Genomic DNA, 52,175 nt, shown 5'->3' with positions numbered 1-52,175 from the left:
CCGGACGGTCGTAGGTTCGAGTCCTACCTTCGGAGCCATTTTTGGAGAGCTGTCCGAGTGGCCGAAGGAGCACGGTTGGAAACCGTGTAGGCGAGTAACCTTGTCTCAAGGGTTCAAATCCCTTGCTCTCCGCCAAAGACATTCTCAATTCTAATATGGCCCCTTGGTCAAGCGGTTAAGACACCGCCCTTTCACGGCGGTAACACGGGTTCGAATCCCGTCGGGGTCACCATTTTATAACATCATATGGAGGATTAGCTCAGCTGGGAGAGCATCTGCCTTACAAGCAGAGGGTCGGCGGTTCGATCCCGTCATCCTCCACCATTTAGTTTCATAATACCATTATCGCGGGGTGGAGCAGTTCGGTAGCTCGTCGGGCTCATAACCCGAAGGTCACAGGTTCAAATCCTGTCCCCGCAACCAAATGGTCCGGTAGTTCAGTTGGTTAGAATGCCGGCCTGTCACGCAGGAGGTCGCGGGTTCGAGTCCCGTCCGGACCGCCATTTTTAAAATAAGTAATAAATTATTATGGGTCAGTAGCTCAGTTGGTAGAGCATTAGATTGAAGCTCTAAGTGTCGGCGGTTCGATTCCGTCCTGACCCACCATAATAATGCCGGTGTAGCTCAGTTGGTAGAGCAACTGACTTGTAATCAGTAGGTCGAGGGTTCGACTCCTTTCGCCGGCACCATGTTTTTCTGGAGGGGTAGCGAAGTGGCTAAACGCGGCGGACTGTAAATCCGCTCCTTAGGGTTCGGCAGTTCGAATCTGCCCCCCTCCACCATTTTTTTAATTTAGGGGCATAGTTTAACGGTAGAATAGAGGTCTCCAAAACCTTTGATGTGGGTTCGATTCCTACTGCCCCTGCCAATTAAATTTCATTATGGCGGTTGTGGCGAAGTGGTTAACGCACCTGATTGTGGTTCAGGCATTCGTGGGTTCGATTCCCATCAGTCGCCCCATTAAATTTTAAAATTAAATTAAATAAGATAAATACTAAATAATAATTATGGCGGTTGTGGCGAAGTGGTTAACGCACCTGATTGTGGTTCAGGCATTCGTGGGTTCGATTCCCATCAGTCGCCCCATATTATTGGGGTATAGCCAAGCGGTAAGGCAACGGATTTTGATTCCGTCATGCCCTGGTTCGAATCCAGGTTCCCCAGTTAAATTTGCGGAAGTAGTTCAGTGGTAGAACACCACCTTGCCAAGGTGGGGGTCGCGAGTTCGAACCTCGTCTTCCGCTCCACTTTTAATTTACGGCGGCATAGCCAAGTGGTAAGGCACAGGTCTGCAACACCTCTACCACCGGTTCAAATCCGGTTGCCGCCTCCATTAATTTTAAAATAATTATATAATATTACATAATGTCTGTAATAATATTATGCCGGTGTGGCGGAATAGGCAGACGCGCACGACTCAAAATCGTGTTCCGTGAGGAGTGTCGGTTCGACCCCGACCACCGGTATCCTAAATAACTCAAGTATAACAAGGGTTCTCATCCAATGAGGACTCTTTTTTTGTGGTCTAAAAGTAGTCGTTTTTCCCCTAAAAAATCGTAATTTCTAATACGACCTTTCTATTTTATTAGGAGGTGAAATATTATGGCGAGACGTGATAATCAATTATCGGATTCGCAAATTCAACGGTTCCAACAAAACTTTACTTCGCTATTACCCTTTAAGGATTGCTTTGAATGGTTTATAAAGGATTGTGAAGTGAGAAATTTACGCTCACATACAATCAGTTATTACATGAATGAGATGAGAGGTTTCTATAAAATCACTCGTGAGTTAAATCTATCTAATGATATGAAGTTATTCACACATGAACATGTTAAAGCAGTAATCAATCATATGCAAGATAACAAATTAAAAACTACAACAATTAATACACGTTTACGAGCAGTTAGAGCCTTCTTTAACTTTTTAGAACGTGAAGGACACATTGAGCAAAGTGATAACCCAGTTAGTAATTTAAAGTTGCTTAGAGATAGAACAAAGGTTGTTGAAACTTATTCTGATAAAGAGTTAGCAAAGTTATTTAAGCAACCAGATCAAAGAACTTTCACAGGAGTTAGAGATTTAACTTTAATGATGATGTTTTTGGAAACAGGAGTACGTGCTAATGAGATGGCTCATATTCAAATACACAATATCGATTTCGATAGGGATAGAATATTAGTCACTAATACAAAAGGTTATAAGCAACGCTTTGTACCAATTCAAAAAGAGATGCAAGGTCAATTGAAGAAGTATTTACATCTGCGAGGTCATATCGAAGGACAAGATTATTTATGGGTCACTATTGACGATGATGTCTTATCAAAACATTCAATTCAAATAATGGTATCCAACTACGGTAAGCAAGCAGGAATTAAAGCACATTGAACATTTTCATTACTTAAAATGAAGTTTTTCATATTAATCATTTCATTGCGATTTTGAGAAGGTTTATGATATGCCGACGTTGCTTCATCTATAAAGAGAATAACTATTTGATAACCTTCGATTTTGCTTCTTGCAATAATTTCTCGTACTTGTATTTCAAGTGAATGTCCAAGGGTTTGCCCTCTATCAGACCATCGCACATATGCGGCGAGTATTTTTAATTTGTCTTTATAAATGTTACAGGGCATGGCTACCTGTGTATAATTTAAACTAGCATGCTTTGTAATTAAGTAAACATCATCAAAAATATAACAATATTTATGCTCTATGCTCATCGTATTCCTCACTTTCAAAATAAGCCCCGAATGTAACATGATAAATAATAAATTCGTAATTTAACTCTATTTTTGAAAAGAAAAATTGACATAAATAATCCAAATCATATCCTTGTAGTTCCTGAGTCAGCTTCTCTTTTATTAACTGAATAAGTTCATTCAATTCTTTTCGGGCCTCTTCAATTTTAATTAGGTCTCTAGCACAATCCTTCATCTTTAGTTTGTATACTCTAGATAATTCAACTATAGATTCTAATTTTGAATTAGATAATTGTTGAAATTCTAAAGTGATTTCCTTATGCAATGCATTAATCTGTCTATCTAAACTAGTGATATGATTCTCTAAGTCACTTTGAACTTTATGCAGAAAAGCAAATACATCTTTTTTTAACTCCTCACGTGAAAAAGATTGAATCATAATCTTAAGATGCTCGCTAATTAAGCTATTGTAATCATTGACGTTAATTTTAATTTTCGAGTGTTTGTTTTTACAGACATAATAACTACTTTTTCCAAGTTTAGATGATCGAAAGTTCATAGGCTTTTTACAAATTTCACAGTGTGGAATAATGACTCCATGGCTAGTTGCAATAGCGATAGCGTTATATAATTCATCTTCTAGTTTTTCTAGGATTTCTTGAATAGTAGTGAAGTCATCTAACGATATAATTGGCTCGGGAGTCGTTCGTATCCATAAGTCGTTTTCATATGGCCACAGTAAAATGGGTTATTCAAATATCTTAATAAGTCATCAAAGCGCTTGTTCTTAAGTAGTTTTTTATAATGAATGAAGACATCAAACAGATCATCCGCATTTTTTACCTTTGTAATAGAGTTGAAGAATCTCTTTAGTTCATTCTGAATTTTATCATCCGGAATGTACTTAGTATCACGTCTTTTACCAACTCTCTTGAAACCGAGTATGTTGGAAGGGAACTGATTATTTGTATCAGTTCGTCGCGTAGAAATGTTTTGACCTTCCACTTGAGCAAAGATTCCGTAGAGCGATTCTATTGCAAGTTTACTCGAAAATGGCGGCTGTTTACTTGAAGTGAAAATTACGTTTACTCCGTATTCATAAAACTCTTTCACTAGCGCTACATATTCATAAAAATTACGAGCTAAGCGGTCGCTACTATAAACGAGGATTGTTTTAGACTTTTTCTGTTTAATTAGCATTCTTAATTGTTGCAGCTCTAGTTGGTCTTCCATTGATAACTTATTAGCAGAGACATCATCGTCTTTTAACCAGATGACATTTTCAGGATCGATTTTTTGATTATTAATATAGGCCTCTGCAAGTAAGATTTGCTTTTGAATATCTTGTTGCGCAGAACTGACCCGACTATAAACAATAGTAAATTCATCATACAAATTTATGAAATCGATGTACTGTTTTTTGTAGTCAAACTCTGGAATTATCATTTTACTATTACTCCTTTTCAATTATCTTTTTACTGGTTTTTAGCAAATTACCTTTTACCTTTAAATCCAGTTCTAGCTGGTCTAATAATATCTTTTCGATTAATCGTTTTAAGAAAAAGTAAGATTCATTTTGTAAATCTTCATTTAACGTGACTTTAATTTTTTGATTACCTGACATAGCTACCCCTCCTATTAATAATTACTAGAATCATTGACAAAGGGGCGAGAATTTATACTAGTCTTTTTGTTTTGTATCTAACTCTAGTTGTAGCTGATAATTAATTGAAGGTTTATCAGGCTTTTTATCAATTGACTTGATAAAGACTTTTGATTCAACTTGAGATACGTTTAGTTCCTTTAGTAGATGTATCAAGTTTTGCATCTTGTATCCCCCTATCTGTTATATAAAAATCAATAAAGCGCTCAATCACCATTTTTGAAACGCCCACTTCTTCGCATGTGTCGAGTAATCTCTTCATCCAGTCAAGTTTTTCTTGTTCCATAGAAATTTCCTCCAAAAAATAAAAACCGCAGCACATGGTTATCTCTAGGGATAACATCGTGTAACTGCGGTTTTCGCTTGTTGTTACGCTATTAAGTTTGAATTAACGGATTATTCGAAAGCCATTGTATCTTATAAGTAGGCTCTTTTTAATAGTGAAATTAGATTTTATAAAGAATTTTTATCTAATTTCCAAAAAGCAAAGCTATATCGAATCCATTTTTAGGTCACTCTAGTAAGCACGAGGTGACCTGAATATCCGCATTTGGCTATTCCCCCAATATTAGTAACGAGAATGATGAATTTCTTGATATAGACAAAGATAAAATGAGTCTAATAATTGCAGGTGATAGTGTTGGGTCGAACCAGGGCAAACACTAAAAACGTCAATTCCATTTCTAACTTCACTTGCACTGTATTCTGTTCTGAAGGTCTCACCAGGTTGGATTGTTATCTTTCCTGTTGAATCAATAGGCTCGAATTTCTAACCAATCTTTTGCCCGGTAATGTAATTCGGGTCGAAACTGAGTTTGTAATCACCAATTCCCGTATTTGTAATCAGAGTTCTACCTTCTGCATGACGTTACTACATTAAGAAAGGAAAAGGACAAGGTGTTAGAGGGAATTATCTCCCTAGTCGTTGGTCAGGGGCTACACGTGATTGGAGTCTGGTAGAAGAAGTTTGGCTTAATCCGGAAAAACCGACGTTTATTCAAGCTAAGCAAAAAGTTCAAAAATAGCTATCCACCGACATCGTGAACTACTAAAAGAATTCATGAACGACGGCACACGGTTTATTCGAAACTATTTTGAAGAGAAACAAAAGATAACCCCCCGTAATTATTGTAGGTTTGCATACGTTTGCTTCAAAGATAATTTTAACCCTCAACGTTCCTTTGACGCCATGTAGAACGGAGATCCATCTGAATCCCCGCAAATCAAATTTTCTGTGAAAAGTGTGAAGTAAAAATGTCCCCTGAGGGCTATTGTTTGCCTGTTACCACATTTGAAGTGGAGACGGACAAGTGCGGGTGCTTTCCCCTCATTTTTTTAAATTAGGAATAGTATACTTTTTCTACTTTATATAATGTATGCTCGATAGTCGAGCAGAGAACGGCATCCACTTTGTAAAATTTAACTCGAAAGTATAAACTTTTCAAAAAGTTCTTTATATTATTTTTTTGCTTAAAGGCAGGGAGAAATTCTGAATTTTTCTCCACATCACCAAAACTTTGAATCCATTGCTCTACATAAGTCTGACTAAGTATTTTTCTATTTAAAACACTAATTATGGATTTTACCATTCTCTCATCTTCCCCATCGGAGTAAATTCGATCTGTTATGGTCATCTTTTCGTAAACCAAATCGAGGATAGTTAAGAGGTCATTTTTATCCAGTTCGGAACATTGAGCCAAATCTTCTAAAGCATCTGCTGCATGGGCTATAGCATGAGCCCAGCCTTTTTCTTCGTCATACCCACGGTAATCTCGCTCTTCTTGTACATTGTAAAATACTTTCTCTTTTATCTGATGAATTTGCTCTCTTGAGAGAAATGGTGATTCTCTATGCCTCATGAAGAGGAGCGGTATGACTAGCATGGAGAAAGATCGAGTGAAGACAGAGTCTGTATTTGTTTCACCAAGCTTAAAAAGCAAATGGTTTTTATCCAAAACAACCGGTAGAAGTTGTTCTAGTTCGTTTGCTGTTAGAGAATTATCAGGAATCCAATGTGATAAGGTTGTATAAATTAGCTCATCACGTAGTTGGGCATCCAAAGAACCGATGTTATTTATCATTTCTAGTATCAACTGGAATGTATCGGGGGGTGCTTGGTACCCATTTTCTTTTATTAATATCAACTTTTCTTTTAAATTCATTTTACACGCTCCTACTAGAAATTTTCTGAACTAACTTTTTCAAGGGTTTCTACTGACTATACGGCTTCTTCCGTACCCTTCTTCCCTTACTATAAGGTACAGATAGGATCAGAGACAATCCGCAATAGCAGAAAGGAATAAATTATTTCCAAGCGGTTTATTTCCTGATAAAATCCATAAAATTCCGCCTCCTTCGATTGTATTTTATACGAAAACTTACTATCTAAAAAACTTCCCCACCCGATTTTAGGATAAAGAACCCATATAATAATTTTCAGAATTTTCCTTGTAAGTTAATGATTAACAAGTTATCATTTGTATATTAAATTAAATTAATCCAAAGCGCAATAACTAATGGAATTTAAATTTTGGGCGTGAAGAACATCTACTGAAGCAATAATTACAATCGATCTAACTGAAATTCACTACAAAATAAAAGGATGGTTTACTTGATAAATAATAAAATATTAAGTAAAGACAATATTCAGGAAATATTATCGTTGTCACCTACACAGCAAGGACTACTCTTTAAATATCAGATGGATCCTAAATCGAGCGAATACATGGAACAGGTTGTCCTAAAAATTAAAGGAGATATAACTGATAAAGAGATTGAAAGAGTATGGCATCACTTGATTAGCACTTATGATGGTTTGCGTTCTATTTATAAATGGGAAAAGTAAGTAACCCTGTACAAATTGTATTGAAAGAAATCGATCTGCCACTTTATTTTGAAGAAAGAGTGGGAGATTGTACTACCATATTAAATGAAATACGGGATAATGAGCTTAAAAAAGGGATTGATTTAACAACGGAACCATTAAGAATCCGTCTGGTAAATGGCGCCAACCATGAAAAAATCATGATATTAACCTATCACCATATTTTATGGGATGGATGGAGTAGTGGAATCCTTATAGATAGCTTTACTAGATTTAATGAAATCGAAGTTGATAAAGAGTTACCTTCAAAAATAAAAGTAACACCTTGGCGAGAGTATATTAAATTAGTTAGAAATCGAGACATAGATGGAGAAAAAAAATACTGGGCTAATTATCTTGATGGCGTTGAGCGAAATGAAATCTCTCCCAGTCTACTCACAATAAACATATAGACAATAAAAGCCATAGAGAAACATTTTATATCGAAGATAATGATTATAAAATTCTTAAAAACGCTTGTATACAAAATAAGCATACTTTAGCAGGATGGATTCATAGTGGGTTGTTAACGAAAGAAGGAGTATTCAAAGATAGTATAGAAATAAAAAGCAAAACACAAAGAGGAGAAAGTTTGGCAGAATGTCTCAGCAAGAATTAGCAGAGAGCAACATGTACTTGGATTATGATTAGTCCCAATGCAGAGTATACATGTGGAGAAATCTGGACTAAGCGAAATTGTCGATAAAGCATTTATAAAATATTGTATAGACCCCCTTGCTAAAAAATAAGAAAAGATTGTTTGAATATAAATAAAAAAGGCTAGGTTCTACTATGGTAGCACCTAGCCAATTACTTAAACCCACAGCACCAATGTGTTGCCACATACACTCCACGCATGTTGAGTGTAGACACAAGAGAAAACATTTATATTTTTCATCTGAAAAACCCAGCAAATCATTTTACACAATTTTTACACATTACAACCAGATATCCCTGATATATAAGGCTTTCGGAACCATTCCCTGTCCCGACCACCGGTATCCTAAATGTAAAATTTATCAAGAGTTCTCAATATGAGGACTCTTTTTTTGTGGTTCTATAATATTTGGGTTCTATAATATTTGTTGGGGTTTTCAAACAATTGAAGACAAAAAAATGCACGAACACCGCGATTTCTTTATACTTGGATTGTCTAGAAACAAGTAGAAAGCGAGTGTCGTGCAAATGAATTTTAACATGAAAATGCCAGGATTTGAAGGCTTTACTATCACAAACGTGGATAAAAGAGAATCACACATAGCTATCCATATAGAAATACCAATCGATGAACAGGTTTGTCCATCTTGTGAGGCGTTGACGCGTAAAGTACATGATTACCGTATACAGAAGATTAAACACTTAAAATGGTTTGAACGATTAAGTGCTATTTACTATCGAAAACGACGTTATGTATGTGGAGAATGTGACAAACGCTTCCCTGAAAATACAAGCTTTGTTCAACGTTATCAACGTTTCATTGTCAAAAAAATGTTCCGGACTTAATGAATTATTCGACGACAGAAGAAGTCGATGAAGTCTTAACAAAACCAAACAATGAAAAAGAAATGGTGATGCTATGATTAGATATGCTGTAGGAGGCATTATTAAATCGGATGATACCATCCTGTTAGTGAAAAAAGAAAAAATCATGGACACGGAAAAACCGATGGAGGTAAAACCCGAATGGGATTTTCCAAAGGGGGGCATAAAAAGAGAGGACCTGGATATCCAGGAAGCGTTATTCAGGGAACTAGATGAGGAAACCGGGACGAGAGACTTTCGGGTTATAGGTGAATTAGGCATGCTTGAATTTGAATTTCCAGCTGCTATGAAAGAAAAGCTAGGTTTCGAACGGCAAGTCACGCATATGTTTCTCTTGGAGTTTTTGGGTGATAGGGATCAGTTACAACCAAAAACGGAGGAGATTGGTGAAGTTGCGTTTGTGAAAATTAATAAAGTGGACGAACGTTTGAAGCTAGCAGAGACGAAGGAGTTTTTTCAGGATAATTTGGATGAGATAAAATCAGGGATTGTTTTGAGGTAGAGAGTGGGTTAAGAATAACGAAACAAACTGGTTTCGAATTTGTTATGTAAAGGGGTAATTAATTTACTCAATAAAAAACACTAGCGTTGCATTAAAATAACTTTAGTTATTAAAAATAATCAAAATATTCAATAATCTCGTCTTGTGCATAAAAAAGTTCTTTATAATGGATAAAGTCAGGTGGTAACCCGTCCAAATCCAAAGGGTTTGCCGTTCTCCATATGAGGGCTCTTCTTTTGTTGTCTAAATTTTAATCCATCTTTCTTATAGGAACCGTGCTTTTTTATATGCAAAAATGGCGCTTCATTCGCTTTTCATGTAAAGAGTTTGTTAAAGTAGATTTATGATACTTATTATGTAATTTTAGGAGTTTTGAGAAAATGAAAATACGTCCAAAGAGATTGCAGGTTGGAGATACGGTTGGCATTATTGCACCTGCGAGTCCACCAAATATAGAAAATTTAACTAAGTCATTTGCTTTTTTAGAGGAGCTTGGCTTGAAATATGTTATCGGCAAATCAGTGCAGCTGAAGAATGGCTATTTGGCAGGAACTGATGAAGAACGTTTAGCTGATCTACATGATATGATTGAAGATCCTTCGATTGCAGCTATCATCTGTGCTAGTGGAGGTTACGGTGCTGCACGTATTGCAGATCGCATTGATTATCAATTATTAGAGGAAAATCCTAAAATTTTCTGGGGCTTCTCAGATATTACGTTTTTACATACCGCTTTGGGGTTGTATTCTGATATTGTGACTTTCCATGGACCGACTTTGTCTAGTATGGGTAGAGAAGATGTTGCTGAGCGTACTAAGCGTATGTTTAAACAGCTGTTTGAGCCTGCTGAGATTCATTATGGAGAAGATATTTCTTCTCTCACAACAATGTCAGGAGGAGCCGTAAGAGGGGAATTAACAGGCGGTAATTTATCGCTTATTGCGAGAAGCATTGGAACGAAGTATGAAATTGATACGAAAGGTAAGATTTTGCTTATAGAGGATATTGGTTTAGAACCAGCTCATATTGATGGATTGCTCAATCAATTAAAACAATCACGTAAGCTGGATGAAGCAGCGGGGATTATTGTTGGTGAGTTTACAAATGCAGAGCCAAATGAATATAAAGATTCTCTTACATTAGATGAAGTACTTGATCATTATTTAGGCGGATTAGGTAAGCCAGTAGTGAAGGGCTTTAAAATTGGCCATTGTGAACCTAATGTGGCGATTCCATTAGGTGTAGATGCGATTTTAGATGCGGATCGCAAGCATTTAGCTATTTTACCTGGTGTTCAATGATTAATTGAGAGAAGCTAGGTCCGGCATATTGCCTTTGAGGTATAATCATATATTAGTTTTATCGTGTAGTTAGCGATATTGAATAAAATATATAACTGGTTGATACCATTCTTCATGACGGCATAAATATAGTTTCAAATATATGTTTCAAGATAAAAGCATAAATCTATGTATAGGTTAATAAAATAACAACTTTCTTTATTAAAACAATTTCATTATTTTCAAAGCACATTAATAGTAATTATAATGTGCTTTTTTTATGCACAAAAAGTGGGAAACACAACTGTTTCATTTAGTTTCCAATCTGTTAAATAACAACAGTATCTACAAAATTAGTTTTTTAGAATTATCAGTTTTTTTAATGAAACTATTTTACTATTATGTTATTATACAGATTGAAAGGAGTTGGGAGAAATGAATGCGATTTCAATTGTTATTGGCTCGATCTGTATTCTTGTAATTGCTTATCGTCTTTATGGGTATTTTTTTACAAAGAAAGTATTAAAGATTAATGAATCTAGTCCTACGCCAGCACATGAGCTGGAAGATGGTAAAGATTACGTCCCTACGAATAAATGGGTCACGTTCGGGCATCACTTCGCAGCAATTGCGGCCGCTGGTCCACTAGTTGGTCCAATTTTAGCTGCTCAGTTCGGTTATCTACCTGGGCTACTATGGTTATTAATTGGGGCTGTTATTGGAGGAGCTGTTCATGATGCAGTTGTACTTTTTGCCTCCATGAAGAAGAAGGGAAAATCTTTATCAGAAGTAGCAAAGGAAGAGCTTGGACCTGTTGCTGGATTTTGTACAGGTTTAGCGATGTTATTCATCATCACTATTACGATGGCTGGTTTGTCTATGGTTGTACTTCACGCATTAGAACGTAATCCATGGGGGACTTTCGCTGTAGGGATTACTATTCCTATTGCGATGCTTGTTGGGATTGCCTATAAAAAAACAGGCAATCTTGTTGTAACTTCAACTGTCGGTTTTATTTTATTAATGATTGGCGTATTTATGGGGCCATATATTCAAACGACAGCACTTGGAGAACTGTTAACATTAGATACGAAATCGTTAGCAATTATACTACCAATTTATGCATTCTTCGCAGCTGCATTACCGGTTTGGCTTTTATTAGCACCGCGGGATTATTTAAGTAGCTTCATGAAAATAGGGGTATTTATCGCCTTAATCATTGGGGTATTCTTCGTAAATCCAGTTATTCAATTCCCTCCATTTACAGAATTCATTCATGGTGGTGGACCTGTTATTGCTGGACCTGTGTGGCCTTTTGTATCAATTACGATTGCATGTGGTGCAATCTCCGGATTCCATGCATTTGTCGGTTCAGGAACAACACCTAAAATGATAGATAAGTGGGAAGATATACGCGTAGTTGGCTTTGGCGCTATGCTTGTTGAATGTTTAGTAGGGATTATGGCATTAATTGCTGCGACTGCGCTACATCCTGCTGATTACTTTGCGATTAATGCAACACCAGAAGTATTCAGTACATTAGGTATGCAAGTTGTCAACTTACCACAATTAGCGCAAGAAATCGGTATGGACTTAGAAGGTCGTACTGGTGGTGCAGTAACATTAGCGGTGGGGATGAGTTATATTTTTGCTAAAATCCCTTGGTTCTATAACATGGCTTCATACTTCTATCAATTCGTTATTATGTTCGAGGCTGTTTTCATTTTAACAGCGATTGATGCAGGAACACGTGTAGCTCGTTATTTAATTCAAGATTTCTTTGGAGATATTTATAAACCATTGAAACGCGTCGATTGGTTGCCAGGCTCCATATTTGCCAGTGCACTTGCTTGCTTAATGTGGGGATACTTACTATATTCAGGAGATATTGGTTCCATTTGGGCATTGTTCGGTGTATCCAACCAGCTCATGGCATCGATCGGTCTTGTCATAGGGGCAACAGTAGTCTTGAGAATTGCGGATAAACGTTGGTATGTTTGGACATGTCTAGTTCCACTTATATACTTATATGTAACAGTAAATTATGCAGGTTATTGGATGATCAAAAATGTTTATTGGAATACAGATGCTGCCGGTTACAATATGCTAAATGGTATTCTATCCATTACTATGCTTCTATTAGGTTTCATCGTTGTCATTTTTGCTATAAAAAAATGGGCAGAGTTATGGAAGAATCCTAGATTTACATCTAGTGGTACATCGAAAATGAAAACAATATAATTTGAAAAACATGAACCTTCTCTGAAGAATTTTTCAGAGAAGGTTTTTACAATATAGACGAATTCGACAATTGACTATTTATGTTGTTCTTTATTTAGTTTACATTCAATAGCGTATTTCGCCGTAATTAAAAAGTAGGATACAAGGTTTTTAGTATATTGTTATAAAATAACTTTACTAAAGTAAGTTTATTTTATCAGTGAAATACACATAGCTCATTTCCTAGGGGAATGAGTTTTTTTATGCTTAATAATGATGTTATTAATAAGTAAGATAGCATATTTTAAAATAATTTAGAGTAAAGTAAATTTCTGCTAATGCATCTTTATAGTATTATCAGAATATTATAAAAACAATAGGGGTGATATTGTGAAGTATTTTTTATCGGTAGATATGGAAGGCATTACAGGGTTACCAGATTATACATTTGTTTCTCAATCTGAAAATAATTACGAGAATTCTAGAAAAATCATGACGGATGAGGCGAATGCGATTATTAGCGCTGCTTTTGAAAATGGTGCTAAAGAAGTGCTGGTAAACGATAGCCATTCCAAAATGAATAATTTATTGGTCGAGGAACTACATGAGGATGCGGATTTGATAACGGGGGATTTGAAGCCGCTTTCAATGGTGCAAAATGTGGACGCAACATTTGCTGGTGTTATGTTTGCTGGCTATCATGCGAGGGCAGGGCAACCAGGGGTAATGAGCCACTCGATGACTTTTAGTATTCGAACAATTTTCATTGATGATGTGGAGATTGGCGAAATTGGCTTTAATTCATATGTTGCGGGTTATTTTGGGGTACCGGTTATATTCCTTGCGGGTGATGATTGTGCGTGTCGCGAGATTGAGGCACTTATTCCTGGTGTTGTGACTGCAGCGGTGAAGGAATCGATTTCGAGATCAACGGTGAAAACATTACATCCAAAAAAAGCACGTTTATTGTTAGCTGAAAAAACAGCTGAGGCAATTACAAAAAGGGATTCAATTAAACCGCTCGTACCACCAGCTAAACCTATATTACGAATTGAATTTACAAATTACGGGCAAGCAGAATGGGCTGCATTAATGCCAGGAACAAAAATTATTGAAGGAACAACAATGGTGGAATTTAAGGCACAAAATATTTTAGAAGCATATCGAGCAATGCTAGTTATGGCAGAGCTGGCTTACCAAACTAGATATTGCTAATACAAAGGAGGAGGGGGATTTGAATGATTCAATATATTATAAAGCGTTTCTTCATGATGATTTTGACCGTGTTGCTTATTGCAACATTGACATTTTTTTTAATGCATTCAATTCCAGGCTCACCGTTTGATGAGGATCGTACTTCAAATCCGACAATTCAAGAGAATCTTGAAAAGTACTACAAGCTAGATCAGCCGCTACCAGTGCAATATGTGAATTATTTAAAAGCTATTGTGACGTTTGATTTTGGACCTTCAATAAAGAAGCCAAATGAATCCGTGAATAATTTATTGGCCAGAGGGTTTCCAATTTCCTTTGAGCTTGGGATTGTAACGATACTTGTTGCTGTTTTATCAGGTGTCACCTTAGGCACTTTAGCGGCACTCCGGCATAACGGGATAATTGATTATCTAGCGATGACTTTTGCTGTTGTAGGTATTTCTGTACCTAACTTTATCTTAGCAACATTATTCATTCAAGTTTTTGCGGGTCAGCTGGGGTGGTTACCAGCAGCAACTTGGCAGAGTCCGCTACATATGATTTTACCAACTCTAGCATTAGCGACAGGTCCGATGGCGATTATAGCGAGGCTTACTCGCTCTAGTATGTTAGAGGTAATGACACAGGATTATATAAAGATGGCAAGAGCGAAGGGACTGAAGCCTTCTAGAATTATTATTCGGCATGCACTCAGAAATGCCATGATGCCGATTGTGACGATTATGGGGACGATGTTAGCAGGTATCTTAACGGGTACTTTCGTTATTGAACGGATATTCGCTATTCCGGGTATGGGAAAATATTTCGTAGAAAGTATTAGTAACCGTGATTATCCGGTCATTATGGGCTCTACTGTTTTCTATAGTACTTTTTTAATATTCATGCTTTTCCTTGTTGATATTGTATATGGCATTTTAGATCCGCGTATTAAATTGCACAAAAAAGAAGGTGAATCATCATGACTAACATGAAAGATGTTGAAATAAAAGATGAGTGGTTTACACCTAAGTCAAAAAATATGGTAAAGGCTGAGATGGTTGTGAGGCCGTCACTATCGTATTGGGCAGATGCTTGGCGTAAGTTAAGAAAAAATAAACTCGCAATGAGTGGATTATTATTTTTGATGTTACTTGCAATTATGGCTATATTTGTTCCGATATTCTCGCCGTATTTAGTGACAGCGACGGATTACCCAAATCAAAACAAAGCGCCGTCTATGATGCATTGGTTTGGGACGGACGATGCGGGGAGAGATGTTTTTACGAGAACATGGTACGGCGCTCGAATTTCTTTATTTGTTGGTTGGATGGCTGCTTTAATCGACTTTTTCATCGGCATCATTTATGGCGGTATTAGCGGTTATAAGGGTGGTAAAGTCGATTTAATGATGATGCGTATTATCGAAGTTTTATATGGTCTACCACATTTACTCGTAGTCATTTTGTTAATGGTAGTCATGGACCGAAGCTTAACGACCATTATCATTGCGTTAACCATTACCGGCTGGGTAGGTATGGCACGGATCGTACGTGGCCAAGTATTGCAAATAAAAAATTATGAGTTTGTAACGGCTTCAAAGTCTTTCGGAGCAAAAACATCTCGCATTATACGTAAAAATCTTCTTCCGAATACGATGGGGCCAATTATTGTACAGATGACATTGACAGTACCGAGTGCCATTTTTGCGGAAGCATTTTTGAGCTTTTTAGGACTAGGTATTCAAACGCCATTTGCCAGCTGGGGTGTGATGGCGAATGATGCATTGCCAGTTATTTTATCTGGAGATTGGTGGCGATTATTTTTCCCAGCATTATTTATTTCATTAACAATGTTTGCATTTAACGTTCTTGGGGATGGACTGCAAGATGCACTCGATCCAAAACAAGGGGGGTGAGTGGGATGGTAAGAGAACAAGCGATGCAATCTAATTCGATGAAGCAGCCTGCATTTGATGAAAAGGGAAAATTAAAAGAAAAAATATTACAAGTAGAAGATTTGCAGGTGACGTTTCAGACATTCGGTGGCGTTGTTCAAGCGGTGAGAGGCGTAACATTCGATTTGCATAAAGGTGAGACGCTTGCAATTGTAGGAGAGTCTGGTTGTGGAAAAAGTGTTACATCTAATGCAATTATGGGGTTAATCCCATCGCCACCAGGGAAGGTTACGAACGGTAAGGTGATCTTTAAAGGGAAAAACCTTACAGCATTTAATAAATCGGAATTTCGTAAAATTCAAGGTGTTGATGTATCGATGATTTTCCAAGATCCGATGACAGCACTAAATCCAACGATGTCGATTGGAGAGCAGTTGACTGAGGGCTTACGAACACATCATAAAATTAGTAAGGCAGACGCTAAAACAAAGGCAATAGAAATGCTTAATCTTGTTGGGATTTCGAATCCACATGAACGTTTAAAACAATATCCACATCAGTTTTCCGGTGGTATGAGGCAAAGAATTGTTATAGCTATCTCCTTAATATGCGAACCTACATTATTAATTGCGGATGAGCCGACAACTGCTCTAGATGTAACGATTCAAGCGCAAATACTAGAACTGTTTGCAGAGATTCAGGAAAAAACAGGCGTATCGATTATATTGATCACTCATGATTTAGGGGTAGTCGCAAAAATAGCCGATCGTATAGCTGTTATGTATGCAGGGAAAATCATTGAAATCGGTACGAAGCGCGAAATTTTCTATGCACCTGCACATCCATATACAAAGGGACTTTTAAATTCCGTTCCTCGTTTAGATTTATTAGAGGAAGAATTACAGCCAATTGAAGGCACACCACCTGATTTGTTTGCACCACCTACTGGCTGTGCATTTACAGCTAGATGTCCATATGCAATGGAAGTATGTAGCCATGCCTATCCTGTGGAAACATCCTTATTTGGGCAGCATAAAGTAGATTGTTGGTTGCAGGATGAAAGAGCAAAAGGGATATTCAGTTGAAAATGGTGAGGGGCACATTGTGCTTAATATATTTCACAATTGAGCTAAAAGGGGGAGTATTCATGAAAAAGTGGTTAACAGTTTTATTTGTAGCAGTATTTGCCATTGTTTTATCCGCTTGTACAGCTAGTAAAGATGCAGGTAAGGAACCAGCATCTGATGGCGGTGGAGGAGATGCTAAAGAGAAAATTCTCTATTTAAATAACGGAAGTGAACCAACTTCTTTTGATCCATCTGTTGGTTTTAATGCAGTGTCATGGAACGCATTAAATAACTTGATGGAAGGTTTAGTTCGTTTCAATGATAGAGATCAACCTGTAGAAGCGACAGCTGAAAAGATTGCTGTTTCAGAAGATGGATTAACTTATACATTTACAATTCGTGACGGTGCAAAATGGTCAAATGGCGATGCGGTAACTGCAGGGGACTTTGTGTATGGATGGCTACATATGCTAAATCCAGAAACAGCTTCACCAGCAGCATTTTTAGCATATCCAATTGATGGCGCTGAAGCTTATAACACAGGCGAGGGTAAAGCGGATAAAGTGGCCATTAAAGCAACAGATGAAAAGACTTTTGAAGTGAAATTAAATGCACCAACTGATGCGTTTTTGAGCATTATTACAAACCCAAGCTTCTTCCCAGTAAATGAGAAAGTGGCGAAAGAAAATCCAAAATGGTTTGCGGAAGCAGATTCATTTGTCGGTAATGGTCCTTTCAACTTATTAGAATGGGAACATGATGTGAAATTTGTTTTCAAGAAAAACGATCAATATTGGGATAAAGACACTGTAAAGCTTGATAAAATCGATTGGGCAATGGTGAATGATTCTAATACGGAGTATCAAATGTACAAATCAAATGAGCTAGATGTATCGGGTGTTCCATCTGAACTGGCTGAAGAATTAAAGAACGATAAAGAAATACATGTTGAAGATCAAGCAGGTATCTACTTCTACCGCTTCAATGTAGAGAAAAAGCCGTTCACAAACAAAAAAGTACGCCAAGCTTTTGCTAAAGCAGTAGATCAAGAAAACATCGTTCAATATGTAACGAAAAATGGTGAGAAAGCGGCACACGGCTTCGTAACTTATGGATTCAAGGGTTCAGACGGTAAAGAATTCCGTGAATCTGTTGGAGACTTGGTGACATTTGATAAGGCAGAGGCAAAGAAATTATTAGAAGAAGGTATGAAGGAAGAAGGCTGGTCTAAGCTTCCTAAAGTGACATTAACGTATTCTACAAGTCCTGATCACCAAAAAATCGCTGTAGCATTACAAAGCCAATTTAAAGATGCACTTGGCGTTGACGCGAAGCTTCAAAATGTAGAAGCAAGTGTATTCCTTGCTGAGCAAAAAGAGTTAAAGCATCAAACATCTCGTTCATCATTCTTATATGACTTTGCAGATCCAATCAATGCACTTGAAAGCTTTATTACTGGATCTCCAATGAATCGTACAGCGTGGTCAAATAAAAAATTCGATGGCTTAATTAAATCTGCTAAACAAGAGACAGATGCAACAAAACGCTGGGAAACGTTACAAGAATCTGAGCGTGTGTTAATCGATGAAGCACCAATTGTACCGCTTTATTTCTATAACCAAGTGTCATTAGAGAAATCTAATGTGTCAGGTATTGTCCGTCATCCAGTTGGTTATACGGAACTGAAATGGGCAGATAAAAAATGATGAATAGCAGTGCCTTTTATAGGCACTGCACTTTCTTCAATAAATGAGGGAATGCATAAGCCGCCGTTCCTTGATTTATTTAAGAAAAGGAGGAAATGATGATGAAAAATAGACCTATGAGGCTTCAAAGGGGCGACACAATTGGGATTATAGCGCCATCAAGTCCACCAAACTTAGAAAATTTACAAAACTCACTCGCATTTCTTGAAGGGCTTGGATTGCAATATAAATTTGGCTCATCTATTACGCATGTAAATGGATATTTAGCAGGAACAGATGAGGAAAGACTCAATGATTTGCATACGATGTTTGCTGATCCTTCGATTGCAGGAATTATTTGTGCAGGTGGAGGTTACGGAGCAGCGCGATATACAGATAAAATTGATTTTCAACTTCTTGCTGAGAATCCTAAAATCTTTTGGGGATATTCAGATATTACGTTTTTACATACAGCGATAGGGAGATATTCTAATTTCATTACTTTTCATGGTCCAATGCTAGCCTCTGATGTTGGGAGAGCAACATTCCATGAAAAGTCTGCTCAAATGTTCAAGCAACTTTTCCAACCAATGGAGTTGCTATATACAGAGGGATTCTCTCCATTACAAACAATGGTTGCAGGAGTAGCAACAGGTGAAATTACAGGTGGTAACTTGAGTCTATTATCAAATGGGCTCGGAACACAATTTGATGTAGATACGAAGGGCAAACTTCTTCTAATCGAAGATGTAGATGAAGAGCCATATAAAATAGATTGTATGTTAAATCAATTACGACAAGCGGGTAAATTATACGATGCAGCAGGGTTTATTATTGGAGATTTTAGTAATGCAGAGCCGAAAAAACGCAAAGTATCTTTAACATTGAATGACGTGCTGAATCACTATTTAGGTGCTTTAAATGTACCTGTTGTAAGGGGCTTTAAAATCGGCCATTGTGAGCCCCATTTTGCAATACCTCTAGGAGCAGAAGCCATTTTAAATGCGAACGATAAAACATTAACGATTCTGCCAGGAGTCGAGTAAATAAAGGGGTGACAATTCATGATCATACAATCAATCGAATCTTTTCAAGTAGCAGTACCTTTAAAAAAGCCATTTAAAACGGCGCTACGTACTGTCACAATTGCAGAGTCCATTTATGTCCGTATCACAGTAGACGATGGGCGTGTTGGATGGGGGGAAGCACCCCCAACGCATGTCATAACAGGTGAATCGCTGGCTAGCATTCGTTATGCGATTGAAGAAGTATTTGCCCCATTATTAATTGGGCAAGATCTTCGCTATAATGAGCAGGCTTTTCAAAAGCTACATAAAGCCATGGTACGTAATACAAGTGCAAAAGCGGCAGTAGATATGGCATTATACGATTTAATTTCACAGCGAGCAGAAATGCCGCTTTATCAATTTTTAGGTGGCCATAAAAAAGAACTTGAAACGGATTATACAGTAAGTGTAAATGCTCCGGCAGAAATGTCGGCCGATGCAGCAAAGTATGTTGCTAATGGCTTTAATGTATTGAAAGTAAAAGTCGGTATCGGAGAAATAGCAGAAGATATCGCCCGTATTAAAGCAATTCGAGATGAAATCGGTTATGCAACAAAGCTTCGCCTAGATGCCAATCAAGGATGGGAGCCAAAAGAAGCCGTATTTGCTATATGTAAAATGGAAGATTTGGGCCTTGATATAGAACTAATTGAGCAACCCGTATTAGCACGTGATTTTCATGGATTGAAATATGTGACAGACCATACATTAACGCCGATAATGGCGGATGAAAGTGTATTTTCAGTGCAAGATGCGAAAAACATTTTAGAAATGCGTGCCGCTGATTTAATAAATATTAAATTGATGAAAGCTGGAGGTATTTATCAAGCAATGAAAATAAATGCCTTAGCTGAAAGTAACGGTGTGAAATGTATGACAGGTAGTATGATTGAAACGAAAATTGGCATTACAGCGGCGGCTCATTTTGCTGCTAGTCAACCAAATATACAATATTACGATTTTGATGCACCATTGATGTTAAATTTTGAAACCATTAGTGGAGGGGTTACATATAAAGAAAGTAAAATCTTTTTTTCAGAACGCAGTGGATTAGGCATTGAGAAAGTAAATAAAGGGGGAGAGCAAGATGACAACATTACATAGTATTTGGTATTGCTCTGTAACAGTCGCATCTGTTTGGACGAAACTTGAATCAGTTCGTGATATTGATCAATCAGCTATTGTAAACCCCGTACAGCTAATGAAGTGGTTAGAAGCACTTCATTATGAAGAACGATTGGATTTATGTAAAGGTAATAGAATCCAAACACAATTACTATTTGGTGAGCCTGTAATTGTTGAGGAAATCCAAGGTGAATGGGCAAAAGTGATTTCCATTTTGCAGCCTACGCATAAGGATGATAGAGGTTATCCAGGTTGGGTACCTTTAGTGCAATTATGTAAATACCAGCCATCTAAGTCTAAGGGGAATATCATCGTGAATGTAGACAAAACGCAATTATGGCTAGAGGATGGTACACCCCAAATTATCTTAACTTTTAATACGATATTACCTGTACTAGCTGACACAAAGCAGCATTATATTGTCGATACCCCAATCGGAATCGGCAAAATTTTAAAACAAGGTGCAATTAAATATACAGGCCATCAAGTTCAATCTATGGTGAAGGCTGTACAATTTGGCTTGAACTATTTGGACCTACCTTATATATGGGGCGGCATGTCATCGTATGGCTATGACTGCTCAGGTTTTACATATAATATGGCAAAGGCTTGCGGCATTCATATTCCAAGGGATGCTGGTGATCAGGCTACATATGGTATGGCTATATCCAAGGACAATAAAGATGAGTGGCAAGTTGGTGATTTACTATTTTTTGCAGATGAAAAGGGCACAAAACCTGTAAGGCATGTGGGCTTTTACTACGGCGATGGACAAATGCTTCATTCGCCACAGACAGGGAAAACGGTAGAATTGAGAAAACTTGAAGGCACAATTTTTGTTGAAGAGCTTTGTGCTGTTAGACGCTATGGATCAGGGGTGAAAATAACATGACAGAAAAAGTGATTTTATCCATACAGCAACTAAAAAAACAGTTTGATTTGGGAAAAGGTGCGACATTAAAAGCAGTGAATGGCATAAGTTTTGATGTAATGGAAGGTGAAACATTCGGGTTGGTTGGAGAATCAGGATGTGGAAAATCAACTGTTGGCAGAACGATATTAGGCCTGTATAACCGTACAGAGGGAAAAGTACTATTTGAAGACAAAGATGTTCATACAATGACAGAGAAGGAGCGCAATCAATTCTTAAAGAAGATTCAAATGATTTTCCAGGATCCATACGCATCATTAAATCCGCGCACGACGGTTTTCGAAATCATTGCAGAGCCAATGGAAATTCATAATTTATATAAATCTAAGGGTGAGCTGAAAAAGCGGGTATATGAATTGCTTGAGAATGTAGGATTGAATCGAGATCATGCAAACCGCTATCCACATGAATTCTCTGGTGGACAACGGCAAAGAATCGGCATTGCGAGAGCACTTGCACTTGACCCGAAATTCATCATTGCCGACGAGCCAATTTCCGCGTTAGATGTATCCGTACAAGCATCTGTAGTAAAGCTCTTGCAGAAGCTCCAAAAGGAAAAAGGGTTAACATATTTATTTATCGCGCATGATTTATCAATGGTAAAATATATTTCAAAACGAATTGGTGTGATGTATTTAGGGCAAATGGTAGAACTGACGACAAGTGAGCAATTGTATCATGAGCCGCTTCATCCATATACACAGGCCTTATTATCAGCTATTCCAATCCCTGATCCAGATATTGAAGAGGCAAGGGAACGCATTATTTTAAAGGGCGAATTACCGAGCTCTATCAATCCACCGACTGGATGTGTTTTTCACAACCGTTGCCCGATGGCAAAAGTAGTTTGTTCACAACTACAGCCAAAATGGTTGGAAAAAAGTGAAGGGCATTATGTTGCTTGTCATTTATATGATGAAGAAATATTTGCTAAGGAGCAGTTTGAGACGATTGCTCAGTAAATACAATATAAAAAACGCGCTCTCCATAAAGGAGAAGCGCGTTTTTTCGTAACGGCAGATCGAGAGATACGAAACTACTAATTGTGGGCCTTTGCATTGGTTGGTCATTGGTCACAGTTAATATGTTAAATGGTCATCGGTCATCGGTTTGAATTCAACTAATGAAAAAAGGTAATCATGCCCGTTACGCCTCGAGGAAGAGTCTCACCGCCTCAAGGTTAGAAATATTTGCTATCATCGAAATCGATTTCGATTGTATGGTTTTTTGCATTAATTAAGTTAGATAGCTTATGCGCATCCTTCTCAAGTTCTGTCGCTTTCAAACGGTATTCTTCAGGATCAAATAAGGCAACACGGTAAACGGTAGTACCATCAGAATAGCCATATTGAATTTCTTCTTGCTCTGCTTGAGCAAACTCTTTACAAGTAGCTGCTCTGGCACGAAGCTGTGTTGCATATTCAATCGCTTCAACGATTGCGTACTCTTCATCTTTGAATGGTAAAGTATGATCGATATTTGCACGATATACTAATTTATCTAGTAAACGAATATCTTTGCGAATATCTTCAAGATCGGCCTCTACTTCTGTTAATAAGCGTTTAGATGGCTTAGGCTCTTCACCTTTTTCCACTTGTACGAAAGCGACGCGTTGTAGCTCAGGTAATAGTTCCTGTACTTTTTTCGTTAAAATGCTTTTAAGTTTTACAGCTTCGGCTAATGTAATAGTACCCAATATAGGACCTCCTTAAATTTCAAGCAATTGCTGATCTTTGTATAATAGACTGGTAGCGAAGTCACCGCCATGTACTTGAGTGAACATTTTGCCTGCAGCAGTAAGTAACTCGGCACTTTCTGCAGTAGATAAAGAGGGGCGTAAATAAAATACGTGAAGTGCTTCAGTTGTTTCCTCTGTTACAGCTGTCCGTTTCGAATCGACAAAGGGGCTACCAAATGGGCTTTGTACATCTGAAGTGACAATTATATTATGTAGCGAATTGAAGCGGCCATTTAACCCTTCATAGCCCGTTTCCTCACTACCAAGTGATACGGTCACATTACCATCTAAACTTTTGACATCATAAATACCAACTGGCATTTCGTATCGTAAAGAAAAGAAGTTATTTAGATCGACTGCTGAATGAAAAGGCGTTATGTAATTTTGCTTGGCAATACGGCGCATTAAGCTTTCAGCAGAGTGACGGTAGCGGTTTGGATCTGCACCAAGTGATTTCCAAAGCTTGCGCCATTCTTTAATGCCTGCACGCTCAGTTACAGGATTGTCCTGCAGTTCTAAAAATAAGCTTTCTTGATATAATTGTGTACGTCCTTTAATCATTTGAGGAGATTCAGACACGACAATTTTGGTATAATGGATAATGCCGATTTTAAAGTCAGGTACTTTGTTTAATAAAGTAGAATCTAATGAAATTTTTACCATGAACATCACCTATATCTTGTATTTTCACACAAGTGTACCATATAGAAAGGAGTAGAACCAAGTGATTGTCAACGACTTGCAAGCAGAGCTGATTGAGTACGCAAAAACCATTGGCATAGATAAAATTGGTTTTACATCCGCTGCACCATTCATTGAGTTGAAAAGTCTACTACGTCGCCAGCAAGAGCTCAATTTCCAATCTGGATTTGAAGAATCTGATATAGAGAAGCGCACGGAACCAAACCTTTTACTAGAAGAAGCACAAAGCATTGTAGCAATTGCGATTGCCTATCCATCGCGTATGGAAAATGCACCAAAAGGAAAGCGCGGTGAGCGCAGAGGTATTTTCTGTCGTGCTTCATGGGGAATGGATTATCATACAGTGCTACGCGAAAAATTAGCATTATTGGAAGCTTTCCTACAAGAAAAGGTTCCTTACGCTAAAATGCGTTCAATGGTTGATACAGGAGAGCTGTCTGACCGCGCTGTTGCCGAAAGAGCAGGAATTGGTTGGAGTGCAAAAAATTGCTCTATCATTACACCTGAATTTGGCTCTTATGTGTATTTAGGAGAGATGATTACGAATCTACCGTTTGCTCCAGATGAACCAATGGCTGACCAATGCGGGGATTGTACACTTTGTATTGATGTTTGTCCAACGGGCGCTATCGTGCAAGGTGGTCAATTAAACTCGAGCCGCTGTGTCGCATTTTTGACGCAGACAAAAGGTTTTTTACCGGATGAATTCCGTGCGAAAATTGGTAATCGCATCTACGGTTGCGATACTTGCCAAACCGTTTGTCCAAAAAACAAAGGTAAGCTCAATTGGTTGCATGATGCTTTTAAACCAGATCCTGATATTGCGAAACCACTACTCGAGCCGTTCCTAACGATTTCAAATAGAGAATTCAAAGAAAAGTTTGGCCATATTTCTGGCTCATGGAGAGGCAAGAAGCCGATTCAGCGTAATGCTATTATTGCACTTGCGCATTTCAAAGAAGTGTCAGCCATGCCAAAATTACTCGAAATTTTGCAGCAGGATGCACGTCCAGTTATTCGAGGAACTGCAGCATGGGCTATCGGAAAAATTGGCGGGGCAGAAGCAGAAGAAGTTTTACAAGCCGCATTGCAAAAAGAGCAGGATTCAGAGGTTATAATAGAAATAGAAAAAGGATTAGCCTTTTTAGAAGAAAATTGAAGGAAGTGTCAAAGTTGTCTTTGCATATCGTTTTATATCAACCAGAAATCCCGGCCAACACTGGTAATATCGCCAGAACTTGCGCTGGTACAAATACAAGCTTACATCTAATCCGTCCTTTAGGGTTTTCAACGGACGACAAAATGTTAAAAAGAGCCGGACTAGATTATTGGAATAGTGTCGATATTACTTATTATGATTCGGCAGATGAGTTTTTTGAAAAGAACGTAGATAGCTCATTTTATTATATTGAAACATATGGTGATAAAGCTTATTCAGATTTTAATTTCAGTAATCCAGAAGAAGAGATTTTCTTTATTTTTGGTAAGGAAACAACGGGTATTCCTATGGAGCTAATTGAAGGGCATCAAGATCGTTGTTTGCGCATTCCACAAAGTGATAATGTACGTTCGTTAAATCTTTCAAATACAGCGGCAATATTAATATATGAGGCACTTCGTCAACAGCAATTCCCAGGATTAAAATAAAAAGAGGACAGCCTATAAGTAGGTTGTCCTCTTTTTATATGGTGGATTATTTTTCAGAAGTGCCTTGTTTGTCTTCGTATCCTGCAGTGAAAATTGCAGTTAAAAATGTGATACAAACACCAAGAATTAAAAGTAATTTCATGGAAGTACCCTCCTCATGTTTATCAAAAGTTCTCTATCAAGTATAGCCTACTTTGTATAAAAATGAAATAATCGCATGTTATAAAATTATGGCAGAAATCGTTCATTATTATTTGCAATGTGTGCATTACTTGAATAGGATGTAAGGAATATGAAAAGAATTACTAAGGAATGCATTTTTGTTAAGGGAGCGGATAAGGTGGATAAGTACGATCAAGAACCAGTAAACGGCTCGATGGCGACTTCTATGGAAGAGCTCAAACAATTAGGCAAGCAAATGGATAGAATGCGTGATGGAGAGGAACTTAAACGTGATGGACGTGTGCCAGATCCTGTACAATCAGATAAAGCACCCCCAATTGAAATAAGAAAAGATTAAAAAATGCCCATTGCATCCGATTATGCAATGGGCATTTTCTGTATTAGTGTGGTAAGAATATCAATTGGAATGCAAACAGGATAGCGAAAAGATAAAGTAATGGATGTACTTTTTTCGCTTCACCTTTAACAATTTTTAAAATTGGGTAAGTGATAAATCCGAAAGCAATACCTGTCGAAATACTTGAAGTAAGCGGCATGATTAAAATAATTAAGAAAGCAGGGAACGCTTCATCGAATTTACTCCATTCAATCCCTTTTACAGAGCCAATCATTAACGTACCTACAATAATTAATGTTGGAGAAGTAATCGCTGCAACACCTGATACAGCACCAACTAGTGGACCGAAGAATGAAGCGACAATGAATAGACCTGCGACGGTTAAACTAGTTAAACCTGTACGACCACCAGCAGCAACACCAGCTGAAGACTCAACAAATGCAGTCGTGGGACTTGTCCCAAACATAGAACCAAAAGTTGTAGCCACTGAGTCAGCTAATAATGCATGACGAGCGCGTGGTAATTTATCGCCCTTCATTAAACCGGCCTGCTTCGCAACGCCAACCATTGTACCTGTTGTATCAAATAATGTAACTAAAATGAATGAGAATACAACACCATACAATCCAAAAGAAATGACTTGGCTAAAAGCTTCAATTGGATTCCAAATTAAAACACCTTCAGGTAAATGAGGAAGTGCGACCACTTTAACAATATGTAACTGATTCGTTAATGCAGCAACGATACCTGTCGCAATCATACCGATAAATAATGCACCTTTGATATTACGTACCATTAAAATAACAGTAATAAATAAACCAAATAACGTTAGTAACACTCCAGGAGAAGTTAAATCACCTAGCATCACTAAGTTACTATCACTAGCGACAACAACTTTAGCCATACGCAAGCCAAGGAAGGCGATAAATAAACCAATACCTGCAGTAATTGCACGCTTTAAATTTTCTGGAATCGTCATAATTAGTTTTTCACGTAGTGGCGTTAAAGATAAAAGAATGAAAATAATACCTGCCACAAAGACAGCAGCAAAGGCTGTTAAATAATCAATTTTACCATCTGATGATAATACGACTGCATAAGTGAAATATGCATTCAATCCCATACCTGGAGCAATGGCAATTGGATAATTCGCACATAGCGCCATCCATAAAGTACCGATAACGGCAGAAATAATTGTCGCCATGAACACTTGGTCAAGTGGAACACCAGCGTCAGATAATATAATCGGATTCACAACAACGATATATATCATAGTCAGGAATGTAGTCATTCCTGCAATAAGTTCAGTTTTAACACTTGTACCATGTTCCTTCAAACGAAACATTTCAATACCCTCTTTCTTAAACACGAACAATTTTAACAACATTGAATATATTATTCGTTTATAGTGATGAATGCAACCCTTTTCCCCAAAGTCATTATTCTCGAAATTATTTGATTTCATTTGTATAATAAAATTATCCAATTGGAAGGAGTTTTGCTCAATGTTGAATATTACATCTACAAAAACTTTACATAACGAAGTGGAAATGCCACGCTTTGGACTAGGTGTTTTCAAAATGACAGATCGTGACGAGGCTCTTCAAGCTTTGACGACTGCAATTGATGCAGGCTATATCGCTATAGACACAGCGGCAATATACAAAAATGAAAAAGAGGTAGGCGAAGCAGTTAAAGCGTCTAGTGTTAAACGTGAAGACCTTTTCATCACCTCAAAAGTTTGGAACACAGACCAAGGCTATGACGAAACATTACGTGCTTTCGAAACTTCTTTAAAAACATTAGATATGGATTATTTAGATTTATATTTAACTCACTGGGCTGTACCAGAAAAATTTAAAGACACATATCGCGCAATTGAACGTCTTTATGATGAAAAGCTAATTCGTGCTACAGGTGTATCTAACCACCAAATTCATCATTTAGAAGAAATTTTTGTACAAGCTAATATCAAACCAATGGTAAACCAAATAGAATTACATCCTTACTTAACACAAGTGGAGTTACTAGACTTCTGCAAAGCAAACGACATTACTGTAACAGCATGGTCGCCATTAGGTAGAGGAAAAGTTTTAGAAGATGCAGTTATCGCAAGTATTGGTCAAAAATACAGTAAATCAATCGCACAAGTAATTATCCGTTGGCATTTACAAAGCGACAACATCGTTATTCCTAAATCAGTAACACCAAGTCGCATTGAAGAAAACGCACAAGTATTCGACTTCGAATTAACAACCGAAGACATGAAACAAATCGACGCACTAAACAAAGACGAAAGAACAGGCTCGCACCCGGACCATTTTAAATTTTAAATGCTGAAGGCGCTTGTTCAACGGCGACAAGCGTTGTAGTTCTCGAATCAAAGTCATCTTTACAGACTTTGACCGAGAGAACGGAAACGACCTCGAGCCGTTAGCGCCTGAAGCTGGATATCATGATTAAATGCTGAAGCGGCCCGAGTGGCAAAAGAAAAGCCCTGAGTCAACGAAGCCGAGCCCTGAGTCATCGAAGCCAAGCTCAGAGTCAACAAAGCTGAGCTCAGAGTCAACGAAGCCAAGCTCTGAGTCATCGAAGCTGAGCTCAGAGTCAACGAAGCCAAGCCCTGAGTCATCGAAGCCGAGCTCTGAGTCAACGAAGCCAAGCCCTGAGTCATCGAAGCTGAGCTCAGAGTCAACGAAGCCGAGCTCTGAATCATCGAGGCCGAGCTCTGAGTCAACGAAGCCGAGCTCTGAGTCAACGAAGCTAAGCTCTGAGTCAACGAAGCCAAGCTCCAAAGCTCCAAAGTAAGCCAAATAAACATCAATACAATTTCTAATTGCAGGGCAGTTGCGATCATTGTTTTATTTACCCTAATCATCATGCTCCTTTGCGGTTAAATTTTTGGTAGTATTTAATGCAAAAGCCTCCTTCACTTTTAAGTGTGAAGGAGGCTTTTCGGATTTAATTATTTATCAAGGATTTCCATTCTTGTGCCTGTGAATGGATGGATGAATTTTAGTTTTCTTGCATGAAGTGAATAGTCACCAGATGCGGTTTCTCTAGCATCATATAAAGTGTCACCAACAATTGGGTGACCGATATATGCAAGATGGACACGGATTTGGTGTGTGCGTCCAGTTTCTAATACAAGATTGACTACTGTTGAATGTTCCAAATGGCGTACAACTTCGAAATTCGTAATAGCCATTTGCCCTTCAGGTGAAACGCGTCGGCGAGTACCGTGGTGACGATCTTTGGCGATCGGGCCTCGAATCGTCCCTTGACGTTCCTTCATATGACCTTGTACTTCAGCTTCATAGACGCGGACAATTTTTTTCTCTTCTAACAAGCGGTCAAAAATTGATTTAGCTATTGGATGTTTAGCTACTAGTAATAATCCAGATGTACCTTGGTCAAGTCTGTGAGCATGCTCTGCATAAACGCCGCCTTGGTCTTGGACATATTTCATCACATGATTCATACATGTGTCACGGTCCCATACATCATTTGGATGTGTTGCCATGCCCTTTGGTTTAGAGACGATTAGGCAATCTTGATCTTCATATATTACTTTTACGTCACAATCTAAAGTTGCTTCATAAGAAGATTCAGGAACATCTAATGTCACCACAATTTCTGTACCTTTTGTACGAGGGAGCTTCCATTGTAAAAGTTCGCCGTTTGTATCTGAAATGGCTTTTGTCATACGTAGTTCGTGTACTGTTTTTTTGCCGAGCTTCCATTGGTCACGTAGTAGTTCATCGATTGTTTGGCCTTCTTGTTGAATTGAGTAAGTCCATGATTGTTTCATCAGTATTCCTCCAATAAAAGAAGGATTATGTTGTTTATACAACATAATCCTTTTTAGTTGTATTATTTCGCGAGATTGGTCTGTTTTAAAAAGGCTTTGAAAGTAGCCTTATCTGCGTCACCTGACATGCGGTTCACTTCTTTACCATCTTTGAAGTAAGCAAGTGTTGGTGTACCTTCAATATTGTACTTGTCCCCCACATCGTATTCAAGCAAGTTTACTTGATCGATATGCACGCCTAAATCTTTTGCAACAGGCATTAATTTTGGTGTTGCTTGTTTACAGTGTATACACTCTGGACTGAAGAAGTATACCACGGCCGAATCACCTTTAGATAGCTTTTTCTCAAGATTTGTAGGTGTGATAATATTTTGATAGTTCTCGTCAGTTAATAAATTGATGGTTGATTGTTTTATATTGTCTTTGTCAATGTCATAAGGATTGGTTGCTAATTTTGCTTTATTACTTTGATTGTTTAAGAAGAAGATTAATCCGAATAGTACAACGATGACGCTGGCAATGATTAATAGCTTTTTCAATTATTGTTCCTCCTTAGATGCTTTTAATAAGTAAAAGCTTGCTCCAGCAATTAATACGAATGCTATTAATGCAAGGAATGGGATGGTGATGAATCCAAGCCAATTAATGTAATCACCAGTACAAGGTACGCGGCCACATGTAGTTGCGGAACTACTTAAAAATTCGAATTTTTGAATACCGTAATGATAGATAGAAATGCAACCACCGATAATGGCGAAAACAGCTGTTGTTACAGCAATACGTGCATTTTTTTGAATATATGCAACTGTTGTGATGATGACAATTGGATACATTAAAATACGTTGGTACCAACATAGCTTACAAGGCTCATATTGTTGGATTTCCGAAAAATACAAGGAGCCTAGCATTGCGACGAATGAAACAACCCATATGAATAGCAAACTATTTTCAATTTTTTTTGTCATAATATATCTCCTGTTAATACAGTATTTACCTATAGATTATAGAGGGAATGATAATATAAGTAAAATAATTTAACCTTGACTTAAACTTCTCTATAATAAAAATAAGGAATTTACTTTTATGAATATGATGACCGCCATACAAGATCTGGTGTAACTGATAATGGGTATATTACCAACTATAACAAAAAATAGGTATAATTTATACGGAATAGAGGTCATGGTAAATCCAGATTATCGCAGTATGAAAGTTGTACAAGGTCTTTATGATGCACGAAAAGATTTAGCACGTCAATTTAATCTAAAATCTACTATTACCCAGGGGCGTATACCAAAGTTTCATAAACATGCGGATGAAATGTCACCGCGAGAATATGTAGCTCCTCATAAAATTTATGACCCCGTATGTATAGGGGATTATAAAATCTAGCATTGTGGATAACATAGTGCAAGGCTACATCTAGTTACGAGCGCTCTCACCGAGGGAATCTTCATGGGAAGTCAAAGAGCGATTTCACGTTGGTTTCGCAAGCGTTATCGGATGTAAACGAACGCTCCGTTCTCTAAACTCTCAGTCAAAAGAATGAGGGCTATTTCATGCGAATGTATGACAGGCAGTGGTATGATAATAGGTACAATATATTTATGGATAAAATAGAATGGAGGCAGTTACTTGCAGCCAAATGATCATTCTAATATTAGCTTGCTGAAGGAAATTGCCGAGCTATTGAACGAAGAAACTGAGATTCAAGCAATGCTCCAAGGTGCACTGCGAAAGTTTTTAGCAGGTACGAATTTTGAAACGGGCTGGATATTCTTTATTACTAATAAAGGGAAACATGAACTCATTGCGCATGATAATTTACCGCAAGCTTTGAAGCATAATCAATGTCATTTTCTAGAAAAAGGTGGTTGCTGGTGCTTATCAAAATATCGTAATAATGAGCTAAAAAAAGCGTCTAACATTATTGAATGTCAGCGTATTGAAAGTGCCAATGCTGCTGAGTTAGAAGGTGATGGAGGTATTACACATCATGCAACAGTGCCTTTGCAATCTGGACAAGAGCGTTTTGGGCTATTAAATGTAGCAACGCCAAATACCGTCAGTTTTACGGATGATGAATTAGCACTTTTAGAATCCGTGGCCTTCCAAATGGGGTCGGCTATTAAACGGATTTTGTTAACAAAACAAGAGCAGGAAATGGCGCTTGTACAAGAACGAAATCGGTTGGCAAGAGATTTACATGATTCAGTAAATCAGTTGTTGTTTTCTGTTACATTGACGTCTCGTGCTGGAATTGAAATGGCTGAGCAACCTGAAATGAAGGAAACGTTTAAGGAAATTCAGAATTTAACGCAAGAAGCTTTAACAGAGATGCGCGCATTAATTTGGCAACTGCGACCTAAAGGGTTAGAAAGTGGCTTAATGGAGGCTATTAAAGGCTATGCAGAGATGCTGGGCATTCAACTTTCTGTTAATGTCTCGGGTGTTTTAAAACTGCCTTCTCGTATTGAAGAAACGCTATTCCGTATTACACAGGAAGCGCTAAATAATGTACGCAAGCATTCGGGTGTTAAGAATGCAGAAATTTATATCATTATTACCCAAACTGATGTGTTGTTAGTTATTAAAGATGAAGGTAGAGGATTCCAGGTGGACTCACTTGTTAATTTGCCATCGATTGGATTGCAGAGCATGCGAGATCGAGCGAAGGCGCTAAGTGGCAAGGTTGATTGGGTGAGCAATCTTGGAAGAGGAACGGAAATTTTAATCCGTCTACCTTATTAAGGGGGGATTACGATGATTAGAGTATTAATCGCAGATGATCACCATGTTGTGAGAAGAGGATTATTATTTTTCTTAAAAACACAAAAGGATATTGAAGTTGTTGGTGAGGCTCAAAATGGTAAGGAAGCAGTTGAGTTAACGAATGAATTAAATCCAGATATCGTTTTAATGGATTTAGTTATGCCTGAATTGGATGGCATTCAAGCGACAAAACGTATTAAGGCGAAATTCCCCAACATACATGTGTTAATGCTAACGAGCTTTTCAGATAGTGATCATGTCATCCCAGCAATTGAAGCAGGAGCTGCTGGCTACCAATTGAAAGATATCGAACCAGATGAGCTTGTGACATCCATCCGAAGAATAATGGCAGGGGAGAATACATTGCATCCACAAGCGACGACTCAGCTTATTAAAAGTCGCGAGATGCAGGAGGATTTGCCGCATATGAAGCACCCTCTGACGCCTCGTGAACGTGATGTACTGGCTGAGTTAACGAAGGGCAAAAGTAATCGCGAAATTGCATCTTCACTTTTTGTTACAGAAAAAACAGTGAAGACACATATATCGAATATTTTCTCGAAACTGGAAGTGCAAGATCGTACGCAAGCGGCACTTTATGCAGTGAAACATGGTTTAACTGCATCGAGTGAGCAATAGAAGAAAAGCTGTCCCGTAGTCATTAATATGACTGAAGGGACAGCTTTTTTAACGTTTTTTCTGTGGTTTTTGGCGTAAGGTTTTTGAAACCTGCTTCCATTTATTCCGTTCAGTAATTTGTGCTTGTGCGTTTGCCTTTCGTTCTATATAGGCCAATTCACGCTTAAGCTTAACATAGCTATTGTAACGCTCGCGTATGAGCGTACCCTCTTGAATACTATTTTGTACGGCACATCCAGGTTCACGCTTATGCTCGCAATCTCTAAAGCGACAGTGCGCTGCCAATTCTTCAATATCCTTGAAGCTACTATCTAAGCTTTCACTTTGATCCCATAGTTGAAATTCACGCATGCCAGGCGTGTCGATTAGTAAGCCACCACCAGGGATTTTAAATAATTCACGGTGTGTCGTTGTATGGCGCCCTTTATCATCATCCTCGCGTACTTCTTGCACGTACATAACTTCAGTGCCACATAATGCATTTGTTAATGACGATTTGCCAACTCCTGATGAGCCTAAAAGTGCGGCAGTCTTACCATCCACAAGTAATTGTTGAAGTTCTGTAATGCCATCACCAGTAAAACTACTCACTGTGTAAATAGGTACACCAAAGGCAACTGATTCTGCCTCTTTAATGAATGGTGTTACATCTTCACATAAATCTTTTTTCGTTAAAACGATGATTGGAGTAGCACCAGAGTCCCAAGCTGCGATTAAATAGCGCTCTAATCTTCGAAGATTAAAATCTAAGTTCAAGCTCATAATTAAAAAGACGATGTCAACGTTGACTGCGATTAATTGCTCCACAGTAGTTGCCCCTGCGACTTTACGAGAGAACAAGGAAGTGCGTGGCAATACAGCATGAATAATTGCTTTTTCTTCACCAGGCATTTGTTCAACTAACACCCAATCACCAACTGCAGGGAAATCACGTCGTTCAAAAGCGGTATGTTGGAAGCTTCCAGAAGGACTAGAAAGCCATTCTCCTTGTTCCGTGATGACACGGTATGAGTGCTTATGTTCTAGTAATACACGTCCGGGAATTGTTTTCGCTAATTTATTTGAAGCTTGTGCAATTTTATATTGATCTTGCCAAGCTGAATTCCAACCGAAATCTTGTAATTTTGTCATTTTTAAATCCTCCTATTGTGTGTGTAGAGATATTGAGCTGAGGCGACTGTATTTTTGTAAGGCGCCTTCAGCATTAAGATAGATATCCAGCTTCAGCGGCCAGCCCCTCGAGGTCACTTCAGTCTCTCGGTCAAAGGCAAAAAGCGCCTTTGATTCGAGCCTTCCAGTGCTTGTCGGGGCTAAGCGGGCCGCTTCAGCATTTAAGATATCCAGCTTCAGGCGCTAACGGCTCGGGTCGTTTCAGTCGGGCGCTCAAAGTCAAAGAGCGACTTTGGTTTCCGCCTGCCAACGACCTCGCCGCTGTACGAGCGCCTTCAGCATTTAATCAAGATATCCAGCTTCAGCGGCCAGCCCCTCGAGGTCACTTCAGTCTCTCGGTCAAAGGCAAAAAGCGCCTTTGATTCGAGCCGTCCAGTGCTTGTCGGGGCTGAGCGGGCCGCTTCAGCATTTAAGATAAAAAAAAACTGTAGCTGCAAATCGGCAGCTACAGTTTATACACGCACAATAAAAGAAAGTATCCTTAAAAAGCATACGGATGGCGAGTATTTTGTAACAAACCGATTTGCAATGATGCAATGCTCATTAAATTTGTCATAAAACCTCACCTGCTTTCCTTAAAGTTGTATTCAGATTATCAAAATGGAAAAACAATGTCAACATAAATATTCATTTTTTCTCAAAAAATTACATTAACCCTGAATTATGTTTATGCACTAAACCGTCGGGCTCAATATGAACGAGTACGACGGTCAGTGGTTTTGCTAGCCTAATCGTATTTTCAATATCTTCGGTAATTTGATGGCTTTTCCAAACATCTAAGTCAGGATTAACAGTGACTGTTAAATCTACAAATACCATATTTCCATGGTTTCGGCCTTTAAAATCTGAGAGATGAATAACACCATCCACTTTGCGGACGAGTGCTGATAATGTTTCAACTTCTTCTTCATCAAAGCCATCAGTCAAAGTATGAACTGCCTCAAAGAATATTTCGTAGGCTGTTTTAATGATGATAACACCAACAATGATTGCCGTGATGGAATCGATGATTGGAAAACCGAAGATGGCACCAAAAATCCCAATTGCGGTACCGAAGCTAACAAGAGCATCTGAGCGATTATCGAGAGCAGCAGCTTTTACAGCTGAACTTTTTGTACGTTCAGACAAATTTAAATTATAGCGATAGACAAAATACATAATAATACCACTAACGATTGCAACGATTGCAGTTAACAGAGAAGGTGTAGAATGGTTGTTTTCAATAAAGCTTTTACCGGAATTGAACAACACTTGTAGCCCAACAACTGCCATGATAAACGATGCAATAAGCGAAGCAACTGTTTCAGCTCTTAAATGACCGTAGTGATGATCTCCATCTGGTGGCTTTTGTGAAATACGCAATCCTATAAGTACAGCAACAGAAGCAATAATATCTGTTGTATTATTTAGTCCATCAGCTTTTAATGCAGTAGACGCTCCTATAAAACCAATTGTAAGTTTAACTGAGCTGAGTAAAAGATACGTGGTAATACTGAGCCAAGCCCCTTTTTCTCCTTGTCTTAAATTTGTATATAAGTCCACAATGTTTCCCCCCTGCAAGACTTCTGAGCAACAGAAAACGACGCACACTGATTATAGTGTGCGTCGTTCCTTGTTTAATTTTTATGATTATACTTCTGAAGATGATTCTTTAGTTTTTTGGGACTCGTCGGTGATGTCGTCTGATAACTTAATAACTTCTAAGTATAAGATATGGTGACCATCTACATCTTTTACGATAAATTCATAGCCTTGTTCGGTAATGGCTTCGCCTTTAACGGCATCAAAGTTTTTGGTCATAAACCAACCTCCGATTGTATCGATGTCATTTTCTTCAATGTTAATGTTAAGGAAATCGTTAACGCTTTCGATTAACATTTTTGCATCAAAGATAAAATGATGATCAGCTACTTTACGAACTTCAGGAATTTCATCAGCATCAAATTCATCTTGAATATCACCGACAATTTCCTCGATAATATCTTCAATTGTTACAAGACCTGAAGTACCACCGTATTCATCCATTAAGATGGCCATATGAATACGTTCACGTTGTATTTTTAACAATAGGTCACTAACTGGTATTGTTTCGATGACGCGAATGATGGGCTGCATATATTCCAAAACTGATTTTGAGCCATTAGCTGGGTCTTTAATATAAGCAGTTAATAAGTGCTTCATATTGACGAGACCTACAATATGGTCTTTATCTCCATCAATAATTGGATAGCGTGTATATTGTTCAACACCCATCACTTCGAAAACTTCTTTAAGTGTCAATTCTTTTTCAATACCAATGATTTCAGTGCGAGGTACCATGATTTCTTTGGCAATACGATCGTCGAATTCAAAAATGCTATTCACATATTTATATTCAGACTGATTTATTTCGCCGCTTTTCAAGCTATCCGATAAAATAATACGTAATTCTTCTTCAGTCATTGCCACTTCTGATTCAGATACATCTTTTAGACCAAAAAGTGATGATAATGAGCGTGCTGAGAAGTTTAGCACTTTAATAAACGGATACATGAGGTTGTGGAACGTAATTAAAGGACTTGACGTCGCTAGTGCAACAGATTCAGCTTTTTGAATGGCTAACGTTTTCGGTGCTAGTTCACCTACTACAACGTGTATAAATGTCACGATAGAGAATGACAGTATGAAGGATAGAACTGATGTTACATTTCCTTCGAGTGTGAACAAATCAAATATCGGCTTTAATAAAATCGATATTGTCTCTTCACCAAGCCAACCAAGCCCTAGAGAAGTAATCGTAATCCCCAACTGGCAGGCGGATAAATATTCATCCAAATTAGATACTACTTTTTTAGCTTTTAATGCGTTTTTGTTACCTTCAGCTATAAGCTGATCAATTCGAGTTGTTCGGACTTTAACGATAGAAAATTCTGTTGCTACGAAAAAAGCCGAACATGCGATCAAGACAGCAAATGCTGTCAACCGTATGGCTATGTCCAAAGACTTCCTTTGTTCCAGACCCAAATGAGGGGAGAGAACAAAGTGTACACCTCCTGTGATATAAAAAATAGTTAAGTAATATAATGATATGATATCTAGCGTTAAAAAACAAATTATCTACTTGAACTTTTTTTGCTTATTAATGATAATGGATTACTGAAGAATGAAAATCTGTAAAAAGTTAGAGAATAATTAAATTATCCATTTTATTCTAAAGGTATTGACAATTCAAAATTCGAAGTGCTAATATTAAGAGGCACTAAATAATTTATGGAAATGGAGGTATGGATTATGAAAAAGTTAAGAAATTTATATGTACAACTAAATAATGAATCCACACCTACCCATTCAGCAGTTATGGCTGTAATTTAACTTATTTAAATAATTGGTATAGGTGTTGATACCTATATCTATTTTCAAAAGCGTACGCTCTGAAAAGGGTGTACGCTTTTTTTGTTGTCTTTTTAAGTGAATTACAAGTGCAAAGATCTAAAAGGGAGAGCTGAATATGTATATTCAAAAGCGGAAAAAGAAATTTAACAAGGATTCGATTGAAGACGGTTAGTGTAAAATCAGAACAAGAAAGTAGGAGTAATGAATGTTAGATGTTTTATTTAAATTAAAATGGTTTTTTAAAGAAAATTGGAAGCGTTACGCCATTGCAGTTGCATTATTAATAGTTGCTAACGTACTTGAAGTAACACCGCCTTGGATTATCGGTCAATCGATTGATGCAATCCACTCAGGTACATTGACGAACCAGTCCCTTGTGACGTATATCGTTGCGATGCTTGTCCTTATGGTAATGGCTTATGTCGTCAACTATGTATGGCAATATCAATTATTTGGAGGAGCGAATGTTATTGAGCGCAAGCTCCGTTCAAAGCTTATGACCAAATTTTTGAAAATGTCACCGCCCTTTTATGAACGTAACCGTACAGGAGATTTGATGGCGAGGTCAACAAATGATTTACGTGCTGTCTCTGAAACAGCTGGTTTTGGCATTATGACGTTAGTTGACTCGACACTATACTTATTAACAATTTTACTAACAATGGGCTTTCTCGTTTCATGGAAGTTAACTTTAGCAGCTGTCTTGCCATTACCGATACTTGCGATTATTATGCAAGTGCTAGGGAAAAAAATTCATGAACGGTATATGAAAGCGCAAGACGTTTTTGGCGAAATGAATGACAGCGTTCTTGAAGCGGTAGAGGGTGTCCGAGTTGTCCGTGCATATGTCCAAGAGCGTGCTACAGAAAAACAATTCAGTGATATGACAGAAGATGTTTATGAAAAAAATATGCATGTTGAGAAAATTGATGCACTATTCACCCCGATTACAAAGATTTTGACAGGTCTTAGTTATATGATAGGCCTTGGTTTTGGGGCTTATTTAGTTTCTAGGCAGGAAATGACTTTAGGAGAGCTTGTCACATTCAATGTTTACCTAGGTATGATCGTCTGGCCCATGTTTGCAATTGGTGAACTAATCAATGTTATGCAACGTGGTAATGCGTCACTTGACCGTGTACAGGAAACATTAGATGAGAAAGAGGACGTTGTTGATCCACACGCGCCGACGATTATTCAAAATCCGGAGTCAATTGTGTTTAAAGACGTGACATTCCAGTATCCACAATCATCTTCTATTAATCTTTCTAACCTTGAAGTTGCTTTGAAGAAAGGGCAAACACTTGGTATTGTTGGGAAAACAGGTAGTGGGAAAACGACGATTGTGAAACAGCTACTACGTGAATATCCGAATGGTCAAGGTGATTTAATGGTCTCAAATAGTCCTATTCATGACCAAACGAAGGAGCAAGTACGTAACTGGATCGGCTATGTACCTCAAGATCACGTGCTATTTTCTAGAACGGTGAAAGAAAATATTTTGTTCGGTAAATCAGATGCGACCGATGCAGAATTACAAGAGTCAATTCGTTTAGCAAATTTCGAACGGGATTTAGAAATGTTACCACTTGGTTTACAGACGTTAGTTGGTGAAAAAGGGGTTTCGTTATCTGGAGGGCAGAAGCAACGTATTTCGATTGCTCGCGCATTAATCCGCGATCCAGAAATTCTGATTTTGGACGATTCCTTGTCAGCGGTTGATGCTAAAACAGAGGCAACGATTATTCAAAATATCCAAACAGCTAGAAGTGATAAAACGACCATTATTGTTACACACCGCTTATCAGCAATTCAACATGCAGATTGGATTATTGTGTTAGAGGACGGTCGCATCGTTGAAGAAGGTACGCACGGAGCATTGCTTGCGGAAGAAGGCTGGTATAAAGAACAGCATGACCGTCAGCAAGTTGAGGGGGTGAAATAATGGGTACTGGTAAACGATTATTTCAATATGCATTAATGTATAAGAAGCTACTTATTTCAGGCCTATTATTATTAGCTATAGCAGTTGCTGCAGATTTAGCAGGTCCATTAGTAGCGAAGAAAATTATCGATGAACATATTGCGAATGCTGAGATTGCAAGCATTGAGTTTCAGCCTATTGCGATGTTATTAGCTATATTCTTTGGGTTAGCAGTTGTAGCGGCAATTTTCCGCTATGGTCAATATATGTTGCTCCAAATGGGTGCAAATCGTATTATTCAAAAAATGCGTAATGAAGTATATGAGCATATTCAAACATTACCGATTCGTTATTTTGATAATTTGCCTGCAGGGAAAGTAGTTGCACGTGTTACGAATGATACCGAGGCCATACGCGATTTGTTTGTAACAGTGTTATCACAATTTGCGACGAGTTTTATGACGATTTTCGGGATTTATATCGCGTTATTTTTCCTTGATTGGAAAATGGCGTTAATCGCATTATTTGTAATTCCAATTTTGATTGTCTGGATGATTGTGTATCGTAAGTATGCATCGAAGTACAATCATATCGTGCGAGGTAAAGTTTCGGATATGAACGGTATGATTAATGAATCGATTAATGGGATGACAATCATTCAAGCCTTTGGTCGTGAAAAGCAAATTGAAGCAGAGTTTGCCGCATTAAATGATGAGCATTATCGTTATCAAAATAAGCTATTAAATTTAGATGCAGCAACATCGCACAATTTAGTTGGTGTTATTCGAACAATCACTTTTGTACTATTTATCTGGTATTTTGGCAGTGCTGGGTTAGATGGCCTTACGGTTATTTCAGTAGGGTTGCTGTATGCGTTTGTTGATTATATTACACGTTTATTTAACCCGGTAACCGGGATAGTCAATCAGTTAGCGCGTCTAGAAAGAGCAAATGTGGCATCTGAACGTGTATTTGAGTTGCTTGATCAGCCGGGAGAGGTTGTAGTAGATACACGTATTCCACGTTATAAAGGTAATGTTCGCTTCGAGCATGTATGGTTTGCTTATAAGGAACAGGAATATGTGTTGAAGGATATTGATTTTGAGGCGAAACAAGGGGAGACAGTAGCGCTTGTTGGGCATACTGGTTCCGGAAAAAGTTCGATTATGAATTTACTTTTCAGCTTCTATGACATATCTAAAGGTGCCATTACAATTGACGGTATCAATATTAAGGAGCATTCGCGCCAAACAATTCGTGAGCATATGGGGATTGTTTTACAGGATCCGTATTTATTTACTGGAACGATTGAATCGAATGTTAGTTTAGGTGATTCACGGATTACGCGTGACACAGTGCAAAAAGCATTGGATGCAGTTGGTGGTGAACGTGTCTTGAAAAACTTACCGAAGGGCTTAGATGAGCCAGTGATTGAAAAAGGGAGTACATTATCTTCAGGTCAGCGTCAGTTGATTTCATTCGCTAGAGCGCTTGCCTTTGACCCGGCAATTTTAATCCTAGATGAAGCAACGTCGAATATTGATACGGAAACTGAGGAAATCATTCAGCACGCAATGGATGTACTGAAAAAGGGCCGTACGACTTTTATCATCGCACATAGACTTTCTACTATTAAGAATGCAGATCGTATTTTAGTATTAGACCGCGGTGAAATAGTAGAACAGGGTTCTCATGATGAGCTACTGAAACAAGGTGGCCGTTATGAACAAATGTATAAACTACAATCTGGAGAAAAAAATATCGGATAGATTATGCGATAAGCTGTTGTATATTTTGAGTTAAACTAAAAAGTAAGTAGAGAAAGAAGGAACTTAATGATATTTGAAGCGGATATTAATATAAGAAAAAAGTTATTTCCTATGTTCGAAGAAATGGATAGCACCATTATTCTTTCATGTCTTCAGGGGCATATGGGAACGGCTTGGGTTGATGATCTTGAAAATCCTACAGTCGCACAAATAACGGTTGGGATTTTTGTGTTTTATGCTGGAAATCCTAATACAAAGGAAGCGGAAGAACTACTTTACAATCTTCCCGATTATACTCTTGCTATTGTTCATACGGATGATTGGAAAAATCGTATAGAAACTATTCATAAAGGTTCTATAGAGAAATTTCAACGATATAGATTCAAAAAAAATCCTGAAAATCTAGATCGTCATCAGTTGCAGACCTTTATATCAGCATTACCAGAAGGATATGAACTAAAAAGAATAGATACAACTTTGGCAAAAGAACCAGCATTACATGAAATTTCAGAAGATTTTACAAGCCAATTTAACTCTATTGACGATTATATAAATAGGGGAGTAGGTTTTGGCATTTTGTATGATGAACAAATAGTATGTGCGGCAACATCATTTAGTATTTATAATGATGGAATTGAAATTGAGGTTGCTACAGATCCAAAGCATAGAAGAAAAGGCTTAGCAACTATAGTATCGTCTGCATTGATTTTAGATTGTCTTGATAGAGGTATGTATCCTAATTGGGATGCGGCGAATCTGGATTCTTCTATGTTAGCGCAGAAGCTGGGTTATATTTTGGAAGAGGAGTACGATACTTACTTTATTGATTATAAGAAGTAAATGTAAGATGATATGTGTATATTTAGGAATAAGAATTTCAACTTTCGTATTAGAGAATATTTGTGATAGTCATAAAAGAAGGCTGTTTTCGTAAACTTTGTTGTTTTGGTTAAATAGTGTTATTCAACAATCGGGCCATTTAATTGAATAAGTGAATATCTGCATCTGTTATAAAGATGCAGTTTTTTTATTAAAAAATGTTGTAACGAAATCAATAATTTTGTGATACATAGGTGAATGGCCAGACGGAAAAGGGAGGGTGGCAGTGGATAAGGACAATATATACCAAGATTATGGGGATTTTATTTTTAAATACTTGTTAACTTTGACAAACAACCTTGATTTAGCAGAGGAGCTAACTCAAGAAACATTTTATCAAGCGATTAAATCCATTAATAACTTTCACGATAATGGTAAAGCCAAGTTTTCCACGTGGCTCTGTGCAATTGCTAAAAACGTATGGCTGCAAGAATTAAACCATAAAAATAAAAACCAGCAATTGAAGGACTCACTAAAAAGTGAAAGCACAACATTTTACGACTTGGAAGATGAGTATATAAAAAACGAGGATAAAGTTATGTTTTTTAAAAAGGCTCATCAACTCAGTGAGGATAAACGAGAAATACTTTATTTAAGATTGTTGGGTGACTTATCGTTCAAAGAAATTGGTTCAATTTTTGAAAGGACAGAAAACTGGGCAAGAGTGACTTTTTATAGAGCAAAACTTGAAATCAGAAAGGGTGAGTAGGGTTATGAAACATAGTGTATTTAAGGATTTGGCTCCTGCTTATATTGATAAATTAACAAGTGAAGAAACAAACGAACAGATAGAAAAACATATGGATCAATGTGAAGAATGCCGAAATTATTTAAACAAAATGAAGGGAGATTTATTTTCAGAAGATGAAAATGAGAGAAGAAAAGATAAAAGGAACATTGATTATTTCAAAAAGGTACGCTCCAAAAATAGAAAAAAGATCTTAGTTATCGTATCATCACTACTAGCAATGTTTCTTGTTCTGATAACTGCTTATTACTTTGTGTTTGTAAATATGTGGCAAGCAAGTTCCAGTAATGTTGAAACAAACATTCAGAGTCAGGGCACTATGGCTACGCTCTTATTCAAAGCAAAAAAGGACAATCATTATATAATTTTAACAGATGCAAAAACAGATGAGGGATATACAGATACTATATTTGTGTATGAAAAAAGGAACGATTTCTCTACCCCAGCAAAACTCCTAAAAGATGGGAGTGGCATTTCTTTCACATTTGCAGATGAAAACACATTATTACTGTACAATGGGAAGAGGAAGAAACTAACGGATGAAGATAAGGTAACTATACAATATAAAGATAAAACCGATGTAATACCCATAAAAGATTTATATGATAAAGGTAACGATGCTGAATGATTTAAAAATGGGATAGAAGTTATACCGCAAACGGGCGCGATTGTTGTATAGCCCAACTTTTCTTTATAGCAACAATCTTTGAGAAAACAGCCTAAAAGAAAGACCCTTCAATTGCAAACTGCAATGAAGGGTCTATTTTAATGACCAAAACTAGTTCATTATTGCAGCGATGAAAATAGAAAGAACGAAGCAAAAAGTGATAGAAGTAAGCCAGTTCAATTTGGAAGTAGTTCCTAAGAAGACATTTAATAAGCCGCTAATTAAGAGTGATACGGAAAAGGAGAAGATTAAATAATAGAAGACTAAGGGCATTCAAGCATATCCTCCAACTCAAGAAATATAGTATGTTCTTTGTGAAGATTAGTGTATTTGATGAATATTACTATTGCAACTTTTCACCGATACTCGTATATTTAGGGAAGCGAATTAATGTGCGATAGAAAGAAGGTAGTTATTGTGAGCTGGTGGCAAGAGTGGTTGCATAGTATAAAATCATTTAATCGAAATATAAAATTGTTCATGCTTAGCAATATTCTCATTCAAATTGGGATGGGCGTTTTCGCTGTCATGTACAATTTATATATTCGAGAGTTAGGTATGGCAGAAGCTGTGAATGGTAATGTCATTGCGATGACAGCATTAGCAACAGCGATAATGTTAATTCCAGCGGGTCTATTAAGTGATCGCTTTGGTCGTAAGCGGGCACTCATTATCGGAACAGCTTTAACGGCATTCACTTTATTTTATAGGAGTATCGTAACTGTCGAGCAACCGATGCTTTGGGCAGCCTTTACAACTGGAATAGTATGGGCGCTAACACAAGTTTCAGGGGTACCATTTTTAGCTGAAAACTCCAAGGCTTCTGAAAGAATGAAGCTATTTAGCATTCACTTTTCTTTCATGACAATAGCAAGTGTCATAGGGACTTTACTTGGTGGTGTAGTGGCGGATGGGGCAAGCATATTGTTACAGATGTCTGCTGTTGAGGGGATTAGAATCTCATTATATAGTGGTGTCGTATTTTTTGTAATGGGACTATTCCCATTGCTTCGTTTGAAGATGGAAAAGAAAGTTTCGGTCGATGCAGCAGCTTCTGCAAAAGATTCTCTAGATGCGACGGAAAAGAATGCGAGCTTTAAAGGGAATGTAAAAGTAATCATATTATTTGGGTTAGCCCAGTTGATAATTGGTATAGGATCTGGACTTGTTATTCCATATTTGAATTTGTATTTTGCCAATCGTTTCGATGCATCCAACACGTATATCGGGTTGATTTTGGCGCTCGGATCAGCAATGACCGCGGTTGCAATGCTGATTGGACCTGCATTAGTGAAGCGCGTTGGTGAAGTAAAGGCAATTATTATCTTTCAATATTTATCCATTCCATTTTTGTTTTTGACCGCTTTTACGAGTTCTTTATTTATAGCATCGATTGGTTTTTTATTTCGCCAGGCGTTGATGAATGCGGCGAATCCGATTCAATCGGCCATCGCGATGGAGATCGTACATGATAAATACAAAGGTTTAGCGAATTCAGTAAATCAAATGGTATTTCAAGTCGGGTGGGCATCGATGGGGCTTCCAGCAGCATTTCTTGTCACGAAGTTTGGAAGCTATTGGGGTTATGCCTATACATTTACGATTACAGGTTTTTTATATTTGATTGCTTCAACGTATTTTTATATGGTATTTGGACGGAAAAAGAATGCGGCATAGCGATGAAATAAACTAATAATAATCTGAAGAAAACACCTTAGTATAGGTGTTTTTTTAGTTAAAAGGGTTAATAAGTTCATGGGAATAATCTTTTCATACATCAATTTCCATAGTCATTCATACACACTAAAATTCAAATACAGCCGCAAAACTGCTATTATAGAAATTAGTGTTTTTACAGGTTAATCAATTTCGAAGAGAGGAAGATATGTTCATGGGACAAGTAGTAGCTAAAATTGAAACGGTGCGCACAAACCTAATCATGACGAATAAAGCACGTGAAGGAATTTTAGCATGGTCAAAAGATGAGCATGCTTTTTTTCATCTACAAAAATCATTTTTAGTACATATTGAAAGAATGAGTAATTCCGCGCAAGGCGAGACAGCGATTACGATTTATTTTGATAATGAAGCAAATACCACTCTTGCCAAAAAGCTAGATAGTCGGGTGGCAGTGATGAATTGTATTGTGAAATATGAAGGATTATTAGCAACTAATTTTCGGGTCATCAGTGCGAGGGTGCCTGTTCGAACAAATAGAAGATATGCTACAAAGTTAGAATTTGTGACAGCACATAAAAATACTGTAGGAATGCCGATAGAGCTCCATTCTAAAATTCGAGAATTACCAATAGCAGAAGAAAGAACAGAGTATGTAAGAAAACGTATTTCCAGCTGGGAAGGCTATTTGAAAATTCAAGAACGAGATGCCACGATTGAGGATATGACAGCATCGTTTTCTAAGTTTACGGTCAATGAAGATTTCAGTAGAATGACATTGAATTGTAGTGGCTTAAAAGACAATGAATGGAATAAAGCTAAGGGATTAAGTGCGAAATTCAAAGGCTCCCGAGATGAGCTTGGTGAAGTATTAAAGGTAAATCGCGGTAACAAAACAGTGGAAATAGAACTGCGACCATATATTAGAGAGCGACTTCGCAAAAATCAGCTAAAGCCAAAGACAAAGGAAGTCGTTTTTAGTAATTTCGCTACATTAAGTCAGATTAGAAGATTGCGTAAAGGTTTTGCTGATTTAGAAAAAGGATTAGCGGCTAATGCTAATCTCGAAAAGATTTTATTCGAAGACCGCCCAAGAATTCAAGCACCAAAAAGACGTGCAAAACTTGATTTCCACAATCAGTTGAATGAATTTCAGCAGGAAGCGGTTACTGGTGCGATGTCGGCTGAAGATTTATATGTTATTCAAGGTCCACCAGGCACAGGGAAAACAACCGTTATTTCTGAAATTTGTCAGCAAAATGCCAAAGCCGGTTTGCGAACGCTTGTGGCCTCACAATCTAACTTAGCTGTTGATAACGCATTGAGTAGACTACTTTCCAATAAAGACATTCGAATTTTACGCTTTGGACGAACAGAAAGTATTGAAGAAGAGGGCAAGAAATTCATCGAAGAAAATGTAGCGCAATATTGGAAGGACCAAACGTTACGAGATCTGGAGCAGGAGCTAGAGAAGCATGCTGATCAGGAAACGAAACTCACTGCAACATTAGCGACAGGTGAAAAAGAATTACAAACATTAGAAGCACAGCTTCTATTTATAAAAGAAAAATTAGTAGAACAGCAGCAGGCAAAAGTCGATTATAAAGTAATAAATGAAGATATTCAAAAGCTTAAAAAGACGTTAGGGGCATTAAGAAGAGAACTTCGGGAGCTTGAAGAGAACTTCGGGGACGTGGCAAACAAATATGAGCATGTCCTAAAAAAGGTGGAAGAATTAGAGCGATTTCTAGAAGCGAATGACTCTAGTGAACAATTACTCGAGCAGTTTAATCGAATAGTAAAAGAAATTGAACAAACGAGAAATCAGTTGCTATATCGTCAAGTTGAAGAAGAGTTAAATAGTGTCAACGAAGCGCTAAGCGTATCACGTACTGAATATATTTCATGGCAAAGAAATGTCTTAGAGCTACATCAATTGCAACATAATTTGGAACACTTTACTAAAGTCGATGAATTAACTAGTTTTATGCAGCAGTATGAAATTCCAATGGGTTTTATCATCGAACGTCAACTTGATGCATTCGAAAAAATTAAAAATCAAATGGTTAGTTATCACGATTGGATGGCGTTAAATAATAAGCTAAAAGCCGCGATTGACTATGTAGAGAAAAAAATGGGCCCAGCTGCTCAAATTATTTTGCAACAAGTAAACTCGCGTCCAGCGGATAGTTACTCTTCTTATTCTATTCGTGAAGTACATGAAGCGATTGACCAAATGAAACAATTTTTGCTAACAGAAAAAGTAGTAAATCCAGAACAGCTAAAGCGTCATTTAGAAAGACTGTATTTTAGACGGAAATTCGTTTGGGAACAAGGTGTCGTCCTACAACAGTTAAAACAGGAAGCTATTAGAGTTTTTGAGATGATCAAAAAAGAAGTAGCTAAACAAACAACACAAGTATTAACAACAGCGCAGCAAAAGAAAAGCACTTTAACGAATAAAGGGATGTTACTAAAAAATAAGCAAGCTTTGGTACAAGAACGATATGATCAGCTAAAGTCGAAGCGGTCTGAGGATGTTACCTCTGGCAATAGAGAGCAGCTTAAAGCGATATTGCACAAGCTAGAAGCGGAAGCACAGCATATTAAAACGATCCATCAAGCTGTCTTGCAAAAGATCCCACAATTAGCGCAAATGCAGCAGCAACACCAAATGCTAACAGAGCAACGCACAGTTACAGCAAATCAAATAGAAGAAAAGAAGCAAGCGATGAAAGAGGTAAATTCACAAGGCTTACAGCAGGAGAAGGATTTAAAAGCTTTAGAAGAAATTCTTGAACAAGATTTTCAGGATCAGCAATTACAAATAGATTATGCAATTAAAAAGCTTTCTGAAAAAATAACGAAGCTCCAGCATAATAAAATACAGCTACCTATTAAACAGGCGTTACAAAATCAATGGTATACATTACTGCAAGAGGCGAATGAGCATGATTTAGATGAAATTCGTAAACTGTATGTGAGACATGCGAATGTTATCGGAACAACATGTGTAGCTTCAGCGAGAAAAGAATTTATGGAGAATTATCCAACCTTTGATGTAGTCATTATTGATGAAGTATCAAAAGCGACACCTCCAGAATTATTACTACCAATGTTAAAAGGGAAAAAGGTTATCCTAGTAGGGGATCATCACCAGCTTCCACCATTAGTAGGTGATGATACATTAGAAGAAACATTAAAGGCGATTATTGAAGAAAGTGATACGATTGAGGAAAGTGCAGAGCTGAAAAAATTACTCAAAGAGTCTTTATTCGAACGCCTCTTCAAAAATCTCCCTAGAGACAATAAACAGATGCTTGCGATTCAATATCGTATGCACGCGGATATTATGAAAACAATTACCCCGTTTTATGAGAATGAAGATGACCAATTGCAATGTGGTCTAATCGATTCAAATAATGTGCGAGATCATTTCTTAGATGGGCATTATGTAAAACGAGCGAATCACTTATTATGGCTAGATATTCCAAATAAAAAGCCCTATTTTGAAGAGCAAATGAAAAATGGTAAAAGCCGATTCAACCAAGGTGAATTGGATACGATCCGCCATATGCTTTTAGATTTAGAGCATACAACAGAAATGGCTAAAGCATCTGGGGATATGCAGCCAAATGAGCTGAAAAGCGTAGGTGTCATTAGTTTTTACGGGGAACAAGTTAAGAAAATAGATCGCCTATTGCAACAGGAACTTCACCTAAAGCATTTACATCTTCGTACTGGAACGGTTGATAAATTCCAAGGGATGGAAATGGATGTCATTATCGTCAGTATGGTCCGTAATACACAAAATAGAAGTGGCGATATTGGTTTTGCTAATGATTATCGCCGTTTAAATGTAGCCCTATCACGTGCCAGAGAACTACTCATTCTTGTAGGTAGTACAGAAATGTTTACACAAAGAGCGAAGCATAAAAATGCACGAGACATGTACAGTCAATTATTAGAAACAGTGAAAGAACAAAATGGCCTCCGAGATCAAGATGGCAATGTGAAATAGTAATAGTGAGAGGAGAGCCGAGTATGCAAGCACTTGAAAAACGATTAAAAAGAGAAGTTTTACAAAATGGTAAAGTAGAGATTTTAGCATCTTCTAGTTGGTGTGTACCTGTCCAATCGATTGATGTCACGTATCAACCAGTGAAGCGCTTGAAAATGGATTTATTAATGAAAATGACGCTACTAACTTTCCAACAAGCTGAAATTGCGAATGCTGACGAGCTAAGTGAGCTACTGCTTGTAGAGGAGCTTTTCATTCAGGACCTTTTGAGAAATTTAACGGGAACCGGTTTAATCGAAAAGGGCGAGATGTACTACCATTTAACATCTAAAGGGATGATGCAACTTGAAAATGGCATCTATGAAGAAGAGCAGGAACAGGAAACACAGCAACTTCTTTACAGTGCTTGTCACGAAGTTTTCCTGCCAGTAGATATTGACCAAATGGATGAGTATGACGAGTTACCGGATCTATTCCGATATGCTTCCGAGGAGCCTGATGGGTCATTAACGTTTGTAGAGGAAGAATTAATAGAAGTACTTCAAAATAGCCGCGAGCCTGAAGAAGAAGGCGAGGAACAAACGGTGATTACTGAAATTTTATCGAAAGAAACACAGCAGATTAATGATATACCTTGTCTTGAATTTATCTTGTATGATCGTGATAAAGACCTTCTTTTCGCCAGAGTTTGGAACACCTTGCTGTCGCAGTGGGATGACAAGTTGGAAAAGCAGCTAGTTGAAAAAGAAGTTGTTAAGTGGCGAGAATATTATTTGAAGGCCTAGCTGAAAATTATTAATAGTATAGACATTATTATGAGGAGCTCCTTGAAGGCGCGTACTTATAATAATGTCTTTTTTATTACGTGCAATAAATTCTCTATTGTAGCGCGGTATTCAAGGATTTAATGCGCGTCTGTTGTATAGATGGTAAAATGAAATATATTCCTTTTATGTTATATATTAGGTAATGGAGTGAGAGGATATTCGATGGAGATTTGTATTGAACAAAGGAGGAGACATTTATGAAGCGGTTACTATTGGCTACTTGTTTAGCCGCTGTTGCAATAGCGGGGTGTAGCGAGACAACTGAAAAGGAAATAAGTAAAAATTCGATTCAACATCTTGAACTCACAGGCCGAGAAAGCAGTTTGATTCAAGCAATCGCAGGTTCCTCAAACAATCCAATATTTCTACATGAATTTAAAGTAGAGGAGAAGTGGAAGTCACTAAGCATATGGCTGGAGAAGTATGAATATGGTCAGTTGAAAGACAAAGATCTAGCACGCATTTATGTAGGCATTAAAGAAAAAGGAGATCTGGTTGTTAGTTTTCGGAAAACACCTGGTGAATCTTCCGATACTATCGTCAAAATAGCTGTACTTGATGACAAGGGAAGTTCCTCCACTGAAACAAGTATAAAACTGCCCAAATATGATTCATTTGCTTGGGGGGAAGTTGTTACAGATAAAGTGGAATTAGCTCAAGACATGATATTAGCACAGATGATTTTTCCAGATAATGATGAAAGTATCTCTATTGGTCATACAGATTTATACAATGATCCAGTTGCATTGGTCGAAGCAACCACCGACTATCCCGCTGTCTATTTTGTGCGTTGTTCATTTTCTGAGAAAGATAAAGGTGAATAGAGTTTTTCAGAATGGGCTGAGGTAGATAGGTTCAGTGTTCTAATTATTATTACTCTATAAAAAGGAGTTAAGGAGATTAGAAATGAAAATGATATGTAGTCAATGTCAAAGTGAAATTGATAGAAGATTGTCAAGTCTATGTTGAGGGGTGCATGTATAGCATTAAAGTTATTGCTAAAAGAAGAGAGCTTTTCAAAAGCAAATCTGCAAAACCGAAAGCGGCAGTATGTCCAAATTGCGGATATGTAGCATTATGAATATAAAAACTTTGCGGAGTGAATTTAGATGTGGAGAAGTATCAAAGATGAGTCATAGAAGATAGGCTCCGAGTCATAACAGATGGAGGGCGAGTCATAGAAGTGAGGGCTTGAGTCATAACAGATGGGGTGAGTCATAGAAGATAAGCTCCGAGTCATAACAGATGGAGGGCGAGTCATAGAAGTTAGAGCTTGAGTCATAATAGTTGGGGCGAGTCATAGAAGATAAGCTCCGAGTCATAACAGATGGAGGGCGAGTCATAGAAGTGAGGGCTTGAGTCATCGTAGCTAAACGGGTTGCTTCAGCATTTAGATAAAATATCCAACTTCCGGCGCTAGCTGCTCGCGACGTTTCAGCCGGGCGCTCAAAGTCAAAGAGCGACTTTGGCTTCCGTTTTCCAACGTGTTTCGCAGCTGGAAGAGCGCCTTCAGTATTAAGATAAGATATCCAGCTTCAGGCGCTAACGGCTCGAGGT

At 37.8% G+C, this 52,175-nt stretch carries 47 protein-coding genes, 15 tRNA genes and 1 pseudogene; 47 read left to right on the top strand and 16 right to left on the bottom strand.

What is annotated here, in order from left to right; genetic code table 11:
* The first annotated feature begins 43 nt into the window (after window positions 1-43).
* The 16 genes from JFL43_RS19510 to JFL43_RS19435 all read left to right on the top strand — a co-directional run bounded on the left by JFL43_RS19510 (window position 44) and on the right by JFL43_RS19435 (window position 2,388).
* Window positions 44-135 (top strand) — tRNA-Ser (locus JFL43_RS19510).
* 22 nt (window positions 136-157) lie between these two features.
* A tRNA-Glu gene (locus tag JFL43_RS19505) sits at window positions 158-232 on the top strand.
* A gap of 16 nt (window positions 233-248) precedes the next feature.
* Window positions 249-324, top strand: a tRNA-Val gene (locus tag JFL43_RS19500).
* Between the two features lie 22 nt (window positions 325-346).
* A tRNA-Met gene (locus JFL43_RS19495) sits at window positions 347-423 on the top strand.
* Between the two features lie 3 nt (window positions 424-426).
* Window positions 427-503: transfer RNA gene (locus JFL43_RS19490), tRNA-Asp, on the top strand.
* A gap of 27 nt (window positions 504-530) precedes the next feature.
* Window positions 531-606 (top strand) — tRNA-Phe (locus JFL43_RS19485).
* Window positions 607-613: 7 nt separating this feature from the next.
* Window positions 614-689 (top strand) — tRNA-Thr (locus tag JFL43_RS19480).
* Between the two features lie 9 nt (window positions 690-698).
* A tRNA-Tyr gene (locus JFL43_RS19475) sits at window positions 699-782 on the top strand.
* A 12-nt stretch (window positions 783-794) separates the two neighbouring features.
* Window positions 795-868, top strand: a tRNA-Trp gene (locus tag JFL43_RS19470).
* Between the two features lie 16 nt (window positions 869-884).
* Window positions 885-960, top strand: a tRNA-His gene (locus JFL43_RS19465).
* 50 nt (window positions 961-1,010) lie between these two features.
* Window positions 1,011-1,086 (top strand) — tRNA-His (locus JFL43_RS19460).
* Between the two features lie 6 nt (window positions 1,087-1,092).
* Window positions 1,093-1,164 (top strand) — tRNA-Gln (locus tag JFL43_RS19455).
* A gap of 8 nt (window positions 1,165-1,172) precedes the next feature.
* Window positions 1,173-1,247 (top strand) — tRNA-Gly (locus JFL43_RS19450).
* Window positions 1,248-1,259: 12 nt separating this feature from the next.
* Window positions 1,260-1,333, top strand: a tRNA-Cys gene (locus JFL43_RS19445).
* 51 nt (window positions 1,334-1,384) lie between these two features.
* Window positions 1,385-1,466 (top strand) — tRNA-Leu (locus JFL43_RS19440).
* A gap of 136 nt (window positions 1,467-1,602) precedes the next feature.
* A complete protein-coding gene (locus tag JFL43_RS19435; RefSeq protein ID WP_200750299.1) occupies window positions 1,603-2,388 on the top strand; it encodes a tyrosine-type recombinase/integrase in 786 nt (261 codons plus the stop codon).
* Here JFL43_RS19435 and JFL43_RS19430 read toward each other — a convergent pair.
* The 6 genes from JFL43_RS19430 to JFL43_RS19405 all read right to left on the bottom strand — a co-directional run bounded on the left by JFL43_RS19430 (window position 2,355) and on the right by JFL43_RS19405 (window position 6,527).
* On the bottom strand, window positions 2,355-2,723 hold the full coding sequence (locus JFL43_RS19430) for a recombinase family protein (RefSeq protein WP_200750298.1): 369 nt from the start codon (window positions 2,721-2,723) through the stop codon (window positions 2,355-2,357). The genes JFL43_RS19435 and JFL43_RS19430 overlap by 34 nt on opposite strands.
* Window positions 2,707-3,141, bottom strand: a complete 435-nt coding sequence (locus JFL43_RS19425; RefSeq protein WP_200750297.1) for a hypothetical protein — start codon at window positions 3,139-3,141, stop codon at window positions 2,707-2,709. Before JFL43_RS19425 ends, JFL43_RS19430 begins: the two co-directional genes overlap by 17 nt.
* Window positions 3,142-3,380: 239 nt before the next feature.
* Window positions 3,381-4,148, bottom strand: a complete 768-nt coding sequence (locus JFL43_RS19420; protein ID WP_200750296.1) for a recombinase family protein — start codon at window positions 4,146-4,148, stop codon at window positions 3,381-3,383.
* Window positions 4,149-4,155: 7 nt separating this feature from the next.
* Window positions 4,156-4,326 (bottom strand): hypothetical protein, encoded by a 171-nt coding sequence (locus tag JFL43_RS19415; protein WP_200750295.1) that lies wholly within the window; start codon window positions 4,324-4,326, stop codon window positions 4,156-4,158.
* 154 nt (window positions 4,327-4,480) lie between these two features.
* A complete protein-coding gene (locus JFL43_RS19410; protein WP_200750294.1) occupies window positions 4,481-4,651 on the bottom strand; it encodes a hypothetical protein in 171 nt (56 codons plus the stop codon).
* A 1,054-nt stretch (window positions 4,652-5,705) separates the two neighbouring features.
* Window positions 5,706-6,527: a DUF2785 domain-containing protein gene (locus tag JFL43_RS19405; RefSeq protein WP_100795914.1), complete on the bottom strand. Its 822-nt coding sequence runs from the start codon at window positions 6,525-6,527 to the stop codon at window positions 5,706-5,708.
* Between the two features lie 449 nt (window positions 6,528-6,976).
* Between JFL43_RS19405 and JFL43_RS19400 the strand changes: the two genes are divergently transcribed.
* The 15 genes from JFL43_RS19400 to JFL43_RS19330 all read left to right on the top strand — a co-directional run bounded on the left by JFL43_RS19400 (window position 6,977) and on the right by JFL43_RS19330 (window position 22,697).
* Window positions 6,977-7,210 (top strand): condensation domain-containing protein, encoded by a 234-nt coding sequence (locus tag JFL43_RS19400; RefSeq protein ID WP_200750293.1) that lies wholly within the window; start codon window positions 6,977-6,979, stop codon window positions 7,208-7,210.
* Complete coding sequence (locus JFL43_RS19395) at window positions 7,198-7,641, top strand: condensation domain-containing protein (protein WP_200750292.1); 444 nt, start codon at window positions 7,198-7,200, stop codon at window positions 7,639-7,641. The genes JFL43_RS19400 and JFL43_RS19395 overlap by 13 nt, the downstream gene beginning before the upstream one ends.
* A 772-nt stretch (window positions 7,642-8,413) precedes the next feature.
* Window positions 8,414-8,731, top strand: coding sequence for a transposase family protein (locus JFL43_RS23105; protein ID WP_200750291.1), 318 nt, complete (start codon window positions 8,414-8,416; stop codon window positions 8,729-8,731).
* Window positions 8,732-8,804: 73 nt separating this feature from the next.
* On the top strand, window positions 8,805-9,272 hold the full coding sequence (locus tag JFL43_RS19385) for an NUDIX domain-containing protein (protein WP_200750290.1): 468 nt from the start codon (window positions 8,805-8,807) through the stop codon (window positions 9,270-9,272).
* 380 nt (window positions 9,273-9,652) lie between these two features.
* Window positions 9,653-10,573, top strand: coding sequence for a S66 peptidase family protein (locus JFL43_RS19380; RefSeq protein WP_200750289.1), 921 nt, complete (start codon window positions 9,653-9,655; stop codon window positions 10,571-10,573).
* A 414-nt stretch (window positions 10,574-10,987) separates the two neighbouring features.
* A complete protein-coding gene (gene cstA, locus JFL43_RS19375) occupies window positions 10,988-12,793 on the top strand; it encodes a carbon starvation protein CstA (protein ID WP_100795919.1) in 1,806 nt (601 codons plus the stop codon).
* A gap of 369 nt (window positions 12,794-13,162) precedes the next feature.
* Window positions 13,163-13,987, top strand: coding sequence for a M55 family metallopeptidase (locus tag JFL43_RS19370; RefSeq protein WP_200750288.1), 825 nt, complete (start codon window positions 13,163-13,165; stop codon window positions 13,985-13,987).
* A 23-nt stretch (window positions 13,988-14,010) separates the two neighbouring features.
* Entirely contained in the window at window positions 14,011-14,949 is a 939-nt protein-coding gene (locus JFL43_RS19365) for an ABC transporter permease (RefSeq protein WP_200750287.1), read from the top strand.
* Between the two features lie 5 nt (window positions 14,950-14,954).
* Window positions 14,955-15,881: an ABC transporter permease gene (locus JFL43_RS19360; protein ID WP_200750304.1), complete on the top strand. Its 927-nt coding sequence runs from the start codon at window positions 14,955-14,957 to the stop codon at window positions 15,879-15,881.
* Window positions 15,882-15,919: 38 nt separating this feature from the next.
* A complete protein-coding gene (locus JFL43_RS19355; protein ID WP_200750303.1) occupies window positions 15,920-16,945 on the top strand; it encodes an ABC transporter ATP-binding protein in 1,026 nt (341 codons plus the stop codon).
* Window positions 16,946-17,007: 62 nt separating this feature from the next.
* On the top strand, window positions 17,008-18,633 hold the full coding sequence (locus JFL43_RS19350; protein ID WP_200750286.1) for a peptide ABC transporter substrate-binding protein: 1,626 nt from the start codon (window positions 17,008-17,010) through the stop codon (window positions 18,631-18,633).
* A gap of 101 nt (window positions 18,634-18,734) precedes the next feature.
* On the top strand, window positions 18,735-19,658 hold the full coding sequence (locus JFL43_RS19345; protein ID WP_200750302.1) for a S66 peptidase family protein: 924 nt from the start codon (window positions 18,735-18,737) through the stop codon (window positions 19,656-19,658).
* 18 nt (window positions 19,659-19,676) lie between these two features.
* On the top strand, window positions 19,677-20,783 hold the full coding sequence (locus tag JFL43_RS19340) for a dipeptide epimerase (RefSeq protein WP_200750285.1): 1,107 nt from the start codon (window positions 19,677-19,679) through the stop codon (window positions 20,781-20,783).
* Window positions 20,767-21,696: a C40 family peptidase gene (locus JFL43_RS19335; protein ID WP_200750284.1), complete on the top strand. Its 930-nt coding sequence runs from the start codon at window positions 20,767-20,769 to the stop codon at window positions 21,694-21,696. The genes JFL43_RS19340 and JFL43_RS19335 overlap by 17 nt, the downstream gene beginning before the upstream one ends.
* Window positions 21,693-22,697: an ABC transporter ATP-binding protein gene (locus JFL43_RS19330; protein ID WP_200750283.1), complete on the top strand. Its 1,005-nt coding sequence runs from the start codon at window positions 21,693-21,695 to the stop codon at window positions 22,695-22,697. Before JFL43_RS19335 ends, JFL43_RS19330 begins: the two co-directional genes overlap by 4 nt.
* Window positions 22,698-22,915: 218 nt before the next feature.
* On the opposite strand, the gene JFL43_RS19325 is transcribed toward JFL43_RS19330, so the two are convergent.
* Window positions 22,916-23,431, bottom strand: a complete 516-nt coding sequence (locus JFL43_RS19325; RefSeq protein ID WP_100795928.1) for a DIP1984 family protein — start codon at window positions 23,429-23,431, stop codon at window positions 22,916-22,918.
* A gap of 12 nt (window positions 23,432-23,443) precedes the next feature.
* Window positions 23,444-24,136: a B3/B4 domain-containing protein gene (locus JFL43_RS19320; RefSeq protein ID WP_200750282.1), complete on the bottom strand. Its 693-nt coding sequence runs from the start codon at window positions 24,134-24,136 to the stop codon at window positions 23,444-23,446.
* Window positions 24,137-24,197: 61 nt separating this feature from the next.
* Here JFL43_RS19320 and queG point away from each other — a divergent pair, with 61 nt between their 5' ends.
* The 3 genes from queG to JFL43_RS19305 all read left to right on the top strand — a co-directional run bounded on the left by queG (window position 24,198) and on the right by JFL43_RS19305 (window position 26,342).
* A complete protein-coding gene (gene queG, locus JFL43_RS19315; RefSeq protein ID WP_200750281.1) occupies window positions 24,198-25,334 on the top strand; it encodes a tRNA epoxyqueuosine(34) reductase QueG in 1,137 nt (378 codons plus the stop codon).
* A 14-nt stretch (window positions 25,335-25,348) separates the two neighbouring features.
* Complete coding sequence (trmL, locus tag JFL43_RS19310) at window positions 25,349-25,822, top strand: tRNA (uridine(34)/cytosine(34)/5-carboxymethylaminomethyluridine(34)-2'-O)-methyltransferase TrmL (RefSeq protein ID WP_100795931.1); 474 nt, start codon at window positions 25,349-25,351, stop codon at window positions 25,820-25,822.
* 292 nt (window positions 25,823-26,114) lie between these two features.
* Window positions 26,115-26,342 (top strand): hypothetical protein, encoded by a 228-nt coding sequence (locus JFL43_RS19305; protein ID WP_200750305.1) that lies wholly within the window; start codon window positions 26,115-26,117, stop codon window positions 26,340-26,342.
* A 43-nt stretch (window positions 26,343-26,385) separates the two neighbouring features.
* Here JFL43_RS19305 and JFL43_RS19300 read toward each other — a convergent pair whose 3' ends face one another.
* Window positions 26,386-27,687 carry an NCS2 family permease gene (locus tag JFL43_RS19300; RefSeq protein ID WP_200750280.1) on the bottom strand — a complete coding sequence of 434 codons (1,302 nt, stop codon included), beginning with the start codon at window positions 27,685-27,687 and terminating at the stop codon, window positions 26,386-26,388.
* 160 nt (window positions 27,688-27,847) lie between these two features.
* On the opposite strand from JFL43_RS19300, the gene JFL43_RS19295 reads away from it, so the two are divergent.
* On the top strand, window positions 27,848-28,675 hold the full coding sequence (locus JFL43_RS19295) for an aldo/keto reductase (RefSeq protein ID WP_234447898.1): 828 nt from the start codon (window positions 27,848-27,850) through the stop codon (window positions 28,673-28,675).
* A gap of 126 nt (window positions 28,676-28,801) precedes the next feature.
* Here JFL43_RS19295 and JFL43_RS19290 read toward each other — a convergent pair whose 3' ends face one another.
* The 4 genes from JFL43_RS19290 to JFL43_RS19275 all read right to left on the bottom strand — a co-directional run bounded on the left by JFL43_RS19290 (window position 28,802) and on the right by JFL43_RS19275 (window position 31,118).
* Entirely contained in the window at window positions 28,802-29,155 is a 354-nt protein-coding gene (locus tag JFL43_RS19290; RefSeq protein ID WP_200750279.1) for a hypothetical protein, read from the bottom strand.
* Window positions 29,156-29,307: 152 nt separating this feature from the next.
* Window positions 29,308-30,153 carry an RluA family pseudouridine synthase gene (locus tag JFL43_RS19285; RefSeq protein WP_100795936.1) on the bottom strand — a complete coding sequence of 282 codons (846 nt, stop codon included), beginning with the start codon at window positions 30,151-30,153 and terminating at the stop codon, window positions 29,308-29,310.
* A gap of 62 nt (window positions 30,154-30,215) precedes the next feature.
* Window positions 30,216-30,692 carry a thioredoxin family protein gene (locus JFL43_RS19280; RefSeq protein WP_200750278.1) on the bottom strand — a complete coding sequence of 159 codons (477 nt, stop codon included), beginning with the start codon at window positions 30,690-30,692 and terminating at the stop codon, window positions 30,216-30,218.
* Complete coding sequence (locus tag JFL43_RS19275) at window positions 30,693-31,118, bottom strand: disulfide oxidoreductase (RefSeq protein ID WP_200750277.1); 426 nt, start codon at window positions 31,116-31,118, stop codon at window positions 30,693-30,695. It lies immediately after the preceding gene.
* A gap of 108 nt (window positions 31,119-31,226) precedes the next feature.
* Between JFL43_RS19275 and JFL43_RS19270 the strand changes: the two are divergent.
* The 3 genes and pseudogenes from JFL43_RS19270 to JFL43_RS19260 all read left to right on the top strand — a co-directional run.
* Window positions 31,227-31,521: pseudogene (locus JFL43_RS19270) on the top strand (carbon-nitrogen hydrolase); the annotation flags it as partial.
* 267 nt (window positions 31,522-31,788) lie between these two features.
* Window positions 31,789-32,904 carry a GAF domain-containing sensor histidine kinase gene (locus JFL43_RS19265; protein ID WP_200750276.1) on the top strand — a complete coding sequence of 372 codons (1,116 nt, stop codon included), beginning with the start codon at window positions 31,789-31,791 and terminating at the stop codon, window positions 32,902-32,904.
* Between the two features lie 12 nt (window positions 32,905-32,916).
* Entirely contained in the window at window positions 32,917-33,564 is a 648-nt protein-coding gene (locus JFL43_RS19260; RefSeq protein WP_200750275.1) for a response regulator transcription factor, read from the top strand.
* Between the two features lie 48 nt (window positions 33,565-33,612).
* Here JFL43_RS19260 and rsgA read toward each other — a convergent pair whose 3' ends face one another.
* The 3 genes from rsgA to JFL43_RS19245 form a co-directional block, all read right to left on the bottom strand.
* Entirely contained in the window at window positions 33,613-34,695 is a 1,083-nt protein-coding gene (gene rsgA, locus JFL43_RS19255) for a ribosome small subunit-dependent GTPase A (protein ID WP_200750274.1), read from the bottom strand.
* Window positions 34,696-35,379: 684 nt separating this feature from the next.
* Complete coding sequence (locus tag JFL43_RS19250; protein ID WP_200750273.1) at window positions 35,380-36,276, bottom strand: cation diffusion facilitator family transporter; 897 nt, start codon at window positions 36,274-36,276, stop codon at window positions 35,380-35,382.
* Window positions 36,277-36,363: 87 nt separating this feature from the next.
* On the bottom strand, window positions 36,364-37,713 hold the full coding sequence (locus tag JFL43_RS19245) for a hemolysin family protein (protein WP_234447897.1): 1,350 nt from the start codon (window positions 37,711-37,713) through the stop codon (window positions 36,364-36,366).
* Between the two features lie 598 nt (window positions 37,714-38,311).
* On the opposite strand from JFL43_RS19245, the gene JFL43_RS19240 reads away from it, so the two are divergent.
* The 9 genes from JFL43_RS19240 to JFL43_RS19200 all read left to right on the top strand — a co-directional run bounded on the left by JFL43_RS19240 (window position 38,312) and on the right by JFL43_RS19200 (window position 51,442).
* Entirely contained in the window at window positions 38,312-40,051 is a 1,740-nt protein-coding gene (locus JFL43_RS19240) for an ABC transporter ATP-binding protein (protein WP_200750272.1), read from the top strand.
* On the top strand, window positions 40,051-41,799 hold the full coding sequence (locus JFL43_RS19235; protein ID WP_200750271.1) for an ABC transporter ATP-binding protein: 1,749 nt from the start codon (window positions 40,051-40,053) through the stop codon (window positions 41,797-41,799). Before JFL43_RS19240 ends, JFL43_RS19235 begins: the two co-directional genes overlap by 1 nt.
* A 66-nt stretch (window positions 41,800-41,865) precedes the next feature.
* Complete coding sequence (locus tag JFL43_RS19230; protein ID WP_200750270.1) at window positions 41,866-42,639, top strand: GNAT family N-acetyltransferase; 774 nt, start codon at window positions 41,866-41,868, stop codon at window positions 42,637-42,639.
* A gap of 265 nt (window positions 42,640-42,904) precedes the next feature.
* Window positions 42,905-43,387, top strand: coding sequence for an RNA polymerase sigma factor (locus tag JFL43_RS19225; RefSeq protein WP_034290651.1), 483 nt, complete (start codon window positions 42,905-42,907; stop codon window positions 43,385-43,387).
* Window positions 43,388-43,391: 4 nt separating this feature from the next.
* A complete protein-coding gene (locus JFL43_RS19220; RefSeq protein WP_200750269.1) occupies window positions 43,392-44,054 on the top strand; it encodes a zf-HC2 domain-containing protein in 663 nt (220 codons plus the stop codon).
* A gap of 453 nt (window positions 44,055-44,507) precedes the next feature.
* Window positions 44,508-45,770 (top strand): MFS transporter, encoded by a 1,263-nt coding sequence (locus JFL43_RS19215; protein ID WP_407702004.1) that lies wholly within the window; start codon window positions 44,508-44,510, stop codon window positions 45,768-45,770.
* A gap of 214 nt (window positions 45,771-45,984) precedes the next feature.
* Window positions 45,985-49,791, top strand: coding sequence for an AAA domain-containing protein (locus JFL43_RS19210; protein WP_200750267.1), 3,807 nt, complete (start codon window positions 45,985-45,987; stop codon window positions 49,789-49,791).
* Between the two features lie 23 nt (window positions 49,792-49,814).
* Window positions 49,815-50,576, top strand: coding sequence for a hypothetical protein (locus JFL43_RS19205; RefSeq protein ID WP_200750266.1), 762 nt, complete (start codon window positions 49,815-49,817; stop codon window positions 50,574-50,576).
* Between the two features lie 239 nt (window positions 50,577-50,815).
* Window positions 50,816-51,442, top strand: coding sequence for a hypothetical protein (locus tag JFL43_RS19200; protein WP_200750265.1), 627 nt, complete (start codon window positions 50,816-50,818; stop codon window positions 51,440-51,442).
* Window positions 51,443-52,175: the final 733 nt, after the last annotated feature.

The organism is Viridibacillus soli (assembly GCF_016612995.1).
Taxonomy (GTDB): Bacteria; Bacillota; Bacilli; order Bacillales_A; family Planococcaceae; genus Viridibacillus; species Viridibacillus soli.
Note: the sequence above shows the minus strand (reverse complement) of the source record. Positions and strands in the feature narration are given on the sequence as shown.

What these genes read in the sequence shown, in the direction of transcription:
- JFL43_RS19435 (WP_200750299.1), top strand. Translation starts at nt 1,603, where the DNA reads ATGGCGAGACGTGATAATCAATTATCGGATTCGCAAATTCAACGGTTC.
- JFL43_RS19430 (WP_200750298.1), bottom strand. Translation starts at nt 2,723, where the DNA reads ATGAGCATAGAGCATAAATATTGTTATATTTTTGATGATGTTTACTTA.
- JFL43_RS19425 (WP_200750297.1), bottom strand. Translation starts at nt 3,141, where the DNA reads ATGATTCAATCTTTTTCACGTGAGGAGTTAAAAAAAGATGTATTTGCT.
- JFL43_RS19420 (WP_200750296.1), bottom strand. Translation starts at nt 4,148, where the DNA reads ATGATAATTCCAGAGTTTGACTACAAAAAACAGTACATCGATTTCATA.
- JFL43_RS19415 (WP_200750295.1), bottom strand. Translation starts at nt 4,326, where the DNA reads ATGTCAGGTAATCAAAAAATTAAAGTCACGTTAAATGAAGATTTACAA.
- JFL43_RS19410 (WP_200750294.1), bottom strand. Translation starts at nt 4,651, where the DNA reads ATGGAACAAGAAAAACTTGACTGGATGAAGAGATTACTCGACACATGC.
- JFL43_RS19405 (WP_100795914.1), bottom strand. Translation starts at nt 6,527, where the DNA reads ATGAATTTAAAAGAAAAGTTGATATTAATAAAAGAAAATGGGTACCAA.
- JFL43_RS19395 (WP_200750292.1), top strand. Translation starts at nt 7,198, where the DNA reads ATGGGAAAAGTAAGTAACCCTGTACAAATTGTATTGAAAGAAATCGAT.
- JFL43_RS23105 (WP_200750291.1), top strand. Translation starts at nt 8,414, where the DNA reads ATGAATTTTAACATGAAAATGCCAGGATTTGAAGGCTTTACTATCACA.
- JFL43_RS19385 (WP_200750290.1), top strand. Translation starts at nt 8,805, where the DNA reads ATGATTAGATATGCTGTAGGAGGCATTATTAAATCGGATGATACCATC.
- JFL43_RS19380 (WP_200750289.1), top strand. Translation starts at nt 9,653, where the DNA reads ATGAAAATACGTCCAAAGAGATTGCAGGTTGGAGATACGGTTGGCATT.
- cstA (WP_100795919.1), top strand. Translation starts at nt 10,988, where the DNA reads ATGAATGCGATTTCAATTGTTATTGGCTCGATCTGTATTCTTGTAATT.
- JFL43_RS19365 (WP_200750287.1), top strand. Translation starts at nt 14,011, where the DNA reads ATGATTCAATATATTATAAAGCGTTTCTTCATGATGATTTTGACCGTG.
- JFL43_RS19360 (WP_200750304.1), top strand. Translation starts at nt 14,955, where the DNA reads ATGAAAGATGTTGAAATAAAAGATGAGTGGTTTACACCTAAGTCAAAA.
- JFL43_RS19355 (WP_200750303.1), top strand. Translation starts at nt 15,920, where the DNA reads ATGAAGCAGCCTGCATTTGATGAAAAGGGAAAATTAAAAGAAAAAATA.
- JFL43_RS19350 (WP_200750286.1), top strand. Translation starts at nt 17,008, where the DNA reads ATGAAAAAGTGGTTAACAGTTTTATTTGTAGCAGTATTTGCCATTGTT.
- JFL43_RS19345 (WP_200750302.1), top strand. Translation starts at nt 18,735, where the DNA reads ATGAAAAATAGACCTATGAGGCTTCAAAGGGGCGACACAATTGGGATT.
- JFL43_RS19340 (WP_200750285.1), top strand. Translation starts at nt 19,677, where the DNA reads ATGATCATACAATCAATCGAATCTTTTCAAGTAGCAGTACCTTTAAAA.
- JFL43_RS19335 (WP_200750284.1), top strand. Translation starts at nt 20,767, where the DNA reads ATGACAACATTACATAGTATTTGGTATTGCTCTGTAACAGTCGCATCT.
- JFL43_RS19330 (WP_200750283.1), top strand. Translation starts at nt 21,693, where the DNA reads ATGACAGAAAAAGTGATTTTATCCATACAGCAACTAAAAAAACAGTTT.
- JFL43_RS19320 (WP_200750282.1), bottom strand. Translation starts at nt 24,136, where the DNA reads ATGGTAAAAATTTCATTAGATTCTACTTTATTAAACAAAGTACCTGAC.
- JFL43_RS19305 (WP_200750305.1), top strand. Translation starts at nt 26,115, where the DNA reads ATGAAAAGAATTACTAAGGAATGCATTTTTGTTAAGGGAGCGGATAAG.
- JFL43_RS19300 (WP_200750280.1), bottom strand. Translation starts at nt 27,687, where the DNA reads ATGTTTCGTTTGAAGGAACATGGTACAAGTGTTAAAACTGAACTTATT.
- JFL43_RS19295 (WP_234447898.1), top strand. Translation starts at nt 27,848, where the DNA reads ATGTTGAATATTACATCTACAAAAACTTTACATAACGAAGTGGAAATG.
- JFL43_RS19285 (WP_100795936.1), bottom strand. Translation starts at nt 30,153, where the DNA reads ATGAAACAATCATGGACTTACTCAATTCAACAAGAAGGCCAAACAATC.
- JFL43_RS19275 (WP_200750277.1), bottom strand. Translation starts at nt 31,118, where the DNA reads ATGACAAAAAAAATTGAAAATAGTTTGCTATTCATATGGGTTGTTTCA.
- JFL43_RS19260 (WP_200750275.1), top strand. Translation starts at nt 32,917, where the DNA reads ATGATTAGAGTATTAATCGCAGATGATCACCATGTTGTGAGAAGAGGA.
- rsgA (WP_200750274.1), bottom strand. Translation starts at nt 34,695, where the DNA reads ATGACAAAATTACAAGATTTCGGTTGGAATTCAGCTTGGCAAGATCAA.
- JFL43_RS19240 (WP_200750272.1), top strand. Translation starts at nt 38,312, where the DNA reads ATGTTAGATGTTTTATTTAAATTAAAATGGTTTTTTAAAGAAAATTGG.
- JFL43_RS19235 (WP_200750271.1), top strand. Translation starts at nt 40,051, where the DNA reads ATGGGTACTGGTAAACGATTATTTCAATATGCATTAATGTATAAGAAG.
- JFL43_RS19230 (WP_200750270.1), top strand. Translation starts at nt 41,866, where the DNA reads ATGATATTTGAAGCGGATATTAATATAAGAAAAAAGTTATTTCCTATG.
- JFL43_RS19220 (WP_200750269.1), top strand. Translation starts at nt 43,392, where the DNA reads ATGAAACATAGTGTATTTAAGGATTTGGCTCCTGCTTATATTGATAAA.
- JFL43_RS19210 (WP_200750267.1), top strand. Translation starts at nt 45,985, where the DNA reads ATGGGACAAGTAGTAGCTAAAATTGAAACGGTGCGCACAAACCTAATC.
- JFL43_RS19205 (WP_200750266.1), top strand. Translation starts at nt 49,815, where the DNA reads ATGCAAGCACTTGAAAAACGATTAAAAAGAGAAGTTTTACAAAATGGT.
- JFL43_RS19200 (WP_200750265.1), top strand. Translation starts at nt 50,816, where the DNA reads ATGAAGCGGTTACTATTGGCTACTTGTTTAGCCGCTGTTGCAATAGCG.